Raw genomic sequence first — 56,418 nt, 5'->3', positions numbered from 1 at the left:
CCGTTCCGGATGATTCCACCCAGTGCCGCGTACTCGGCGTCGAAGCGGCGCATGAAGCCCACCTGGATGCGCTTGTGGCCCAGTGCAACCTCGGCCTGGACGATCTTCCAGGAGGACTCGGCGTCCGGGGTCAGCGGCTTCTCGCAGAGGATGGGGATGTCCTTGGCAATGGCCTTGAGCAGGATGTCCTCGTGCAGGAAGCCCGGGGTGGCAATGAGTACTGCGTTGACGTCGCCGTTGTTGAGCGCTTCCTCGGCGTCGGCAAGGGCAACAGCGCCCGGGATGCCTTCAATGGCTGCCTGTGCGCGGGCCAGGTCAACGTCGACGACGGCGGCCACCTCGGCTCCGTGGATGCGGGTGTTAAGCCGCTGGATGTGGTCGGCGCCCATGCGTCCGGCGCCGATGACGGCGACGCGGAGGTTTTGAGTCATTGTTTCGTCCTTCTGTGTCTGTAACGGATGCGGGCTGTCTTGTGTCAATTGACGGTGGTTCGGGAACCGCAGGACAGCAGGTAGTTGCGGGTGCGCTTGGCGATCGGCATGGGCACGTCGAAGGCCACCGGGTACATGTCCTGCTCCACGATGCCGAAGATGGGGCGGTTGAGGCCCTCCACCGCTTCGATGACGGCGCGCAGGTCCGGCAGGCCGTTCGGCGGCTCGGTCATAACGCCTGCCAGGTTGGCGGCAGCCCAGGTCATGTTTTCCTCGTTGACCTTCTTAAGGATCTCCGGGTTGATCTGCTTCAGGTGCAGGTAGCCGATCCGGTCCGGGTAGTTCTTGATGAGCTCCAGGCTTGATGCGCCGCAGTACTCGGCATGGCCCGTATCCAGGCAAAGGTTCAAATACTGCGGATCGGTTGCAGCCAGGAGGTGCTCGATGTCTTCCTGCGCACCCACATGTGAGTCGGCGTGGGAGTGGAACTGCTGCTTCAGGCCGAAGTCCTCCAGGAGGGTTTTGCCCAGGCGGTTGTGGCCGTCGAAGAGGTCGCTCCACGCCTTCTCGCTCAGCGTGCCGCTTTCGACGGCTTCGCCGGTGACGTCGTCGCGCCACATGGCGGGAATGACCACGATGTGTTCGCCGCCCATCGCGGCGGTCAGCTCGGCAACTTTGCGGGCCGGCTCCCAGGCGGTTTCCCACTGGTCCAAGCCGCGGTGGAAGGCTGTGAAGACCGTGCCGGCGCACACCTTAAGGTCGCGCTGCTTGAGCTCCTCGGCCAGCCGTGCGGGGTCGGTGGGGAGGTAGCCGTAAGGGCCCAGTTCGATCCACTTGTAGCCGGACTCGGCAACCTCATCGAGGAACCGTTCCCACGGCGTCTGCTTGGGGTCATCCGGGAACCAGACGCCCCAGGAGTCCGGCGCCGTGCCGATGATCAGTTTGTTGTCAGTCATGACAGCGTTGTCTTTCTGTTGTCGGGGTGCTCAGCCGGGATGGCGTAGGTCGAAGGGGTCAGTCGCGCCGTCCGCGGCCTTCAGTGGCGTCGTCGGCCCGGCCTGGAACGGCGTCTTCTCCGTGAGCCAGCTCGTCGGGGAGTCCTTCCGCGATTCCGTCGTGCCGTACAGCGTGATCGTCCGCGTGGGAGGGAAAGTTGTAGGAGGCGCCCGAAGCGGCCGTGGGTTCGGGCCAGCGGGAGGTGATGACCTTACCGCGGGTGTAGAAGGAGACGCCTTCGGGGCCGTAGATGTGCTTGTCGCCGAAGAGGGATGCTTTCCAGCCGCCGAAGGAGTGGTAGGCCACCGGTACGGGCAGGGGCACGTTGATGCCGATCATGCCGACGGTCACGGAGCGTTGGAACTTGCGGGCTGCGGCGCCGGAGGAGGTGAAGATGGCGGTGCCGTTGCCGTACGGGTTGGCGTTGATCAGCGCGATGCCGTCCTCCAGGCTGTCAACGCGGACCACAACGAGGACCGGTCCGAAGATTTCCTCGGTGTAGGCGGTCATCTCGGTCTTGACGTGGTCGATGACGGTGGGGCCGACCCAGAAGCCGTCCTCGTGGCCGGGGACCACGAGGTCGCGGCCGTCAACGACCATCGCGGCGCCGGCCTGTTCGGCTTCGGTGACGATCCGGACGATGCGTTCCTTGGAGGCGGGGGTGATGACCGGGCCCATTTCGGCGTCGGGGGCGGTGCCGTTGTTGACCTTCACGGCCAGGGCGCGTTCTTCGACCTTCTTGACGATCAGGTCTGCGGCTTCCCCGACGGCGACGGCGACCGAGATGGCCATGCAGCGTTCCCCGGCGGAGCCGAAAGCGGCGGCGGCGAGGTGGTCCGCGGCGTTGTCCAGGTCGGCGTCGGGCATGATGATGGCGTGGTTCTTCGCCCCGCCCAGTGCCTGGACACGCTTGCCGTGCTTGGTGGCGGTCTCGTGGACGTACTGGGCGATCGGGGTGGAGCCGACGAAGGAGATGCCGTCCACGTCCGGGTGGGTCAGGAGACCGTCCACGGTTTCCTTGTCACCGTGCAGGACCTGGAACACGCCGTCGGGCAGGCCGGCCTGCTTCCAGAGCTTGGCCAGCAGCATCGAGGCGGAGGGGTCGCGTTCGGAGGGCTTGAGGATGAAGGCGTTGCCGGTGGCGATGGCCATCGGGGCCATCCACAGCGGCACCATGACCGGGAAGTTGAACGGGGTGATGCCTGCGACCACACCGAGGGGTTCGCGGAAGTTGAAGACGTCGATGCCGGTGGAGACCTGGTCGGAGTAGTCGCCCTTGAGCAGGGTGGGAATCCCGCAGGCGTATTCGATGACCTCAAGGCCGCGGCCGATCTCGCCCTTGGCGTCGGAAAGAACCTTGCCGTGCTCCGCAGTGATCAGGGCAGCGAGGTCGTCCACGTGGGCTGCGACCAGCTCGCGGAACTTGAACAGCACGGCGGTGCGCTTGGCCAGGGAGATATCGCCCCAGGTGTCGGCGGCCTTGCGGGCTGCGGCAACCGTTGCGTCCAGGTCCGCCCGGTTCGCCAGGCGCAGCTCTGCACTGACCTGGCCGGTGGCCGGGTTGTAGACGTTGGTGGTGCGGTCGCCCTCACCGGCGCTTTCGGCGCCGTTGATGAAGTGGTTGATGACAGTGGTGGTCGTCGTTGACATGTGTGGACTTCCTTGGTCTGTGGCTGTGCGGGGTGGGGTGTCAGCCGAGCAGTTTGCGCTGGCGGGCTTTGTGGTCGGAGTAGGTCTGGTATGCCGCTTTCGTCGAGTCCAGTTCGGAAACCTGGGAGACGGGCACGTCCCACCAAGACTCGGAGGACGGAGCGTCCAGCAGCGGGTCGGATTCGACGTGGATCAGGATGGGCCCGCCGCGTTCGGGGGCGGCCTTCGCGTCGCGGATGGCCTGCTCGAGTTCGGCAATGACCTTCTCCCCCGGTTCGATCCGGATGACCTTCACGCCCAGGGACTCGGCGTTCAGGGCCAGGTCCACGGGCAGGGTCTCGCCGTCGTCGAAGCTGTGCTGTTCCTCGTTCAGCGCCCGGTACTGGGTGCCGAACCGCTGTGAGCCGAGCATTTCCGAGAGCGAGCCGATGGAGGCGTAGCCGTGGTTCTGGATCAGGACCACGATCAGCTTGATCCGTTCGGCGACGGCGGTGACCAGTTCGGTGTGCATCATCAGGTAGGAGCCGTCCCCCACCATTACGACGACGTCGCGCTGGGTTCCGCCGTTGGCGGCTTCGGCCAGCGCGGCGCGCTTGACGCCGAGGCCGCCCGGGATTTCGTAGCCCATGCAGGAGTACGCGTACTCGACGTGGTAGCCGAAGGGGTCGCGGACGCGCCACATCTTGTGCAGGTCACCGGGCAGGGAACCGGCCGCGCAGATGACAACATCCTGGGCGTCCATGGCCCGGGACGTGGCGCCGATGATCTCGTTCTGCGCCGGCAGCGGGGTGTAGCGGGTGTTGAACGCGGCGTCCACGGTGGTGTCCCAGCGCTTCTTCTCGGCCTCGATTTTCTGTTCCAGGTCCGCGCCCACGCGGTACCCGCCCAAAGCTGCGTTGAGCTTCACCAGTGCCTTACGGGCGTCGGCGACGATCGGCAGCGTGGTGCCGTGCTTGTACGCGTCGATCGGGGCGACGTTGATGTTGATGAACTGTACGTCCGGGTTCTGGAAAGCTGTGCGGGACGCGGTGGTGAAGTCCTCGTAGCGGGTGCCGATGCCGATGATCAGGTCCGCCTCGGCAGCGATGGCGTTCGCCGCCGTCGTGCCCGTGGAGCCAATCGCCCCCAGGGAGAACGTGTGGTCCCAGGGCAGGACGCCGACGCCGGCCTGCGTGTTGCCCACCGGGATGCCCGTCAGTTCGACGAACTTCGCGAGTTCGTCGTTGGCGTAGGCGTACAGGACGCCGCCGCCGGCGATGATCAGCGGGCGCTTCGCGGCACGGATCGCCGCTGCGGCGCGGGCGATGTCGTCGTCGTCCGCGTCCGGGCGGCGGATCCGCCACTCGCGTTCGGCCAGGAACTCGGCAGGGACGTCGAAGGCCTCGGCCTGAACATCCTGCGGCAGCGAAATGGTCACTGCACCGGTCTCAGCCGGGTCCGTCAGGACGCGCAGGCCGTGGTGGAACGCGGAGAACAACTGCTCCGGCCGGGTCACCCGGTCAAAGAACTTGGACAGCGGCCGGAACGAATCGTTCACGGTGATGTCGTAGGCGTACGGCTGCTCCAGCTGCTGCAGCACGGGATCCGCGGCGCGGGTGGCAAAGGTGTCGCTGGGCAGCAGCAGCACCGGCAAACGGTTGGTCGTCGCCAAAGCGGCACCGGTCAGCAGGTTCGAGGAACCAGGACCGATGGACGTGCTGATCGCGAACGTCTGGCGGCGGCGGGTGTGCCGGGCATAGCCCACGGCCTGATGCACCTGGGCCTGCTCGTTCCGGCCCTGGTAGTACGGCATGATGGCCGGATCCAGCTGCTGGTACTGCTTCAGCGCCTGGCCCACACCGGCCACGTTCCCGTGCCCGAAGATGCCGAAGGTTCCCGGGATCAGCCGCTCACGGTAATCCACTCCCCCGACCGTGTCCACGGTGTACTGCCTGGAAAGGTATTCCACCACGGCCTGGGCGACCGTCATTCTGCGGGTTGCAGTTCCTGATGTTGTTCCCATGGGGAGGCTACTCCGATACTTCTTCGGTTCGGTTTGGGGTGGTGTGGTTCAGCAGCGAGGCGGCGGTGGCTACGGCCCCGGCAACATCGCCGTCGGCCGGGTACAGGAGTGTCCTGCCAACGGTAAGGCCCTGCACCCCGGGCAGCGCGAGGGCTGCCTGCCAGCTTGCGAAAACCTCGTCCTGGCTGCTGTCCGGGTCCCCGCCCAGCAGGACAGTGGGCATGGTGGTGGCCGCCATGACCCGTTCCATGTTCGCAACGACGGGAAGCTTCATCCACGTGTAGGCGCTCGTGGAGCCCAAGCCCTCAGCGATGGCGATTGACTTGATCACGGCGTCCGTTGAGAGGTCGTTCCGGACGCGGCCGTTTTCCCGGACCGACAGGAAGGGCTCCACCATGGCGATCAGCTTACGCTCGGCAAGCGAATCAATAGCCTTGGCTGTTGCTTCGAGAGTGACAACCGTGTCCGGGTCCCCGAGGCAGATGCGCGTCAGCATCTTGCCGCCATCGGCACCAAGGGCCTCAAGAGCTGCTGCCGTGTGGCCGGTGAAGCGGTCATCGAATTCGTTGACCAGGCCCGCGAGCCCGCCGCGGTTCATCGAGCCGAAAACCAGCTTGCCCTCAAGCGCGCCGAGCAGCAGCAGGTCGTCCATGATATCCGGCGAGGCAAGCACGCCGTCCACGTCCGGGTTGGCCAGTGCAATTTGCAGCCGGTCCAGCAACTGCCGGCGGTCTGCCATGGCCACGGGATCCGAACCGACGGCAAGGGCGCCGCGTGCGGGGTGGTCCGCAGCCACAATGAAGTTTTGCTTGCCGTATTTCAGGCCGGGGTGGCGGCGCCGTGCCTTCGCGGCCCGGGCTATGGCGTCCGGGTCTTCAAGCCGGATGGTGCTCAGGTGGGCGTAGCGGCGGGGGTCGTCGTCCAGGGCATTGTTCGAGGCGAGGGGCGTGAGGGTCACAGTGCTGCTCCTTCGGTGGCAAACTGACCAGGAACCAGGCGGCCGCGTTCGGCAAGCAGCGAGGTGACTTCCTCCGGCGTCGGCATCGCGTCGGCGCAGGAAAGGCGGGAGGCGACGATCGCGCCGGCAGCGTTGGCGTAGTCCAGGACCTGGGCCAGCGGCCAGCCTGAGAGCAGGCCGTGGCAGAAGGCTCCACCGAAGGAATCGCCGGCGCCAAGGCCGTTGACCGTTTCCACCGGTACCGGTGCGGAGACAACACGCTCGGTGCGGGTCTTCGCCATGACGCCTTCGGCGCCAAGCTTCACGACGGCAATCTCAACGCCGGCTGCCAGGAGGCGGTCAGCCTGCTCATCAGGCGTCCCCTCCCCAACGGCCACCGCGCATTCCTTGTCGTTGCCAATGGCCACGGTCACGTGCGGCAGGATACGGCCGACCTGTTCCCGGGCTTCCTCTTCGGAGGCCCAGAACATGGGCCGGTAGTCCAGGTCCAGGATGGTGAACTGGCCGTCCTTGAGCCCGGCGTGCGGGCGGGCCTCATGAGCGGCAATGTGCGCGCTTCGGCTCGGCTCCTGGCACAGGCCCGTCACCGTGGACCAGAAGATCCGCGCGTCGCGGATGGCGTCCAGGTCAAGCTCTTCGGCCTTGATCTGCAGATCCGGGGCAGTAGGGAAACGCCCGTAAAAGTAGAGCGGGAACTCGTCCGTGGCCGGCTTGATCGCACAGAACGTCACCGCCGTGGGCCATTCCCTGACCGGGGTGACGAAGGTATCGTCAACGTTGAACTTCTTCAGTTCCCGGTGGAGGTACTTGCCGAAAGCGTCGTCACCGGTGCGGGTAATCACGCCGGTCCGGCGGCCATGCCGGGCGGCTGCTACCGCAACGTTCGACGGCGATCCGCCGAGGTACTTGCCGAAGGACGTCACGTCTTCCAGGTCCACCCCAATGTCATTCGGGTAGATATCAACGCTGATGCGCCCGATGGTGAGCAGTTCGTGGGTCACGGTATTTGCGGACCTTTCTAGTTTGAACTCTGTACCTCAAACAGCTAGAGCTCCGGTGCCTGACTGGCCCCTCCATGAGCGGGGTCACACCCACTACTTTGCCCTAGAATTAATGTCCTGTCAAAGGTTTGTACTGACATGTTTACAACTTGCCATACCGGCGGTTTTAGGCTCCCGCAGGAGGCCTGGAAGGGTCCCTGCGGGTCGAAGTCGGCGGCCTATTTCCGGGGTACGGCAAGCTCGCCGGTAACATACTGGGCGCGGCCAAAGCCGAAGGACCAGTCGCCGGCAGTGTTCTCCACGTAGCCAATGAACACGTCCTCGCCAGCGATCCCCACCTCGGCGAGCTTGTCCGCCACGGCAGCAAAGAGCCGCTGCTTTGCCTCCTGCGACCGTCCGCCCTGGGTGAAGATCTGGATCATCACCACACCGCTTGTCCGCTCAAAACCGAGTCCGGCATCCTGGGCAAAGATCTGCCCGGCGGGATGCTCGGTGAGGATGTGGAAGTAATCGCGCTCCGGAATGCCGTATTCGGCAAGGATGGCGTCGTGGATTCCCCTGCTCAACTGCTGCAGGTCTTCCTGGCTGCGGCCCTGGTTTACATCGATACGAACGAGTGGCAACGGTCTCTCCTTATGCAAGTTTGTACTGACATACTAACAAAGTTCGTCGAGCTAGGGCAAGAGCTGCGGTGCTTGTGCGAGCGCCTGAGTAGGCGTAGGCTTAAACAACCTAAAGGTTGATAAAACAAAAGGTTGAGCAAGGAAGGGCCCTGATGAACTCCGAAAGCGCAGCCTTGGACTCGGCCTTCATGGCCTTGGCCGATCCCGTGCGGCGGAGCATCATCGCCCGGCTCAGCCGGGGCCCGGCCACCGTGAACGAATTGGCGGAACCGTTTGAGATCTCCAAGCAGGCGGTCTCAAAACATATCCAGGTACTCGAGCAGGCGGGACTGGTCACCCGGACCAGGGATGCGCAGCGCCGGCCCGTCCACCTGAACCCGGCGCGGCTTGAGGCGCTGACAGCCTGGATCGACCAGTACAGGCTGGTCCGCGAAGGGCAGTTCCGGAGCCTCGACGCCGTACTTAGATCACATGCTGCGGCCAGCAGCGATCCATCTCCAAGGAGTCATCATGAGTAATTCCCTGAAACTCAGCGTTCCTGAGGGCGTCCCCTTCATCGACTACGAGCGCGAGTTTGATTTCCCTGTAGCGGACGTCTTCCGGGCCCACAAGGAACCGGACCTGATCGTCCAGTGGCTGGGCCCGCGGGGCTACAAGATGGAGATCGGCCACTACGATTTCCGGACCGGCGGCAGCTACAGCTACCTGCACACCGGCCCCGAAGGGGTGCCCTACGAGTTCAGGGGCATCTTCCACACGGTCCGCGAGAACGAATTCGCCATCCAGACCTTTGAGTTCGGCGGCTACCCGGACGTGGTGAGCCTGGAATTCATGACCTTCGAGGACCTCGGCAATGGACGGTGCCGCCTGCGGGGCCACTCCGTCTACCCAAGCCAGGAGGCGCGCGACGGGATGGCCCAGTCCGGAATGGAAGGCGGCATGAGCGAGGGCTACGAGCGGCTGGACGAACTCCTCAGCGGCGCCAAGGTCTGACGGGCCAAAAGTACGACGACGGGAGGTCACCTTTCGCCTGGAAAGGTGACCTTCCGCCGTCGTGCGTTAAACAGCAACGCGGGGTCACTCCGCGCCCAATCCAGGGGATGGATCGGGCCGGGAGTGACCCCGCCTTGTTTGTTACCAGGAGTTAGAGCGCTGCGTAGACTTCGCGCAGCAGCTTGGCGGTTTCGGACGGCGTCTTGCCGACCTTCACGCCAGCGGCCTCAAGGGCTTCCTTCTTGGCCTGGGCGGTTCCGGCGGAACCGGAGACGATGGCGCCGGCGTGGCCCATGGTCTTGCCCTCGGGAGCGGTGAAGCCGGCCACGTAGCCGACAACAGGCTTGGTGACGTTGGCCTTGATGAAGTCAGCCGCGCGCTCTTCGGCGTCGCCGCCGATTTCGCCGATCATCACGATCGCCTTGGTCTCGGGGTCAGCCTCGAATGCGGCCAGGGCATCAATGTGCGTGGTGCCGATGATGGGGTCGCCGCCGATGCCGATGGCGGTGGAGAAGCCGAGGTCGCGCAGTTCGTACATCATCTGGTAGGTCAGGGTTCCGGACTTGGAAACCAGGCCGATGGGACCCTTGCCCGTGATGTTGGCCGGGGTAATGCCGACCAGTGCCTCGCCGGGGGTGATGATGCCGGGGCAGTTCGGTCCGATGATGCGGGTGACCTGGTTGCCGTCCGCGTCAACCTTGGACTGGGCCAGCGCCCAGAACTCGGCAGAGTCCTGGACCGGCACGCCTTCGGTGATCACGACGACCAGGCCGATGCCGGCCTCGATCGCTTCTACAACGGCGTTCTTGGTGAATGCCGGCGGCACGAAGACGATGGAAACGTCGGCGCCTGTTTCCGCCATGGCTTCCTTGACGGTGCCGTAGACGTTGATTTCCTTCTCACCGTGCAGGACCGTGGTGCCGGCCTTGCGGGCGTTGACGCCGCCAACAATGTTGGTGCCGGCCTTGAGCATCAGGGCGGTGTGCTTGGTGCCTTCGCCGCCGGTGATGCCCTGGACGATGACCTTGGAGTCCTTGTTCAGATAGATAGACATGGTGCGTCCCTTTACTTAGCTGCGTTGGCGAGCTCGGCTGCCTTGTCGGCGCCCTCGTCCATGGTTGCGGCCAGGGTAACCAGCGGGTGGTTCGCCTCGACCAGGATGCGGCGGCCTTCCTCAACGTTGTTGCCGTCAAGGCGGACTACCAGCGGCTTGTTCGCGGAGTGGCCCAGTTCGGCCAGTGCACCAACGATGCCCTTGGCTACAGCGTCACAGGCGGTGATGCCGCCGAAGACGTTCACGAAGACGGATTTGACCTGCTCATCGCCGAGGATGACGTCCAGGCCGGCGGCCATGACCTCTGCGGATGCTCCACCACCGATGTCCAGGAAGTTGGCAGGCTTCACGTTGCCGTGGTTTTCACCGGCGTAGGCGACGACGTCCAGCGTGGACATCACAAGGCCTGCGCCGTTGCCGATGATACCCACTTCGCCGTCCAGCTTGACGTAGTTGAGGTCCTGCGCCTTTGCCTTGGCCTCAAGCGGGTCAGCCTCATCCTTGTCCGCGAGGAGGGCGTGCTTTGCGTGGCGGAACTCGGCGTTCTCGTCCAGCGAGACCTTGCCGTCGAGGGCCACGATCTCGCCTGCGCCGGTCTTGACGAGCGGGTTGACCTCCACCAGGGTGGCGTCTTCCTTCTTGAAGACGTCCCAGAGCTTGAGGATCACTGCGGCGACCTTGCCACGGAGTTCCTCAGCGAAGCCGGCGGCCGCGACGATCTCGTCGGCCTTGGCCTGGTCGATGCCCACGGCGGGATCGATGGCGATCTTGGCGAGCGCCTCGGGGCGTTCGACGGCGAGCTGCTCGATTTCCATGCCGCCCTCAACCGAGCACATGGCCAGGTAGTTGCGGTTGGCCCGGTCCAGCAGGACGGAGAAGTAGTATTCCTCGGCAATGTCCGCGCCCTGGGCAATCATCACCTTGTTGACAGTGTGGCCCTTGATGTCCATGCCCAGGATGTTGGTGGCGTGTTCAAGTGCCTCATCCGCGGACTTTGCCACCTTGACGCCGCCGGCCTTGCCGCGGCCGCCAACCTTGACCTGTGCTTTAACGACAGTAACGCCGCCGATCTTCTCGGCAGCTGCCTTTGCTTCTTCTGGGGTGTACGCCACGATGCCGGCAAGCACGGGTACACCGTGCGCCTCGAACATATCGCGCGCCTGGTATTCAAACAGGTCCACGGTTTAGTGTCCTTCTACGTCGAAGTAGTTTCTGTACAGTCGGACACCATCGCAAGACGATGACCGGGCTGCGGAATTGCACGCACCGGCGGCCTGTTGGAAACGAGCCACGCGGCGTGATGCTCCATTGGGAACTCTAGTCCTTTGAAGGGACCGGCCCGTCCCAGACTACCCCTTATGTGAGTAAGGACACTATTCTATGAAGCGTAGAAAAACCGCGGAATTACGGGGTTTTTGAGGCCCCTGCGGTCGCCGGCGGGGCGCCTGCGGCTGGTCCTGCGATCAGTTCGTAATGATCCGGCGACACGAAGAATCCGACCCCTGCGGACACGTTTCCGCACGCTACACCGCCGTTGTAGGCAGAGCAGCGCAGCCCGTTATGTTCGAGGATTTTCCCGTCCGCAAGGACAGGCAGCTGCGCCAGCGGTCCTGCCTTGCTGCCCCGGGGGCCGTACGCTGCCTCCATTTGTGTGACGCCGGAACGGCACTCGCCGTACCTTGCGGCGTCAGGCGTCAGCAGGGCAACCCCGCCCAGGTAGCCGAGGTTCGTGCCCGCACAGTCGTCTGCCACGTCTTCGGATTGCGGCGCGGGGTACCTGGACAGTTCGCAGTGGGCCACCGGCACAATGGCCAGTTTGTTGTTTTCGCTGTCGCTGAAGCTGTTCTGCTCATAAGGAAGGTTGATGTGCGGCCCGCGGGCGGCCGTGAGGGAACATGCCACGGTTCGGTCTTCCGTGAGGAACGAGACAACGCCATCAGCTCCGCCGGAGTAGTCCTCCGGGTCAGCCAGCGCTCCCTGCGCCAGCTGTTCCATTGGTGGCAGCGGCGGCGGTGCTACATACCCGCGGTCTTCCACCGTCACCGCGCACCCTGTGGCACCCAGCAGGAAAAGGGCGGCGAGCATCCCCCCAACCGTCCGCCTCATGGGTCAGGCGTCGAGCTTGGTCAGCGGCGCGTAGCGCAGCAGCAGCCGCTTCTCGCCGACGTCGAACTTCACCTTGGCCACTGTCTTGTCCCCCGCTCCCTCGAGCGCCAGGACGGTTCCGTTGCCGAAGCTCGTGTGGTTGACCTTGTCCCCAACGTTGACTGCAACAATCTCTTTTTGCGGTTGTACCCTGTTCCGCGCGATAGCGGCGGGAACATCGGCATTGAAACCCGCAGAGGCATCAGCCGACGCGCCGCGCGCAGTCCCTGCACCCCAGAAGGATCCGCTGTAGCGGCCGGAACCAATGGAACCGCTGCTCCCCCAGCCGCCCTGCCTGCTGGTTCCTTCCCGCTTCCACTCCAGGAGTTCGGCGGGAATCTCCTCGAGGAACTGGCTGGCAGGGTTGTACTGGCTCTGCCCCCACATGCTGCGGACCTCGGACCGGGTGACATAAAGCCGCTTCCGGGCGCGGGTAAGGCCTACATAGGCAAGCCGGCGTTCCTCGGCCAGTTCCTTGGGGTCCGTGGCTGAGCGTTGGTGCGGGAACAGTCCGTGTTCCATGCCGGTCAGGAACACCACCGGGAACTCGAGGCCCTTCGCGGTGTGGAGTGTCATCAGTGTGACTACGCCCAGCCGTTTGGCTTCCGCCACGGCGGCATCAATGTCTGCTCCGGGCGCGTCAGGGATCTGGTCTGCGTCTGCCACCAGCGAGACCTGCTCCAGGAAGGCGGCCAACGACCCTTCCGGGTTCTCCTGTTCGTACTCACGGACGACGGCGACGAGTTCCGCCAGGTTTTCCACCCGCGACTCGTCCTGCGGGTCAGTACTGGAACGCAGCGCGGCAAGGTAGCCGGTCTGCTCCAGGACAGCCTCCAACGCCGCCGCGGCGCCGGACCCGGCAGCCACCTCGGCGAGGTCATCCAGCAGCTTCACGAAACCGAGGACGGCGTTCACGGACCGGGTCGCCATTCCCGGAGCCTGGTCGGCACGGCGTGCAGCGTCCATAAAGGAGGTCCGCTCGCGCTGGGCCAGTGCCGCTACAGCGCCCTCGGCCCGGTCGCCGATGCCCCTTTTTGGTTCGTTAAGCACCCGGCGGAGGTTGACGTCGTCGTCCGGGTTGACCAGGACGCGCAGGTAGGCGAGGGCGTCCTTGATCTCCTTGCGCTCGTAAAAGCGCGTGCCGCCCACCACCTTGTAGGGCAGGCCCACGCGGACCAGAACGTCTTCGATGGAGCGGGACTGGGCATTGGTGCGGTAGAAAATGGCGACATCGCCGGGACGGAGGTTGTCTTCGTCCTGGAGCCGGTCGATCTCCTTGGCAATGAACTGGGCTTCATCGTGCTCGTTCTCGCCCACGTAACCGATGATCTTGTGGCCGTCCCCCTCGGCAGTCCACAGCCGCTTCTCGGGACGGTTCGGATTCCTTGAGATGACCGAGTTCGCTGCGCTGAGAATGTTCTGGGTGGAACGGTAATTCTGCTCCAGCTTGATGGTCCGGGCCTCGGGATAGTCCTTTTCGAATTCCACGATGTTGCGGATGTCGGCGCCACGGAATGCGTAGATGGACTGATCGGAATCACCCACGACCGTCAGCTCTGACGCGCCCGGACCTTCCCCCACGATTTCCCGGACCAGGGCGTACTGGGCATGGTTGGTGTCCTGGTATTCGTCCACAAGCACATGCCTGAACCGGCGGCGGTAGGACTCAGCAAGTGCGGGGAAAGCCCGGAACATGTAGACGGTCTCCGCGATGAGATCGTCAAAGTCCATGGCGTTCGCCTGGCGCAGCCGCTGGGTATAGCCCTTGAAGACGTCGGCTACGGCCTGCTCGAAAGGATCGTTGTAGTTCGCCGCAGAGGCGTACGAGTCAGCATCGATGAGTTCGTTCTTCAAGGCGGAAATCTTGTGCTGGATGGCCTTGGGCGCGAACTTCTTGGGATCCAGGTCCAGGGCTTTGGATACCTGCGTGATGAGCCGGAGCGAGTCCGCGGAGTCGTAGATGGAGAAGTTCGACTTGAGGCCAACGTTGGCCGCCTCTTGCCGAAGGATGCGGACGCAGGATGAATGGAAAGTGGAAATCCACATGATCTTGGCACGTCCGCCCACGAGCTTTTCGATGCGTTCCCGCATTTCCGCCGCGGCCTTGTTCGTGAAGGTGATGGCCAGGATTTCTCCGTGGTGGGCACGTCCGGTGGCGATCAGGTAGGCGATCCTGTTGCTAAGCACACGGGTCTTGCCCGAACCGGCGCCGGCCACGATCAGCAGGGAGGGCCCGACGTGTTTGACCGCTTCTTCCTGCTGCGGGTTCAACCCCTCCAGGAGCTGGGCTGCGTCCGGCCTGCGATCGCCGTGGCGATGCCCCTCCCCGTGCTGAGCACCAGGCCCGTGATTGCTGCCCGCAAGGCCCGCACCTGGCCGGTTCTCCCAGGGCGCAGAACCGCCAGGACCAGCCGCCGTAGCGCCGTCAGGGCGCGACTTGGTGCGGGAAGCCGCTGCGGAAGCGGCCTTGAACGGTCCGTCAGAGTACGGGTCAAACAACATATCCATGGTGCCTACAAGTCTAGGCGGTGGGGCCGACACCCAGGTCCAGGCTGTGGATTACGGGCTTTATCCACATAGCGCTGAGGGTGCGTGCCGTGCATGGGCTGGCAGGACCCTAGGCCACCGAACCTGACTCAAGGGCGGCACGCAACTCGCGTACCGCCGTCGTGCCTCCTGCCATGAACCATTCCAGCCCGTTCACGCGCACGGTGTCCACAGCACCACCGGCGGCCCGCACAATCGCCTTGCCGGGCAGCCAGTCCCATTCCGGGCAGCTGTGCTGGAACCAGCAACCGATCTGCCCATCCGCCACCCGGCCCAGGTCGCAGGAGCCGGAGCCGAGCATCCGCAGTGCGGCGGCCGACGTTGCGGCCGCATGCCAGGGCATGGCGCAGAGGGGGTCCATCAGCCAGCTGGGATGGATATAGGTGGCCGCCCCAAGCTCGGCAACGGCGGCCGCGTTCCGCTCTCCCCTGTTGTCGTGGAAAACCGTCAGCTGTTCGCCGTTCAGGGTGGCGGGGTGCGACCGTCCCCCCAGCCAGAGCTTGTCCTCCTCCGGCTGGAAGATGGCGCCCAGCACCACGCCCGACTGGTCTTTCAGGGCGATGGCCGAGCACCAGTAGGTGGACCCGTGCAGGAAGTTGTAGGTGCCGTCCACGGGATCAATCACCCAGGTCCGGCCGCTGCTGCCCTGCACCGACGCGCCTTCCTCACCCAGGATTCCGTCCTGCGGCCGGCAGCGCTGGAGCTGCTCCAGGACATAGGCTTCCGCTGCATGGTCGGCCGCCGTCACGACGTCCGAGATGGAAGTCTTCTGCTGTGACTGCAGGCCTGCCATCCGCATGAGAAGCGCCAATTGGCCGGCTTCGCGCACCAAGGCGGCTGCAAGCTGGTAGTCGTCAAGTGAAGGGTCAAGTTCAACAGCGCTGTGCCGGCCAATGGTCATGGCTTCAGTTTATGGGGCGCGATAATGGTGCCATGGCCAAGACACCTGCCCAGCGGATCAAGAAGCACGGCTCCAGGGCGGCGGTACCCCAGCACCACCTCCCGCCCGTGGTGAACCCCACAACGGCCCGCACCCCGCAAAAGGCCCAAAGCAACGGCAACCTCCTCCTCATCGCGGGCGTGGTGGCCAGCCTGTTCCTCTTCTGGTACCTGCACCTGCTGACCCTGGACCAGCTCCGGCAGCTCTCCGGCGGCCTCGCCATGCCGGACTCCCTTATTGGCGGTTTCGACCCCGCCTACATCGGCACACTGCAGGCCGCCATGGACGCGGACGCCCGCGGTCAGCTCAACTATGTGCACAAGACGGCGGGCACCTTGTTTCCGCTGATTTTCGGGTTCACGTGGCTGCTGCTGATCGGGACGAACGTTGCCCGGAAGGCGCTGCGCTGGGCGCTCTGGGCTTTCCCGCTGCTCTTCGTGGTGGTGCGGCTCTGGGCCAACGTGGCTATCGACGGCATGCTGGCAGCAGAAACACCCGACGCCGGCCAGGTTGCCCTTGCATCGGGCCTCACCGTTGCCGGCTGGGTCCTGCTGGTCCTGAGCCTGCTCGCGGGCGCTGCCGCAGTCATCCTCGGTACCCGGAAGCCCAAGGCAGCTAGTTGACCGCAGCCATGGCCCGGACCTCCTTGCGGTGCCGGTGCACACGGTGCGCGATGACCAAGCCTACGGTGGCCATGCCCACCGTGACCGGGTAGCCCATCAGCCGCTCCAGCGTGCCCGGCTCCGGCACATCCATGCGCGTCAGCCCACCGGTCGCCAGGGCAGCGGAGGAAACAGCACCGCAGGCCAGGATGAACCAGGCGAAAGCTGTCTTCCGCAGCCAAAGGACTCCCAGCACCAACAGCGCGCCCGCCCCGGCGAGGAAGTACACCAGGGCGCCCACGAAGTGCCAGCTTGAGCCCGCATCCTCCGGCACCAGTCCAACAATCACAGTGCCGGCCCCGGCAGCCCCTGTCAGGATCCGCACCCAGACAGCCGCCATCCAGGGCCGCCGCCGCGGCTGCACCCGCAGGTCCGCCCGGGCCGCCACGCACAGCAGCCCGGACGTCAGCAGGACAGCACCCAGCAGCATTCCCAGGCCTTGGACCACGAACGAGGCGTTCATCAGCCAGTTCAGCGGGGAACACACGTGGCGGCCGTCATAGATCCCGCAGTTCAGTGCCCCCAGGTCGCTGATATAGCCGGTCCGGAGGTCGTAGGCAGTGGGTCCTGCCCACGCTCCGACCGCTGCCGCTTCCGCCGCGAAATACTGCAGCACGCTCAGGACCGACCACGCGCCGATGTACTGCCGTGTGGAGGTGGTGTCCGGAATAAAGGCGAAGGCTGGGGCGGCGGACGGCGCTGAACTCATGCCTTGAGCGTAGTACGGCTCCGCACCTTGTATGCTTGTATCCGTGTCCGGCCGGACTGGCCCGCCGATCCTACGGACGCAAGCCCTCGTAGCTCAGTGGATAGAGCACGGCTCTCCTAAAGCCGGTGTCGTTGGTTCGATTCCAATCGAGGGCACTTGAACCATCCTTCCCCGGAGTTCCAGCTTCGCGCCTACCTCCTTGGCCCCGCCGGGCCCAGCCGCGCCACGGGCACTGCAGAGGCCGGACGGTGGGCGGTCCAGCGGGACCTGCTGGACCGCGCGGAGGGCACCCGCGGCACCTTTTCCGGCGTCGTGCATTTTGTTCCCACGGACGACGACGGCCTGGCCCTTCGCGAGGAAGGCACCATGCGCTGGCCATCCTTTACAGGCCCCGCCTCCCGGGAATACCTGCTGAAAAACACAGCCCGCCCGGATGCACTGGATGTTTTCTTCCCGGACGGCCGCCCCTTCCACACCATGAGCTTCACGCCGGAGGCCAACCTGGACCAGCACTGGTGCGATCCCGACACCTACCGCGTCGCCTACGCCTACGGGGACGCCGACAGGTTCAGCTACACCTGGGACGTGAAGGGCCCGAAGAAGGACCTGCTGCTGGCCTCGCATCTGGTCCGGATCCCAGGCGGTGCCGCATGAAGGACCGCATTGTGGTCTCCGCCGTCTGCGTGTTCGACGACGCCGGCCGGCTCCTCACGGTGAGGAAGCGCGGCACGGCAATGTTCATGCACCCGGGCGGCAAGCCGGAGCCGGGCGAAACAGCTGTCCAGGCGGCCGCCCGGGAGCTGGCTGAAGAAGTTGGCATCGTCCTGGATCCAAGTGAACTGCAGCTGATGGGCGTCTGGATCGCCGCTGCCGCCAACGAGGCCGCCACCGATATTGAAGCCACCGTCTTCACTGCGCCGGGCACGTGGGCGGCCCGTCCTTCCGGGGAGATCGAAGAAATCCGCTGGCTGGACCTGGCTGCCCTGGGCAGCGGCATGGAACCCGTCGAAGACCTGGCACCGCTGCTGACGGACCACATCCTGCCCGAGCTCGCCGCCAGGCCGGGCAGCGCTTCCCTGGGAGCCTAGAACTCCGGAACTGCTTCCTGGGCCACCGCCGTGGCCTCGTCGAACTGCGTCCGGTAAAGCTCGGCGTACCGCCCTTCGGCAGCAAGCAGTTCGGTGTGGGTCCCGCGTTCCACGATCCGGCCATCCTCCACTACCAGGATCGCGTCCGCGGCCCGGACGGTGGACAGGCGGTGCGCAATCACGACGGCGGTGCGCCCCTCGAGCGCGGCCCCCAGGGCCGCCTGCACGGCGGCTTCGTTGGTGGAGTCAAGGGCAGCCGTTGCCTCATCGAGGATAACCACCCGAGGCTGGGCGATAAGCAGCCGCGCAATGGTGAGGCGCTGCCGTTCCCCGCCGGAAAGCCGGTAGCCGCGCTCCCCCACCACAGTGTCCAGCCCGTCCGGCAGGGAACGGATCATGGTTTCCAGCCTGGCCTGCCGGATGACCTCCCACATGTCCGCTTCCGTGGCTTCGGGCCGGGCAAGCCGCAAATTCGAGGCGATGGACTCGTGGAAGAGGTGGCCGTCCTGCGTGACCATGCCCAGCGTGTCCCGCAGGGAATCAAAGGTGACATCGCGCAGGTCCACGCCGGTGCCGGGAACAGTGCCGCCCAGGCGCACCGCACCGGAGTCCACGTCGTAGAGCCGTGCGAGCAGCTGCGCGATGGTGGATTTGCCGGCACCGGAGGAACCCACCAGCGCCACGGTTTGGCCCGGTTCCACCCGGAAGCTGATGCCGCGCAGCACTTCCTCCCCGCCGCGGGTGTCCAGCGTGGATACCTCTTCCAGGGAAGCCAGGGAAACCTTGTCCGCGGAGGGGTAGGCGAACCGGACGTCGTCGAACTCCACGGAGACCGGACCGGGCGGAACGGCCACGGCGTCCGGTTTCTGCTGGATGAGCGGCTTCAGGTCCAGGATTTCGAACACACGCTCGAAGCTGACCAGGGCGCTCATGATTTCCACCCGCGCGTTGGAAAGCGCGGTAAGCGGCGCGTAGAGCCGGGTGAGCAGCAGCGCCAGCACCACGACGTCGCCAGCCGCCAGCTGGCCGGTGATGGCCATCCAGCCGCCCAGCCCGTACACGAGGGCGAGCGCGAGTGCGGAAACCAGGGTCAGCGCCGTGACAAAGGTGAACTGCAGCATCGCGGTGCGCACCCCGATGTCCCGGACCCGTCCGGCCCGCACCGCGAATTCCCGGGATTCCTCGTCGGGACGGCCGAACAACTTCACCAGGGTGGCACCGGGGGCGGAGAACCTCTCGGTCATCTGGGTGCCCATGGCGGCGTTGTGCTCGGCCGCCTCACGCCGCAGGTCCGCCAGCCGGGACCCCATCCGGCGGGCGGGGATGAGGAAAATGGGCAGCAGGATCATGGCCAGCACGGTCACCTGCCAGGAGGTTCCCAGCATCACCACGAGAGTCAGGATCAGCGCCACCACATTGCTGACCACGCCGGACAGGGTGCCGGCAAACGCTGACTGGGCGCCGATGACGTCATTGTTCAGCCTGCTGACCAGGGCCCCGGTCCGGGTACGGGTGAAGAAGGCGATGGGCATCTTCTGCACATGGTCGAACACCCGGGTGCGGAGATCCACGATCACGCCCTCGCCAATGGTGGAGGAAAGCCAGCGGCTCACCAGCCCCAGGCCTGCTTCCGCAACAGCGACGACGGCAATCAGCACCGCGAGCCGGACCACTTCCCCGGCGGCAGCCTTGGCCACGATGGCGTCCACCACCTGACCGGCGAGGACAGGCGTGGCGACGGCCAGGAACGCCATCACCACGGACAGTGCCACGAACGCGATGAGCTTTCCGCGGTGCGGCCGGGCAAAGCCAAGGACGCGCTTCAGCGTGTCCTTGGAGAAGGGCTGGGAACCGCTTTTGGCCCGGGTGATCTTGTACAGCGAGCTCCAGGCCACCCCTTCCATGCTCATTGCTGCTGCTCCTCTACCGTGCCGTTATCCACATTCCAACGTACATCCAGCCGCACGTTTTCCAGCAGCCGCCGATCGTGGGTCACCAGCAGCAGCGCCCCGTCATAATTTTCCAGGGCCTCCTCCAGCTGCTCAATGGCGGGAAGGTCGAGGTGGTTGGTGGGCTCGTCCAGGACCAGGAGGTTCACGCCGCGGGCCTGGAGCAGTGCCAGCGCGGCCCGGGTCCGCTCGCCCGGCGACAAAGAATCAACGGTCCGGGACGTGTGGTCCGCCCTCAGGCCGAACTTGGCGAGCAGGGTGCGGACCTCGGCCGGGGTCATATCCGCCAGGACGGCCTCGACGGCGTCGGCAAGGGTAAGGTTGCCGGCCAGCAGCCCTCGGGCCTGGTCAATCTCCCCAATGGCCACGGAGGCACCCATGGCGGCGCTCCCGGAATCCGGCCTGATACCGCCCAGCAGCAGCCGCAGCAGGGTGGACTTCCCGGCACCGTTGGGTCCCGTGATGCCGATCCGCTCCCCCGCGTTGAGCTGGAGGTTGACGGGTCCCAAGGTAAAGTCGCCCTGCCGGACCACGGCGTCGCGGAGCGTTGCAACCACGGAACTGGAGCGGGGTGCCTTGCCGATGGAGAACTGCAGCTGCCATTCCTTCCGCGGCTCTTCCACCGCATCCAGCCTTGCAATGCGGGACTCCATCTGGCGTACCTTCTGGGCCTGCTTTTCTGAAGACTCGGTGCTGGCGGCCCGGCGGATCTTGTCATTGTCCGGGCTCTTCTTCATGGCGTTCCGCACGCCCTGCGAGCTCCATTCACGCTGGGTCCGGGCCCTGGACACCAGGTCTGCCTTGGTGGCCGCAAACTCCTCGTACTTTTCGCGGGCGTGTCGCCGGGCAACGGCGCGTTCCTCGAGGAAGGCGTCATAGCCGCCGTCGTAGACGGCCACAGCGTTCTGGGCAAGGTCCAGTTCCACCACCGTGGTGACACAGCGGGCCAGGAACTCGCGGTCATGGCTCACCAGCACAGCACCGCCCCGCAGGCCCTTGACGAAGTCCTCGAGCTTGGCGAGGCCCTCCAGGTCAAGGTCATTGGTGGGTTCGTCCAGCAGCACCACGTCGAACCGGCTCAGGAGCAGTGCGGCCAGCGCAACCCGCGCGGCCTGCCCGCCGGAAAGGCCGGTCATGGCCGCGTCCGGGCCAGTCTCCAGCCCAAGGTCAGCCAATACCGCGGGAAGCCGGTCATCCAGGTCGGCTGCGCCGGAAGCCATCCACCGGTCGAAAGCCAGCGCATACGCATCATCTGCTCCCGGGGCACCTGCTCCCAGCGCCTCCGCCGTGGCTTCCATCTCGGCGGTGGCCTGGGCACAGCCTGTGCGCCGGGCTATGTACCCGGCAACGGTTTCACCCGGCACGCGTTCGTGCTCCTGGGGAAGCCACCCTACAAAAGCGTCGGCGGGGGCAAGGCTGACCGAGCCGTCCTGCGGCTCGTCCACGCCGGCGAGAAGCCGGAGCAGCGTCGACTTCCCGGCTCCGTTGGCACCCACCACGCCCACGACGTCCCCGGGCGCGACGGTCAGGGAAAGCCCCGAGAACAGCTGCCGGTGGTCATGACCGCCGGAGACGTCCTTGGCTACAAGGGTTGCAGTCATTGATCCATCCTTTCGCCGCTGCGTCCGCAGCGGGTTTCCCTGCCTGAAACGAGCGGCAGGGCCATGCCGATTGCCCGGGAGGAAGGCGCGCGGGCCGCAGGACATGAAAGAACCCGCTGGTCCGGACTTGGGGGGTGTACGGACCAACGGGCTCGACCATTAAGCATAGTCGAAACGGCAGTCCTGGTAAAACCAGGCCACCAAGGGCAGGCTAAAATCTACGAAACACCCGTTCTGCAGAGAGCACTTCATGACCCTCCCCGCCAAGGCGTTCCAGCGCTGGCTGCAAGGTATTGCGCCGGACGCCAGCACGGCAGATGTCTGCAGGGTCTCCGGGATCAAGCGGACCACGCTCGCCCAGCAGCTGGTCCGCGGAAAAGTCGCTGTGGGCACGGTGGTCAGCATCAGCCGCGCGTACGGCGTTAATCCTGTTGCAGCCCTCGCCAGCTTCGAAGCCTACCGGGACCTGGCAGGCCCCCTGCGTCCCCCCACCCCCGCTGAACTGGTGAGCCAGATCTCCACGGCCGACCTCCTGCGGGCACTGCTGGCGCGGCCGGCGATGGAAGCAGCCGTCCCCGCCAAGGAAACACTGCCGCTCTCCGCTGTCCCGCACTCCACGTCGGTAAAGAACTGGGTTGATGCAATTGACGACGGCGAAGTGCGGCACCGCGTTTCGGCGGCCACCGGCGTCGCGCCGCAAAACTACTCCGCCCAGCTGACCGCGAACCGGCTGTCCCCTGAACTGGCCATAGCCACGTCCCTCGCCGCCGGCGTCGGACCCACAGGCGGGCTCGTGGCTACCGGCCTCATCACGGAGGAAGAAGCCGGCTGGCCGGCCGGCGCCCGGCAGGGGGCATTGGACAGCCTGTCCGACGGCGACCTCACGGCCCTGGCCGGTGACAGGCTGCAGGCACTGGGCAAGGTGTTGCGGCGCCAAGAACAGGACCAGGCGCAAACCGAAAAAATCTGGGAGAACCTGGGATGATCGAAATTCTTCAGTGGTCTACCCTTGCCACCTGCGGCCTTGTGGCCGCTGCCCGCATCCCCAGCGCACTGCGCGGCGAGAACAGGTCGCTCTTCTATATCTTCGCCCTGATGACCGCCGCCATCTTCCTGAGCATCGAAGCACCGTACGTAGCCATCGATCACGCGTTGGGCGGCATCAACCTTGCCAACCTGCTGCTGCGGTTCATCATCTTTGCCGCCATCTATTTCATCGGGATCCGCGTCACGCTCGGCTTCGGTGCCGAAGGCGCCTACCGGCTCATCACGGGGAAAGCCGGCATGATTGTGCTGGCGGTCGTTTCGCTGGTGATGACAGTGGTGTTCTTCATGATGGACACCACGGGCTCATCGGCGGGGCTGTCGGCAACGTCAGTCAGAAGCGAGAACAACGCCCTCTTGGCGCAGTACTACGGTGCCGCGGGCCGAGCCTACCCCGCATATGTGGGCCTGGTCCTGCTGCCCGCCATGGCGCGGGCTGTCCGGAGCCGGCTGCCCGTGCTGGTGCGGGCGGCAGCCGGCCTTCTTGCCCTGGGCGGCGCGGCGATCGGCCTTAGCCTGCTGTTTCCCCTGGTGCCTCCGGGGTGGAGCGCCATCATGTTCGTGGTCAACTACACCGCGGTGCTGTGTTACGTGGTTGGGCTGGCGCTGATCTGGGCGGCCCGGGTGCGCAGCGGCAGGCCTTTGTCCACCAAGAGGACATATACCGAAAAGTAACCGAGCTGACTTTCACAAAAACATTAGAATGTGAAACAATCATGAATGTGTGAAGGTGGAGCGCAGGGTGTTTTCGAACGGGGATATTTCTTGAACGCTGGCGCTCCGGGGGCCTTTGCATGCCTTGGGGGGATGAGTGGTGGCGGGACGTTGGGGACCGCCCCCACTCAGCCTATTTAAGGCACTTTTCGGGGCGCTAAGCCCCACTCCCACGGCTTACTTCGAAGCTGGGCCAGCCGCCCGGGACACCCTCAGGGTCACCAGCTGGAACGGCCTCAAAGCCAGATCCACTCCGCCCTGGCCCGGTTCCACTCCGGGGGCCGGGACCGGGCGCTCCAGCAAGTCGACGGCAGTCACGGACCGCACCTGAAAGTTCGCCGTGAGCTTCCCCGCAGAGCGCTCGCCCAGTGATTCGTACAGGCGGACAACCACGTCGCCGGACCCGTCCTCGGCCAGCTTGACCGCTTCAATGACCAGCGCAGGGTTCGTTACGGAGAAGAGCGGTTCCACCGGTGAAGCGCCGCGGACCAGCCGGGGCATGAGGTTGGTTCGGTAGCCTTCCTCCACGGCACCGGCAATGCCGGCACCCGGACGGATGGTGACGGTGAGTTCATGAAGCCCGCGGTCGGCGTCGGGATCCGGGAACTTCGGGGCGCGCAGCAGTGAAAGCCGCACGGTAGTGGTGGTGCCGCCGTCCGAATCCCTGATGTTCCGCGTGACATCGTGCCCATAGGTGGATGAGTTGGAGATGGCCACGCCATAGCCTGGCTCGGCAACGTGGATCCACCGGTGTGCGCAGATTTCGAACTTTGCCGTTTCCCAGGACGTATTGGTGTGGGTGGGCCGGAAGACGTGGCCGAACTGCGTCTCCGCCGCCGACCTCTCCGCCCGGACATCCAGGGCGAAACCGAGCTTCAGCAGCTTTTCGCGTTCCTGCCAGTCCACGGAGGTGGTGATTGATAGGGAGGGACTGCCGGCCGCAAGGCTGATGTGCTGAGTAACGGCGGACGCGCCGGCAAGCCGCTCCACCGAGACAACGGCCGCTGCCCCCTCCCGGCTCAACCGCAGGGATGCCGCCTGGGTCAGCGACGTGACATTGCGCCGGTAGAACCCGTCGATGTCCCAAGCGTCCCATTCGTTGGGCGTGTCGCGGTGCAGTTCCAGGAGGTTGCCGCGCTGGCCAGGGGCAATGGCTTCGCGCCCGGTGGCATGATCCACCAATGACGTGAGGAGCCCGTTACCGTCCAGCACCGCGCGGATGACGCCATTGTCCAGGATGTAGCCGCCGTCATGGGCCTTGGCGTGGACCTCTTCCTCCGGCACCGCCGGTTCGCCCGCAGCCAGGGCGGCCACGCCGGCCCTGGCATGCGGCGCTGCGTTCAGCAGGAACATCCGTTCGCCGTTTCCCAGCACGGCGGCGGCCGCTTGGCCGATGATGGCTTCAAGGGCTTCGCCGATTGCCTGGTAGTTGCGCTCGGCATCCTGGTGTACCCAGGCAATGGAGCTGCCGGGCAGGATGTCATGGAACTGCTGCAGCAGCACCAGTTGCCAGAGCCGTTTGAGCTCGGCGGCCGGGTAGGCGTAGGCGCCGCTGGTACGTACGGCGGCCGTGGTGCACCACAATTCTGCCTCCCGCAGCAGGTGCTCGCTGCGTCGGTTGCCCTTCTTGGTCCTGGCCTGGCTGGTGTAGGTTCCGCGGTGCAGTTCGAGGTACATCTCGCCAACCCAGACCGGCAGGACGGGGTAGTCTTCCTCCGCCTGCGTGAAAAAGCTCTCGGCCGAGCCGATCCGGACTTTGGGCGAGCCTTCCAGATTGGCGGTGCGGGACGCTGCCGCCAGCATTTCCCGGGTTGGTCCGCCGCCGCCGTCGCCGTAGCCGAACGGCACCAGGGATACCGTGCCACGCCCATGGTCGCGGTAGTTCCGTTCAGCGTGGGCCAGTTCGCGGCCGGTCAGCTCCGAGTTGTAGGTGTCTACCGGCGGGAAGTGGGTGAACAGCCTGGTGCCGTCGATGCCCTCCCAGTTGAAGGTGTGATGGGGAAACTTGTTGGTTTGGTTCCAGGAGATCTTTTGGGTCAGGAACCAGCGGCTGCCGGCAGACTTGACGATCTGCGGCAGTGCAGCGGAGTAGCCAAATGAATCAGGCAACCAGGCTTCGTGGCACTCAATGCCGAATTCAGCCATGAAGAAGCCTTTGCCCTCCACGAACTGGCGTGCCATGGCCTCACCGCCGGGCATATTGGTGTCCGACTCGACCCACATGCCGCCCACGGGGACGAACTGGCCGGCGCGGACCTTCTCGCGGATACGGCTGAACAACTCAGGGTAGAGCTCCTTGATCCAGGCCAGCTGCTGGGCCGAGGAACAGGAGAACACAAAGTCCGGATGTTCATCCATCAGGGACACTACGTTGGAGAAGGTCCGTGCACACTTGCGGACAGTCTCCCGCACCGGCCAAAGCCAGGCGGAGTCGATGTGGGCGTGGCCGGTGGCCACCAGTTGGTGCGCTGAGGCATAGGCCGGCCGGGCCAGTACTTCAGCAAGTGCTTCACGTCCTACTGCCGCCGTGCCCGCAACATCGTCCGGGTCCATGATGTCCATCATGCGTTCAAGGGCGCGGAGGATTTCATGCCGCCGCGGCAGTTCCAGGGGCAGTTCCGCCATCAGGCCGGAAAGGGTCCAGATATCCTGCTGGAGTTCCCAGACCGCCTGGTTCATTTCCGCAATGGCGATGTTCCCCAGCCGGTACTGTGGCGCCGTCCCGGCCGTTGATTTGTCGCCGTACGGCATGGCGGCAAAGGTCCAGCCCTGCGCCACGTCCGGGTTCGCGGCGGCCTCCACGTAGAAGTCGACCGCCATGCCGCCACCCAGCAGCTTCAGCGGTATGTATTGGTTCCTGGGCGAGACAGCCTTGATGATGGTGCCGTCGGGACGCCACGCCATGCCTTCGCACTGGAAGCCGGGAATTTCGGTAGTGAATCCAAGGTCCACGAGCACTTCAACAGTGGTATCCGGCCCGGTGCCCCACGATTCGGGGACCTCGCCCTGGAGCCGGAGCCACTTTGTCCCCCACGGCTTGCCCCAAGGGGCCCCGTGCTCCTGCGGCCGGAAGTCCTGCCGCATTGCCTCCAGCGCGGGGACTGGCTCGTCGGGCGCATCCCAGCTGCTCAGCGCGAGGGGAAGGCTCCGGCTGTAGACCGCCGGGCCGATGCGCTCACGCACGAACCTTTGGAGGCGGACTTCCGTTATCCGGCGGTCGTCATGCAATGTGGGCCTTCTTTAGCGGTTGGGACTGGAGCATGCTGTCCATTCGATGGATAAATCTACCCGCTGGTAGCCCGTTTACCAACCCTTTCGGAAAACGCATCCCGGACGTTGCCCTGCGCGCAAGTTAAGCTTACGACGGCGGCGCGGCAGCCACCGGCCGCCGTATCCTTCCGTCACCGGCATAGATGTTAAGGCTTGTTCCCCTGCTGAAGCCGGCGAGGGTCACTCCGCTGGCCTCGGCCAGTTCGACGGCAAGGCTCGACGGTGCACTGACCGCGGCGAGGACGGGGATTCCGGCGAGCGCGGCCTTTTGGACCAGCTCGAAGGATGCCCGGCCGGAAACCTGGAGCACGGTGCCGCTCAGCGGCAGCAGACCTTCGCGCAGGGCCCACCCCACAACCTTGTCCACGGCATTGTGCCGCCCCACATCCTCCCGAAGGCACAGAAGCTGGGCGCCGCCGTCGTCCCCTATTTTGAAAAGCCCGGCAGCATGGACGCCGCCGGTGTCGTCAAAGAGGCGCTGGGACTCCCGGAGGATGCCCGGAAGCGAGGCAAGCACCTCCGCGGAGACGCTCAGGGGATCCCCGGCGGGGCTGAAGTGCGAGGATTTCCGGACGGATTCTATGGAGTCGGTCCCGCAGATGCCGCATGAGCTGGAGGTGTAGACGTGCCGGCCGATTGAAGGAAGCTCAACGCCTGGCCGCAGCTGGGCCTCCACCACGTTGAAGGTCTGCACCCCGTTTTCGTCTTCCCCGGCGCAAAAGCGCAGCGAAACGAGCTGGCCGGACTCCCAGATGACGCCCTCGGAGACCAGGAACCCGGCCACCAGGTCAAAGTCATCCCCCGGCGTGCGCATGGTTACCGAGTAGGACAGGCTGCCCAGCCGGATTTCCAGCGGCTCTTCCACCGCCAGGACGTCCTCCCGGTACCGGACCGGGAACTCGAGGGCCTTCGGGGAGCCGTCCAGTACATACTTGTGCACCTTGCGGCGCTGGGTCACGCGTCCCATCTTCCACCGTTCCTGTCCATGTCTCCATCATCGCAACCGCTTTGGGGTGATGCCAGCGTGGCTGCACCATGCGGGCACGCCTCAGCCAAGGAGTGCGCTCCAGTCTACGGGGCCGGCCGGCGCCGGTTTGGCGGCCGGCCTGCCTGTCCGTCCGGCACTGCGCGCCTTCGGCTTGGCAGCGGGGTCGGGTGGCGCGGGGATGGGCGGCCCCCAGGGAAGGGCAAAGGCGGGCACCAGCTCTCCCAACTGCACCCCATGGGGAGGCACAACCATCACGCCGTCCGCTGAAGCCAGCCCGCGCATCATGCCCGGGCCGGTGTGCTGGGCCGGAGAGGCCATGCCGTAAAGCAGGCGGAACGGGACCAGGCGCGTGCGCCCGGGTTGGGGATCGAGGGTGGTTCCGCAGGGCACCTCCTGCACTGCGGGCAGGGGGCGGTGTCCCAGCGCCGCCAGCAGCGGGGCCCCCACTGTGGAGAGGGCCATCATGGCTGCAAGGGGGTTTCCCGGCAGTCCCAGTACGAACCGCCCGTCCGGAAGTTCGGCCAGGACGGCCGGGTGTCCGGGACGCATGGCCACGCCGTCAATAATCAGCCGTCCGCCCAGCTCCCGCACTGCCCTGCGAAGGTGGTCCGTTCCGGACTTTCCCGTCCCGCCCGTGGTGATGACGACGTCGGCCGGCAGGTCCGGCGCGCCCGGCACCCCGGGAATCACGTCCTCCAGTGCCGCCAGCCACTCAGCGTACGAATCGCCGATCCGTTGCTGCCCGCCGGCCAGCCCGCCCAGCATGCCCACCACGGCGGGCAGCTGCGGGCCGAAAGTGTCACGCACCTGGCCTGGAACCGGCACGCCGCGCCCAACCACTTCAGAACCGGTCAGCAGCAGCCGGACCAGGGGCTTTCCCTGGACCACCAGTTCGTCATAACCGGCAAGGGCGGCGAGGGCGAGGTGCGCAGGGTTCAGCACCGCCCCGGCCTTGACGAGGATGTCCCCTTCCGAGGCCTCCTCCCCTGCTTTCCGGACATGCTGGCCTGTGCGGGGTTCGCCAGGACGGGCAGTGCCGCCGGTCACCAGGACGGGCAGCCCGTCTTCGTCTTTGTCCAGGCGGGCGCTTTCGCTGCGCAGCACCGCCTTTGCCCCGGGCGGTATGAGTCCCCCCGTAGCAATGGGACTGGCCTGGTGCGGGGCCAGCGGCGAACCTGCTTCCACCAGGATCCACGGCCCCGTGCCGTTAACGGCCCAGCCGTCCATCGCCGACGACGCATAGTGGGGCATCTCCTGCAAGGCCACAATGTCCTGGTCCAGCCTGCGTCCGAGGGCCAGTTCCAAGGGAACAGGGCCGGCGGGGATTGGAGTGCCGGCGTCGAACGCTGCCTGCCGGGCGTCTTCCCACGTATGGTCGAGGTGCCTCGGTTCCCCGCCCTCGGGGGCATCCGCTGCTTCCTGGGAGTCCTTCGTCATTCGCCGGGAGCCCCGGCGGCTTCAGCATCGTAGTCGGCAGCCAGGGAACGGGCCACGGCCAGCGCGGACTCCATGGATGCAGCATTGGGTGCCCGGCCCGACCCGGACGCCAGCCCGGCGGCATAACCCGCAATGAACGTCGTCAGGGGCGCGGCCGGACGGACCACCGAATGGGCGGCCACACCGGCCAGGGCAAGGATGGCGTTGACGTCCACCTGGACGTCCTCCAGTTCATAGGCCTGGAGCAGGGACCTGCACCACTCCTCCAGCGTTTCATCCTGGCTTTTCACGAACATGCCTCCCTATTTAACTGCGGTTGCGCCGGTCCTGGCCTTTGTCCTGGTTGCCGGCGGCAATCCCTAGTGCGGCGGCATCATCCCAGGTGTCCACGTCTGCCGTGGAACCTGCAGGGACGGTGACAGGCTGCACCTCCAGACTAGCAAGGAGGGAGCGCACGGAGCCGTTAATAAGGGCACCACGGGACGAGAGCTGTGCTGCCGATGTTTTTAACGCAGCTGTGCGGTAAAGACCGGCCAGCGGCTGGAGCCGGCCGTCTTCTGCGCGGGCCATGGCCCCGTCTGCGTCCGCTGAAACCATCGCGGCCACCAGTACCGGCACTGCGTCCCGGACCAGCGGCATGTCACACGCCAGCACCAGGGTGAACTCCGCCCCGCGCCCGTCCCGGGCCAAGGCGTCGAGTCCGGCGGAGATGGCGGCTCCCGGCCCTGCGAACTGCGGCTGCTCCCGGCAGAAAAGTACTCCGGGAAGTGAATGTCCGGCTCCCGGGCCCACCACCACCGTGCGCGAAGCACCTGCTGCAGCGGCCAGTGCGCGCTGGAGGAGGGTGTCATGGTGGAAAACCAGGTCCTGTTTCGGAACCCCGCCCAAGCGGGAGGACCGGCCACCGGCCAGGATCACTGCATCGAAGTCCAGCCGGTTCTGTTCCATTCCCCCAGCCTAGCCATCTGTGGCGTTGCGGCGTGCCGAAGGTTTCCGGTCAGGCGGCGCGCTCCGGCAGCAGGAACGGATCCCAGGCGGGGGTGGGTTTCTCAAGTTCCTTGATCTGCCAGATGGTTCCATGCGGTGGCTCCGGGACGAAACGTAGTTTCCAGCCCATTTCAGCCGGCGTATGGTCGCCCTTGACGTTGTTGCAGCGCAGGCAGGCCGCCACCAGGTTCTCCCAGGAGTCCTCACCGCCCCGGGACTTGGGGTGGACATGGTCGATGGTGTGGGCCGCTTTTCCGCAGTACGCGCATCTGTGGCCGTCGCGTCTGAGCACCCCGCGGCGGCTGACAGCGGTGGCCTGGTTGTACCTCGGACGGATGTAGCGGTTCAGGAGAATCACGGAGGGACGTCCCAGGATTTCCTGCGGTCCCACCACGGGATCATCGCCTTCGGCAACCACGCTGGCCTTGCCCGTGAGCACAAGCACCAGCGCCCGGCGGAAAGTGATCACCGCCAGGGGCTCATACCCAGCATTCAGAACGAGAGTGCGCATGCACGTACCTCTTCACGGCCGCACCCGTCCAGGGGCACGAGGGCCGGCTGCCCTCGGCATGTCCGGGCTATGGATCGACACCACAAGAGTAAACACAGAAGCGCGTGTTCAGCTAATCGCCCTGTCCCAGAACTGTCGTGTCGGTCCAGTCAAGGGGCGCATGCTGAACGGCCGGAGCAGCGCGCAATTAAAAGGAAAGAACCCTTGCCGCGAGGGCAAGGGTTCTTTGCGTCCTGGTTGGACCGCCGGTGGTGGCGTCTCAGTTAACCCGGATGAAGACGGGGCCGGAGCCGACGTTGGCGCTGAAGACCACCGTCTGGTTTCCGTTGTAGCCACCGTGGACGGCCTGGCCGTTGCCTGCGTAGACAGCAATGTGTGCCATGCCGGCGCCACCGTCTGCGTAGTAGATCAGGTCGCCCGGCTGCGCCTCAGCGGCACTGACGGTGCGGCCCAGGGAGAGGTAGCCTGCAGGCCAGTCGTGGAAGTTGATCCCCACTGCTGCCAGGGAGTTCGTGACCAGCATCGTGCAGTCCTGCATAACGCCCAACTGGGCGTACGCAGCGGACAGGATGGCTGCACCCTTGCCGCTGGCGGAAGCAGTGGGAGCGGCGGCAGGGGCCGTGGAAACCGTGGCGGTGACCTTGGGAGCAGCAGGCTTGGCGACGGGGGCCGGCTCGGCCTCCTGGACCTCGACAGGTGCGGGTTCTTCGATAACCGGGGCCGGCGTGGTGGTGACGGCGGGCTTTTCGAAGGTGATGTTGATCGTGGAAGCCGCGGAGATGGGGGCTTCGACGGCCGATTCAACTTCCAGGGTGGATGCGGGAGCGGAGTCGCGCTGGACGTTGGAGTCGGCAGCGTTTGCCGCGATGCCGCTGGTCAATACCAGGCCGGAAGCGGCGGCGATGACCGCGGCCTGGCGGCCTACGCCACCGGCGTTCTCGCCGACAGCCTTGGCGATGATGGCGATTGAGTTGGTTTTGGTGACTTCGGCGCGATGCCGTGCGGTGGCACGAGTAGTCATCAGTTCTCTCTTTCGTTTTCCTCAGGCCGTTGTGGGCACCAAGGGATGCGGACGCGCCGGCATCTTGGGGGTATGCCGGCACGCCCCGAACGGGGATGTGGTGTTAGCGGAAAGCGTGGTGGAGCAAAGAAATAGTTCCTGGACCCGAGGGTCCAAGAACTATTTGCTGACGGTGAAGAACGAAGACGTGCCGGTGGCGGCCACGGCGTGGAGCAGCGTGCCCTGGGAGGGGTTGAGCGCGCTGACCATCATGCCGTTCCCGACGTAGATGCCGACGTGCGCTCCGCCGTTCTGCATGACCAGGTCTCCGGGCTGCGGGGTGGAGGTGGGGGTCATGGCAGTCCAGGCGTTGACGCGGGGGATGCTGATGCCGGCCTGGGCATAAACCCACTGGGTGAAGCCTGAGCAGTCCCACCCGGTGACGGGGCTGGTGCCGCCCCAGACGTAGGGGCTGCCAATGCCCGTGTAGGCGATGGCAGCAATGCCGGAGGTGGCGGCGGAAGAGACAGTCTTGGCCAGCTTGTCCGCAGCAGATTCAGTAGTGGACGCTGCGCCCGTTTCGGTGGCGGTGGACTGTGCCCGCACCGGCTCCCGCTTCGGGGCGGCGGTGGTCTTGACCACGGGCCGCTCGAACGACACGGTGGCCGTGGGTGCTGCGGTGACTGCCAAGGCAGCCTGCGCAGAACCGGACTCGGTCGAAGCGGAAACACCAGCGGTGGTGTCCGCTGCGTTGGCGGGCAGGCCCATGCTGAGGATAAGACCGGAAGCTGCGGCGATGACGGCAGCCTGGCGACCTACTGTCCCGGCATTGGCACTAACAGCCTTGGACACAGTGTCCAAGGGGTTGGTACGAACCGTTTGCGCACGGTGGCGCGCAGAATTGTTGCGTGAAGACACGAAGGTAGCCTCTCCCAATGCCTACGAGGTGAGCTGTCGGATTCGGATGGGAGTCACCCGGCCGCGCTGCTTCCAAGGAAGTTTTGCGACTTAACCCCAAGGTCTTAGCCAAAGCCAAGACCAAAATTGGTTCCCCCGCCCCTGCCAGACGATGAAATGCGAACGGACCTTGAGCGGTGGCAGAGTTAGGCAATCCGCACAAGAGCGTCAACTTCGGAAAAGTTGACGCGAGTTAGACGGTACAGCAGTTTTGGGTGAATGTCACATTCAGGTCACGGCAAGTCGCGATCATCCGATAGTTCACCGTCATTTGGCTACAGCCAGCCAGTCGGATCGACCACTTCGCCGTTGACTTGCACCTCAAAGTGGAGGTGGCAGCCCGTGGAGGCGCCCGTGGTCCCGCTGAGGGCCACAACCTCCCCGCGTGAGACCGTCTGCCCCTCCCTCACATTGAAGGAGGAGAGGTGGTTGTAGGTGGTTTCCAAACCGTTGCCGTGGTCCACCACAACACGGTTTCCGCCGCCGAACTGGTGCCAGCCCACGAAGGTCACCGTGCCGGTAGCCGCAGCGAGGACAGACGTGCCGCACTGGGCCACGTAGTCCTGGCCGCGGTGGAAGTCGCCGGAGCCCCCGGTGATCGGACTGACACGGTAGCCGAACGGCGATGCTGTGGTCAGCGTGGCCAGCGGGGCGCCGAGGCTTCCTGCCGAGGCAGCACGTGACACAGAGCCGGCGGACTGGGCACTCAGAAGCTGCTTGAGCTTGCCGTCCGGATCCGCCTGGGTGACGACGGCAGAACGGCTGAAGTCGATCTGGGCACCGGCCTCGGCTGAGATCTGGGGCTGCGGGGTTGCGGCTGACGCTGCGACCGGTATAGCACCGGGAGCGTCGGTGGCCATCACGGGGCTGGTGGCCGGCACCGTCACGGTCAGCACCAGGCCTGTCGCCGCGAGGGCGATTCCGGCCTTCTGGCCGATCCCGCTCGCTGCGGCAAATTCGGTGACCTGGCGGAAGGGACCACGACGGCGGCGTGCATCACGGTGCGGATCGCGGGGGCGTTCCGTGGTGATGACTTCAACAACCCGCGGCGTCGAAGAGGGTACCGCCGCGCGGCGGCGTCCCCTGGGGGTCTGCATGGACAAGAAGGGTTCCTCTCTGGAAAGCCTGCGAAGTTAGCTGTCGGATTCGGGTCAGAGAGTTCAAAGACCCGGTCCGCCGTAAGCAAGCTTCGGCACAGAGGTATCCCCGGAGGATCCTTCACTGGAAGAGGCTTGCTGCTGACGGACTTCACCCCAAGGCAGTCCCCCGGCTGCCGTTTGTGGTTCCCCCGCCTCTGCCAGTAATGACTCGTGCACCTGATCCGCTGGCAGAGCTCGGCTCCGAATCAGGTAACGCTTTAGTATCAACGCTTGGGTTTAACTATAGGGCCAAAAGTCCCAAAGTAACAATTCCGTTATCTTTGCGTAACCGGCCCCCATTCGGGTAGCCGGGAGGCCCACAGCAGTCCCTAGCGTACGGCCACGAAGACGTGCGCCGCGACTTCCGGCGGCAGTTCCAAGGCACCTTCGATGCCCGGGACGCGGACCGAGATGTACTCCCCGACCCGCTCCAGCGATACCGACGCACCGGGCCGGATTCCGCCTTCATCAAGCTGGACCAGCAGCTCGGGTTCCACCTGGATCGGCTCTGCGAGGCGGCTGACCGTCACCTCGGATGCCGGGCCGTAAGTCTTCATGGCCTCAAGCAGGCTGACTGCCGGATCCGCCGCGGACTGCGCCTGGCCCCCGAGGGCCGCCAATCCCGGGATGGGGTTGCCGTACGGGGACTCGGTGGGATGGTTCAGCATTTCGTAAATGCGCCGTTCCACCCGTTCGCTCATGACGTGCTCCCAGCGGCAGGCTTCGTCATGGACGTAGGCCCAGTCCAGCCCGATGACATCAGCCAGGAGCCGCTCCGCCAACCTGTGCTTCCGCATGACTTCGGTGGCGCGCTTCCGGCCCACCTCCGTAAGTTCAAGGTGCCGGTCTCCGGAGACAACCACCAGGCCGTCCCGTTCCATCCTGCCGATGGTCTGCGAAACTGTGGGCCCTGAGTGTCGCAGCCGCTCCGCGATCCGGGCGCGGAGGGCAACGATGTTTTCTTCCTCAAGCTCCAAGATGGTCCGAAGGTACATCTCCGTAGTGTCGATCAGATCCGTCATCCAGCTCAGCTCCTCGAGCGCAGTACCTTGCGTTGTCCCACCGTACCGCCTTCTCGTGCAGCGTGGTCCGTTGGAAAGCTTAGCCTATTTTGAATTTGTCCTAATAGTTGACGTCGTGGACAGGGCGCTGTCTCAGTGTCTGGACTATGACGGTCCAGGTTCCCGCTGAAACAGCTGTTCAGGCAGAATGAAGGAGGGCCCGAGTGACAGCCGCCGCGACTGCCTGCCACCTACATCCGTCCGGACCAACACCCCGTCCACGCCGAAATTGGAGCACCTGTGAGCGAAAACAGCATCACTATTCCCGCCGACCTCCTCCCTAAGGACGGGCGGTTCGGCGCCGGTCCTTCCAAAGTCCGGCAGGAGCAGATCGATGCTTTGTCCGCCGCATCAAAGACCATCCTGGGAACGTCCCACCGGCAGGCCCCGGTCAAGAACCTGGTGGGATCCGTACGCGAAGGCCTGAGCCAGTTCTTCCGCGCCCCGGAAGGCTATGAAGTGGTGCTGGGCGTGGGTGGTTCCACGGCGTTCTGGGACGTCGCCAGCTTCGGCCTGGTGGAGAAGAAGGCCCAGCACCTCTCATTCGGTGAATTCGGCTCGAAGTTCGCGGCAGCCACCAACAGGGCGCCTTTCCTGGATGCCTCCTCCATCATCAAATCCGAGCCTGGAACCCGCCCTGCCGCGCAGGCTGAGGCGGGCGTTGATGCCTACGCCTGGCCGCAGAACGAGACATCCACTGGCGTTTCCGCTCCCGTGAAGCGGGTGGCAGGCGCGGATGAGGGCGCACTGGTCCTTGTCGACGCGACGTCGGCAGCCGGCGGCCTGGACGTCGACGTAGCGGAGAGCGACGTCTACTACTTCGCCCCGCAGAAAAACTTTGCCTCCGACGGCGGGCTATGGCTTGGCCTGTTCTCGCCGGCCGCACTGGAGCGTGCGGCCCGGATCAAGTCCAGCGGCCGCTGGATCCCGGACTTCCTGGACCTCCAGACGGCCATTGACAACTCCCGCCTGAACCAGACCTACAACACGCCGTCGCTGTCTACCCTGGTGACCCTGGACGCCCAGGTGCAGTGGCTGAACGGGAACGGGGGGCTTGACTTCGCTTCGGCGCGGACTGCTGATTCCGCCGGACGCATCTACAGCTGGGCGGAGTCCTCCGAATTCGCCACGCCGTTCGTCGCCAACCCGGACGAGCGCTCCAACGTAATCGCCACGATTGACTTCGACGATTCAGTGGACGCGGCCGCGGTGGCCAAGGTCCTGCGCGCCAACGGCATCGTGGACACGGAGCCGTACCGGAAGCTGGGCCGCAACCAGCTGCGCATCGCCACGTTCGTGGCCATCGAGCCGTCCGACGTTTCTGCCCTGCTGGCCAGCATCGACTACGTAGTGGGCGAACTGCGCAAGTAGGCCAACTGCCTTAACGTACGACGGCGCCGCCCGGGATCATCCCGGACGGCGCCGTTCGTGTGTGGTCAGGAAGTCCTTGCTTCGTCGCCGGGCTCCCCACCGTCGTCGGGCTCTTCGTCCCCGGATTCCTGGTCCTGGTCCTCTTCCGGCTCCTGGGCCGGCACCGGTTCCGGCTCCTGCTCGTCCTCGGGACGGACGCGTTCTGCCCATGGCACCCATTCCGGGGCAAGGATCGAATCTTCCGACGGCAGGAGGCCTAGCTCGTTGACGGTGACCACCTTGGAGCGGGAGTTGCGGGTGAGCACCGCATACCATTGCCAGCCCAGGTAGCCGGCCAGCCTGGATTCAAACAGATGGGTCACCAGGCGGTCGCCTTCGCTCTTGGCCACAAGGTGTTGGCCGATCGTTGCCGGTGCCGTGATGCCCTCGATGGCCGTGCGGGCGGTGTCCACCGCTGCGGCCAGGAAGGCATCAGGCTTCCCTGTCCGCCACACCGGGACTCCAGCGCGGCGCCTGGACACAGTCTTAGCCCCTACCGGCTGTTCACCTTCCGGGTTCATCGGTGCCTAAACGTCCAGCTCGTCGGCAACCTTGCGCAGGGCAGCGGCGATGGCCTTGCCCTTGTTGCCTTCCGGGTACTTGCCTGCGGAAAGGGTCCCGGAGAGATTGTCCAGCACGGTCACCAGGTCCTGGACCAGCGGGGCGAGTTCCTTGGCGTTGGGCCGCTTGGCCTTGGCGATCGAGGGCGTCTTGTCCAGCACGCGCAGGCCCAGGGCCTGGGCGCCCTTGCGTCCATCGGCTACCCCGAATTCAACCCGGGTGCCGGCCTTGAGCTCTGTTACGCCTTCGGGCAGCGACGATTTGGGCAGGAATACCTCCTGGCCGTCTTCGCCTGCGAGGAACCCGAAGCCCTTGTCCTTGTCATACCACTTGACCTTGCCGGTAGGCACGTAATCAACCTTCTTCGTTCTGACGTCTTCTGACACGGCCAGCCGTCACCGCATCCGCATTGCAATGCGGGTTCAAGGTATGGCGGCTGCGGACCGTGTTGGTCTATCCCCCAAGGTTATCCTGCCTACCGCCCTATTGACGCTTTCAATGGCCCAGTGCAACCTTCCGGCTGCCTTCCTCCAGCACCATTCACTCCCGGTGCGGCAGGAGCGGTAGCGTTACGTCCATGACACCCTCGCGCTACCGGCGTGCCCTGATGATCCTCGCCGCGGCTGTCGCCGTGCTTTCCCTAGTGGCAGTGGGCGCCGTGATGGCCCTTGCCTTCGCCGGCTCAGTGGCTCCGGCCTGGGTCACCTATATGGCGCTCTACGGCCTGCCGCTTGCGTTCCTCCTGATGCTGTTCCTGGTTCTGGACAGCGTTGCCGGGCGCCGCCGGGCAGCAAACCCGGACCGGCGGTAACGTTGGACTGATGTCCCTCATTCGCGCATTGAGCAAGGAGCTGGAGGCACGCAGCGACGATTCGCTGCGTGCGCTGTTCGATGCGCGGCCGGACCTCATTTCGCCCCCTGTTCCGGACTTCCCTGCCCTTGCCGCGCGGGCAAGTGCCCGGCTGAGCGTGCAGCGGGCACTTGAACGCCTCAACCGCCCGCAGATGCAGGTCCTCGAAACCCTCCACCTGTGCACCAATACGGACACCGGCCACAGCGCGTCCGCCGCGGGGCTCCGGAAGATGATTTCCGGGTCTTCGGCAGCCTCGGTGGAGCGGATCCTGCATTCGCTGCAGGAACTTGCGCTGGTGCACCGCGCCGAGCCGCCGCACGGTACCCCGGCATCCGCGGCGAAACACCACTACTACCTCCCGGTGGGTTCGCTGAAGGACGTGGTGGGCATCTATCCCGCCGGGCTGGGCAGGAGCTACACCGAGCTGGTCCGCCTTCAGCCGGCCTTCGCGCAGCGTGCCGTGCAGCTGGTGTCCGAGCTGCACCGCAGCGGTGTTGCCATCCACGAGGCCACCACCCCCATGGAGGCGGCGCTGGCGCTGCAGCATTGGACCGCCTCCCCCGAGGCCCTCCAGGGCATCCTGTCCACTGCCCCGGAGCGGACGACGGCGCTGCTCGCCAGGTTCCGGAACTGGGCCATGGGTGCCGTCCCCCAGGCGCAACGGAAGGCCTCAATCACCACGGAGGGATCCGACGTCGGGCCTGTTGACTGGCTCCTGGCGCGGGGCCTGCTGGTGCCGCTGGACGCGGCGCACGTCGAGTTGCCGCACAGCGTGGGGATCTCGCTGCGCGGCGGTGCAGTGATCGACGATTTCACGTTGTCGCCACCGGTCCCCCGACTCGGCCGGACCTCAGCGGCGCTGCGCCGGAACGCAGCGCTCAGCGCCATTTCGGAGACGCTGCGCCTGGTGGGCGATTTGCTCCACGCCGTCGGGGAACAACCGCTCGCCACGCTGCGCAGCGGCGGTGTGGGAGTGCGCGAGATGCGGCGCCTTGCCGAACTGCTGCGGATCGACCTGCAGCACACGGGAATCCTGTTGGAGCTGTCCGCACTGGCCGGACTCATCCGCCTGGATGTCGATTCCTCGTCCTGGGTCCAGCCTCCGCAGCTGGAATGGCTCGTCCTGCCGCGGCAGGAACAGTGGCTCTGGCTAGTGAACGCCTGGCTGTCCAGCGAGCGCGTGCCGTCCCTGGTGGGCCAGCCCGTCCACGGAACGCGCAGCGTGCCGGCGGCCCACCGTTCCGCCTCCGGCACCACCATCATCGCGCTGTCAGCCGAAGCGCAGCGTCCTGATGCCCCGGTGGTCCGCAAGCGCATCCTGGAGATCCTGGATGAACTGACCGCCGAGGCAGGCGCCCCGGACGGGACGGCACCAGTACTTGATGCGGCAGCCGTTCTCCAGCGCGCAGAGTGGGCACAGCCCAGGATGGCCAGGCGGTTCAGCTCAATGATCCGCGGCGTGCTCGCCGAAGCCGAGCTCCTTGGCCTGGTGGGATCCGGAGCCCTGAGCCAGCTTGGAAGTGCGCTGGCGGAAGACAACCCTGAAGCCGCGCTTGCCATTTTGGGCGAACACCTGCCGGCAGCTGTTACACACGTGTTGCTGCAGGCCGACCTCACTGCCGTCGCCCCGGGGTATCTGGCCCCCGAACTGACCGGGAAGCTGCTGCTGATGGCTGACGCGGAAGGCCAGGGACCAGCCACCATCTACCGCTTTTCAGCTGGCTCCATCAAGCGTGCACTGGACAGCGGACACGACGCCGCCGCAATCCTTCAGTTCCTCCGTGAGCATTCTGCCACCGCGGTGCCCCAGCCGCTCGAATACCTTGTGGAGGACACGGCCTCACGGCACGGAAGGTTGCGGGTGGGGGCGGCAGCCAGCTTTATCCAAAGCGAAGACGAAGCCGCGCTCCTGGAGCTTCTCTCCGGGCCAAAGGCGTCCGGCCTGAACCTGGCGAAGATTGCCCCCACTGTCCTGGTTTCCTCCGCACCGCCGCGGGAAACCGCCCAGGTCCTCCGCAGCCTGGGGCTCTCCCCGTCGGTGGACGGCGCGGATGAACCTGTGGTCCGGCTCCGGGCAACCCCGGCCCCGCAGGACCACCTGCGCCCTGTCTACACCGCCCCGCGGACTGCACCCGGGGCTGAGGAGGTGGATGCCCAGCTCGCAGTCCTGCGCCAGGCGGGTCCCGCCGTCGGACACCGCGGAGGTTCCGGACACGCCGGCGGTGAAGCCGGCACCCAGCTGGGGCTTGAAGCCCTGCAGCGCGCCATCAGGCTCAAGCAGCGGATCAGCATGAACGTGGTGGACGGGCTGGGGAATGCCAGCCTTGAGATAGTTGTTCCGCTATCTGTAAGCGGCGGACGCGTCCGGGTGTTTGATCCTGCCAAGGAAACAGAACGTGTGCTGTCCATCCACCGCATCATCGATATTGAGGCTGCAGAGGAACTGCGCCAGTGAAGGACTTCCCTGCGTGAACGACGGACCCCTGATCGTCCAGAGCGACAAAACCATCCTGCTTGAGGTGGACCATGAACTGGCAACCGAAGCCCGCCATGCCATCGCGCCCTTCGCCGAGCTGGAACGTGCACCGGAGCACATGCACAGCTACCGGCTGACACCGCTGGGGCTCTGGAACGCACGTGCCGCCGGGCTGGACGCGGAGAAGGTGCTGGACACGCTGCTGAAGTATTCGCGCTTCCCGGTGCCGCATTCGCTGCTGATCGACGTGGAAGAAACCATGTCCAGGTACGGGCGGCTGCGCCTGGAGAAGGACCCGCAGCACGGGCTGGTCATGCGGACTGACGACTACCCCGTATTGGAGGAAGTGATCCGGGCCAAGAAGATCCAGCCCCTGCTGGGGCCCCGGATCGATGGTGAGACCGTTGTGGTGCATGCCTCCCAGCGGGGGCAGCTCAAGCAGCTCCTGCTGAAGATCGGCTGGCCGGCGGAGGACCTGGCCGGGTATGTGGACGGTACCCCGCACCTGATCGCGCTCAACGAGGATGGCTGGAAGCTGCGGCCGTACCAGCGGATGGCGAGCGACAACTTCTGGTCCGGGGGAAGCGGCGTGGTGGTGCTTCCCTGCGGAGCCGGGAAGACCCTGGTGGGCGCCGCGGCCATGGCAACGGGCTCAACCACAACCCTGATCCTGGTCACGAACACAGTGGCTGCCAGGCAGTGGAAGGACGAGCTGCTCAAGCGCACGTCCCTCACCGCGGACGAGATCGGCGAATACTCGGGGTCTGTGAAGGAAGTCCGGCCGGTGACCATCGCCACCTACCAGGTGCTGACCACCAAGCGCGGCGGCCTGTATCCGCATTTGGAGCTTGTGGACGGCCACGACTGGGGACTGATCATCTACGACGAGGTGCACCTGTTGCCGGCACCGATTTTCCGGATGACCGCCGACCTCCAGGCACGGCGCCGGCTGGGCCTCACCGCAACCCTGGTCCGCGAGGACGGCCGCGAGGGCGAGGTGTTCAGCCTCATCGGGCCCAAGCGCTACAACGCACCTTGGAAGGACATCGAGGCCCAGGGTTACATCGCCCCCGCAGACTGCGTGGAAGTCCGTGTTGACCTGCCCAGGGACGAACGGGTGGCCTATGCCATGGCCGACGACGCGGACAAGTACCGGCTCTGCTCCACTTCGGAGTCCAAGACGCAGGTAGTGGAGCAGCTCGTGGCCCGGCATGCCGGGGAACAGCTGCTGGTCATCGGCCAGTACATCGACCAGCTGGACGACCTCGGGGAACGCCTGCAGGCGCCCGTGATCAAGGGCGACACCTCGGTGAAGGTCCGCCAGAAGTTGTTTGACGCCTTCCGTGCGGGGGAGATCCAGACGCTGGTGGTTTCCAAGGTGGCCAATTTCTCCATCGATCTTCCGGAGGCATCCGTGGCGATCCAGGTATCGGGTTCGTTCGGCTCGCGGCAGGAGGAGGCGCAGCGGCTGGGCAGGCTCCTGCGGCCAAAGAAGGACGGCCGGGCGGCACGTTTCTATTCGCTTGTTGCCCGGGACACCCTGGACCAGGAATTTGCGGCGAAGCGCCAGCGGTTCCTGGCAGAGCAGGGCTATGCCTACCGGATCATGGATGCCAAGGACGTCCAGACCGCCGACTAGTGCTGCGGAAGCCAAGACGGCGGAGTGCCGACACCCCGAGGTTCTCCAACCCGGCTCCCAACCAACGTCCAGACAACTCCCAGAGTCTGGGAGCAGAATGGGAGCATGAACAAGAACGGTCCTGAAGCGAAGCTCCTTGTTGTTGACGATGAACCCAACATCCGGGAGCTGCTCTCCACGTCGCTGCGGTTTGCCGGCTTTGAGGTTGTCTCGGCTGCGAACGGCCGGGACGCGCTTGCTGCGGCCGATGCCCACGCACCGGACCTCGCAGTGCTGGATGTCATGCTTCCGGACATGGACGGCTTCACCGTCACCCGCCGCCTTCGGGCCTCGGGCAAGCACTTCCCGGTGCTGTTCCTGACTGCGAAGGACGATACCGAGGACAAGGTCACCGGCCTCACTGTCGGCGGGGATGACTACGTCACCAAGCCCTTCAGCCTTGACGAGGTGGTGGCACGGATCCGCGCCGTCCTCCGCCGGACGCAGCCGCTGCTGGATGACGACGCCGTCATCCGCGTCGACGACCTGGAGCTCGACGACGATGCGCACGAAGTGCGGCGCGGAGGCACGGTGATCGAGCTCTCCCCCACCGAGTTCAAGCTGCTCCGGTACCTCATGCTCAACCCCAACCGGGTGCTGTCCAAGTCCCAGATCCTGGACCATGTATGGGAATACAACTTCAACGGTGATGCCTCCATCGTGGAGTCGTACATCTCCTACCTGCGCCGGAAGGTGGACATCGACCCCAACGCTCCTGCCTTGATCCAGACCAAGCGCGGCGTGGGGTACGTGCTTCGGACGGCTGAAAAGCGCTGACCTTGCTGCAGCGATGGAAGTCGGCCTCGCTGAGGACGCAGCTGGTGGCCATGATCATGGCGCTGCTGATAGTTGCCCTGACGGTGACCGGGGCGGGAACGCTGGCCCTGCTCCACAGCTATCTGCAGGCACAGGTGGATGACAAGCTCAACGCGGCGGTGGACCTGGCCCGGCAGCAGCGGTCCTTTACCCCGCTCCAGGCGCCCAACCCAATGGTCCCGACGGACTACTCACTCATTCTCTTCGCACCGGGTGAGGAACCGTATCCGTTTGGCGGCGACCCTGAGAGCCGTCCGGACATCAGTTCCATCACGGTGCAGCAGGCGCAGGAACGCGGTGCCGTTCCCTACCAGGTGCGCGGTACGGACGGGCAAAACTGGCGGGTGGTGGCCGTGCCGGTGCAGAACAACCAGACTACCGCCGTGGTGGTCATCGGGCTGCCCCTGCAGAGCGTGGACGATGTCCTCAAGCATGCCTCCCTGGTGGTGACCGGGGTGGGGCTGCTGACCCTGCTGCTGGCCTCCCTCATCGCGAGCTGGACCGTTTCCCGCTCCTTCCGCCCGCTGGCCCGGGTGGAAAAGACGGCGGCAGCCATTGCGGCCGGTGATCTTTCCCGCCGTGTCGACGTCGAAAACCCCGGCACCGAATTGGGGCGGCTCAGCAGGTCGCTGAATGCCATGCTGGCCCACATTGAGACGGCCTTCGCTGCACGTACAGCCTCGGAGGCGAGGATGCGGCGGTTCGCCGCGGACGCGTCCCACGAACTGCGGACCCCGCTTGTAACCATCCGTGGCTTCTCTGAGCTGTACCGGCATGGCGCATTGACCACCCAGGAAGACGTGGCCACAGCCATGGGAAGGATTGAAAGCGAAGCCAAGCGCATGGGCTCAATGGTGGAGGACCTGCTCCTGCTGGCCCGCCTCGACGAGCAGCGGCCGCTGCAGCAGAAGCCAGTGGACCTTCAGCTGCTCGCCCATGACGCCGTGGTGGACACGCAGGCCAGTGACCGCTCGCGGGTAATTTCGCTGACCGGGCTCGACGGCGGACCTGCCGCAGCTGCCCCCGTGCTGGGAGACGAGGCCAAACTCCGGCAGGTGGTGGGCAACCTCGTGGGCAACGCACTTCGTTACACCCCGGAAGACAGTCCGATCGAGGTGTCGGTTGGGGTTCGTGCGATGGAGGACGGACAGCTGCGCTCGGTCATCGAAGTGCGCGACCATGGGCCCGGCATCTCCGAAGAGGACGCCTCCAAGGTCTTTGAGCGCTTCTACCGGGCGGACACCTCACGGACCAGGGAAACGGGCGGCAGCGGACTCGGCCTGGCAATCGTGGCTGCGATTGTAGGGTCCCACGGCGGTTCCGTGCGGGTGGAAAATACCGACGGCGGCGGCGCAACTTTGGTGGTCAGCCTTCCGCACCGTGATGATGCGCTGAGTACCGGCGCGGCTACTGAGGCGGAAAGGGCAGAGACGGCGGGGTTGTCCACATATAGCCCCGGACCGTAGCAGCGGTGGGAACCTGCTCCCTACGCTCGTTGTCAACGGTCCGGACCCGCCGGGCCCCGCAGGCGAAAGCTGCCGCCATAGCGAAAGGCACGGCCATGAGCATTATTTCCGTCGATACCGAACTCCTTCAGCTGAAGTCCGCAAGTGTCCAGGCGACAGTGGACAGGATCAGTGCGGACGTCCAGGCGATGAAACGCGGGCTGGACGAGCTCCAGGGGTCGTGGCGCGGCACCGCCGCCACTAATTTCCAGGCGCTCATCACGGAATGGACCGTCACGCAGGGACGGGTGGAGGCCTCGTTGGCGTCCATCAACACGGCGCTTGCCTCCGCTGCAGCCACCTACGCACAGGCGGAGCAGGGCAACACGCAGCGGTTCAGCTGACCGGGGCAATACCCGGTGGCCAGCTCAACCGGCGGCTAAGCCTCAGGAGTACCTTGGTGGAACCTCAGCCGCCAACGGTCGCCGTCCAGCACCCACAGCGAGCTTCTGAGCGTGGTGCCCGAGCGCGCGAAGCTGCGGTACGTCAGCAGGACCGCGTCAGCGCCAATACGGTCCACGCCAAGAATCTCAATGTCCGTCCGCTCCCCGGGGTCCTCCTCGAGGGCCATCATCATGGCATCGCGGGTCCACACCCTGCCCGAGCTGCCGATCTCCATGAAATCGGGGTGCAGGAGGACAGCAGTCCGGCCGATGTCCCCGCGTACCAGGGGGCCCAGCAGCTCACGTTCCAGTTCCTCCACCATGCCCTCGGGCGGGACGGCACCTGGCCGGGCTGCCGCGTCCGGTTCGCCGAAAGCGCCATTGTCCAGCTGGCTGAAAAGGTCCGGCTCCTCATAGGCTCCTGGCACGGTTCCGGCTTCCCGCGGTGCGCGGCGGGCGTCCTGGACCGATGGCACGTCCTTAACCGCCGGCGCGCCCTTGGCAGCCGGGGAGTGGGGCGCGTGGTGGGCGCCGGGAAAACCGGGTCCGGACCGGGCTGCCACCCCCTGCTGATACGCCGTCGCCGCCGCCCTGGCGCGCTCGTCCGCGGCTTCGTTCAAGTCATGTCCGGCATGCCCCTTGACCCACTCGAAAGTGTACTTCCGGCCGGTGAGCTCCCGGTCCAGCTCCTTGAGCAGGTCCACGTTGAGGACCGGCTTGCCGTCGGCCTTGCGCCAGCCTTTGCGCTTCCATCCCGGCATCCACTTGGTGATCGAGTTGATGACGTACTGGCTGTCGCAGAGGATGTGCAGGTCCTCCTGGGGAAGGTGCGCCGTGGCCCGCAACAGGTCCAGGACCGCCATCAGCTCGCCTTGGTTGTTCGTCCCGTGGGGCCATCCTCCGGCGCGCCAGCAATCGTCGTTCACGTACCAGGCCCAGCCGGCCGGACCGGGGTTTCCCAAGGCCGAACCGTCGGCCGCTGCAGTAATTGTCACCGGTCCATCCTCCCAGACCGGCAGGACAAACCGGGCCTTTGCCGCAACCACTCCACGAAAACAAATGCGGCCCCCTCAGTGAGGGGGCCGCATTTTGTTTACAGCGGGACAAGGCCCGGCAGGAGGGCTTAGAAGCCGCCCATGCCGCCCATGTCGTCGCCGCCGCCCATGGGGGCCGGGTTCTTCTCCGGCTTGTCGGCAACTACAGCTTCGGTGGTGAGGAACAGGCCGGCAATGGAAGCCGCGTTCTGCAGGGCAGAGCGGGTAACCTTGACGGGGTCGTTCACGCCGGCAGCCAGCAGGTCGACGTACTCGCCGGTTGCGGCGTTCAGGCCGTGTCCTGCGGGCAGGCCGCGAACCTTGTCCACCACAACGCCCGGCTCCAGGCCGGCGTTGAAGGCGATCTGCTTCAGCGGAGCATCGATGGCCACGCGGACGATGTTGGCACCGGTGGCCTCGTCGCCGGACAGCTGCAGGTTGGCGAATGCCTTGGCGCCGGCCTGGATGAGGGCCACGCCGCCACCGGCAACGATGCCTTCTTCAACAGCGGCCTTGGCGTTGCGCACTGCGTCTTCGATGCGGTGCTTGCGCTCCTTGAGCTCAACCTCGGTTGCGGCACCGGCCTTGATGACTGCAACGCCGCCGGCCAGCTTGGCCAGGCGTTCCTGCAGCTTCTCGCGGTCGTAGTCCGAATCGGAGTTCTCGATCTCGGCGCGGATCTGGGACACACGGCCGGCGATCTGGTCGGCGTCGCCGGCACCCTCGACGATGGTGGTCTCGTCCTTGGTGACAACAACCTTGCGCGCCTTGCCCAGGAGTTCCAGGCCGGCGTTTTCCAGCTTGAGTCCGACTTCCTCGGAGATGACCTGGCCGCCGGTGAGGACAGCGATGTCGGCAAGCTGTGCCTTGCGGCGGTCACCGAAGCCCGGAGCCTTGACGGCCACGGACTTGAAGGTGCCGCGGATCTTGTTGACGATCAGGGTGGCCAGGGCCTCGCCCTCGATGTCCTCGGCGATGATCAGCAGCGGCTTGTTGGACTGCATGACCTTTTCGAGGACAGCAACCAGTTCCTTGACGTTGGAGATCTTGGAGTTGACGATCAGGATGTACGGATCCTCGAGGACCGTTTCCTGGCGCTCCGCGTCGGTAACGAAGTACGCGGAAATGTAGCCCTTGTCGAAGCGCATGCCTTCGGTGAGTTCGAGCTCCAGGCCGAAGGTGTTGGATTCCTCGACCGTGATGACGCCTTCCTTGCCCACCTTGTCCAGGGCTTCGGCGATCAGCGCACCGATTTCCTCGTCACCGGCAGAGATGGATGCCGTTGCGGCAATCTCTTCCTTGGTTTCGATCTCCTTGGCGGAGTTCAGCAGCTCGGCGGTGACGGCCTCAACGGCCTTTTCGATGCCGCGCTTGAGGGACAGCGGGTCGGCGCCGGCGGCAACGTTGCGCAGGCCTTCCTTGACGAGGGCCTGGGCCAGCACGGTAGCGGTGGTGGTTCCGTCGCCAGCGACGTCGTCGGTCTTCTTGGCAACTTCCTTGACCAGCTCGGCGCCGATCTTCTCGTAAGGATCGTCCAGCTCGATCTCCTTGGCGATGGAAACACCATCGTTGGTGATCGTGGGAGCGCCCCACTTCTTTTCGAGGACGACGTTGCGTCCACGCGGGCCGAGGGTGACCTTAACGGCGTCGGCGAGGGTGTTCAGGCCCCGCTCAAGGCCGCGGCGTGCCTCTTCATCAAATGCAATGATCTTGGCCATAACGGCAGTAGTCCTTTCGGGACAGTCGTTAAGAATGAACCTTCGCTGCAGTGCCCGCGACGGACGACCCTTTGCCGGCGGCCTCTGTATGCCTCCGGGTGCGGATCTCACTCCAGTAAGGTGTTTCTTCGCTCCTCGCCCGCTGCCGCGCGCCGCCGGCCGGAACCAGGCTTTGCTTTAGCAGTCGGTACGTCAGAGTGCTAAGTCAATAATTAGCACTCCCCACGTGAGAGTGCAAGCGAAAAGGGCGCGGAAACCGCTGCGGCGGGCATCTCTACGCCAACGGCGATCAGCCGGCGCGTCCTGCAGTTTCGCGGCCGGTGGGCGTTGGATTGTTGTCTGCCCCGTAGGTGAATACCGTGAACGTTGCCGAGGTGATGTCACCGTTGGCGTCGAAGGCAACCGGGCCGGATTCGCCGTCGTAATCAATGCCGGCACCGGAGGCCTTCACTGCAAGGCATTCCCTGTAGCCGGGGCAGGGCGGGCCCGGCGCCGTTGCAGCCCCGCCGGCCGCTCCGGCCGCTCCGGCCGCAGTCCCGCCGGAGACGGCGACGAGGTTCGCCGCTATTGAGCGGCCGGAGTCGTCCTCGGCCTTGGCAGCCGCGAGGGCCGCGAGGGTCACGGCATCATACGTCTCCGCTGCGAAGGACACATCCTTCAGGCCCGGATCGATGCCCAGGAGCCTTTCCTGGAAGGCGGCCGATGGCAGCTCTCCGGGGACCACGGCACGGGCGCCCTCCAGGGCTTTGGTTCCCAGCTTGGACGCGTAGCGGCCGAAGGCGCCTTCACTGAGGATGATCTTCGAACCGGCCAGGGCGGCGTTGTTGAGTTCGGCCAGGGCACCCTGGGCGCCGTCGCGGGCCACCAGGATGACGGCGGCGGGTTCCGCCCCGCGGGCGGCGGCAGCGGCACTTCCCGCTTCACCCGGTTTGAAGCCGACCGTGGCAACCACGTCCAGGCCGGCCTGTTCCGCGGAATCGGCGACGGCGGCGGAGACGTCGGTGCCGTAGGCACCTTCCTGAAACATCACGAAGACGGTGGAGGCGCCGGCGTCCTTGGCGAGCTTAGCCAGCACCGGTCCCTGCGCGACGTCGGCGGCCGCCGTCCGGAAGTAGTATCCGCCGCTGGGGATGCTGCTGAGCCCGGCCGCGGTGTTGGCCGGCGAGATCATCGGCGTCCTGGCCCGGGAGAGGATGTCCACGGCGGCCTTGGCGTGGCTGGAGTCGGTGGGGCCGATCACTACGTCGGCCTTGGCCTGGACCAAAGCCTGCGCCTGCGCCGCTGTATTCTGGCCGGCTTCATAGGGCAGCAGTTCCACGGGCCGGCCTTTGTGGCCGCCGGCAGCATTTATTTCTTTGACTGCGAGCTTGGCTGCGGCCGCCTGGGGCGCGTTCAGGAAGCTGCTTTGCCCCGCGTTGTCCAGAATGAGGCCAATCCGCAGGGCGCCGTCACCGGACGCCTCCGCTGTTTCCACGCGGGCGTTTCCGGTGACCCCGGAACAGGCGGTGAGGGCCAGCGTGGAGCAGAGGGCAGCGGCGAACGCAGGACGGAGGGCCCGGGCAGGGACAAACAGATGCTTCACTCGGCCGGCCGGACGCTTTCCGCCTGGGGGCCCTTCTCGCCTTCGCCGACTTCCAGTTCCACCCGCTGCCCCTCGTCCAGTGCCCGGTAACCTTCGCCCTGGATGGCAGACCAGTGGACGAAGATGTCGTCGCCGGAGCCGTCAACGGTGATGAACCCGTAGCCCTTTTCCGCGTTGAACCACTTGACGGTTCCTCGTGCCATGGTGACCACTCTTTCCGTTAGGTCCGGGGATGCTGCGCCGGTGCCGCCGTGCCGGGCCGAAGCCCGGAATTTACTCTAGCCAATGCATGTTGGTGCCGCTGGCACCCGGCGGTGCTGCGGGCAAACGTTATTCAGGCGTAACGCTGTGCCCCCGGACCGGGTGCGGCCCCGCGCAGCGCGGCCGGTGAAAGAACCGGGCTTACCGGTACCCCGGGCCCAGCACAACCACCAGCGGTACCTGGAATTCGGTGCTGCTGACCACAGTGGGGACGCCCAGGAGTTCCGCGAGGGCTTCTGCGTTGGCCCGTTGGGCTGGCCCCGAATAGAAAATGACGGAGCCCTGCTGCGGCGCGCCGGCCCAGTTCCCCACCTGTCCCAGGGGCCAGCCGTCCGCCTGCACGGTTCCGCCTACACGGCTTGCCAGCCCGGCGGTCCCGGCGGCGTTGTAGACCGCCACGGCCTGGGTTTTGTCTACGGACGAAGCCTGCGCCGTGGGCCGGGTGCTAGGCCCCGTCCCAGTTGCGGGGACCGTGTCGGTTCCGGCCGTTTCCTGCGCGGCGGAGGGCTCAGGCTCTGCCGAGGGGGCGGTGGACGCGCCCGGCTCCGCGGAAGGGGTCGACCCCGCTCCGGCCAGCGGCGCTTCCAGGCTCGACGAGGCCTGGCTTGCCGGACCGGCAAATCCCAGCTTGGGCAGGATCAAGAAGGAAACCAGCCCGATGGCCAGGGCAACGCATCCCACCGCCAGGACGGGCCACAGCCGGACCCGTGACGGAGCAGAGGCTGTGCGATGGACACCTTGTCGCGACGCGGTCTCCGGGACCTTGTCGAATTCATCGCGGGCGTATTTGGTCATGGGAATGAGACATCCTTGCGTGTTGCTGCTGAGGAACCAGCGTGAGCGTCTTATGCGTCGGACCCCAGGCGCCGTGCAGTGCGTGCACGGTGACGCGACGTACGTAGTCTACGCAATCTCTTGACCAGCATGGGGTCGTGGGCCAGCGCATCCTCGGTGTCGATCAGGGCGTTGAGGAGCTGGTAATAGTGCGTCGCGGAGAGATTGAAGAGTTCCCTAATGGCCTGTTCCTTGGCACCGGCGTACTTCCACCACTGCCGTTCCAGGGCGAGCATCTGCTGGTCACGCTCGTTCAGGGGGGAATCCCGCAGCCTGAAATCCGGCAGGAGGGCGTTCCGTTGTTCCTGCTCCGGCAGGTGCTCCCGAGCTGGTTCCGCCACGGCGCACTCTCCCTTGCTGGTTACGTAAAATGTCTGACCCCCATGCTACGGACGAATAACACTGTTGTCATTTGTGCCGGGGGCCTGGCGGACCGGGGCACAGTGGCCGCCCTGCGAGAATGGGACGGTGTTTGAATCAGATGCCCTTTTCGAACTGGCGCAGGATCCGGCGCGCGGGCAAGGTTTCGCCGAACTGGCGAAGCTGCCGCTGAAGGAGCTGATGGCGCCCGACTGGGCAGACGCCCTGGCGGGCGTGGACAGCGGACTCAGGGACGTGCTCACCTTCCTTGCCGGCGAAGAGGCGGCCGGGCACCCGGTGCTGCCGGCGCCGTCGAACGTCCTGCGGGCGTTCCGCCAGCCGCTCGCGGAGGTGAAAGTCCTGATCGTAGGGCAGGATCCGTACCCCACGCCGGGGCACGCCGTCGGCCTGGCCTTCTCCGTTGATCCGCACGTCCGGCCCATCCCGCGGAGCCTGGCGAACATCTACCGGGAGCTGGAGGCGGATCTGGGGCTTCCCGCGAGGGTCCACGGCGACCTTTCCGCCTGGGCCGGACAGGGGGTACTGCTGCTGAACCGCGTGATGACCGTAAGGGCCGGAGCCGCAGGGTCGCACCGCAGGAAGGGCTGGGAGGAGATTACGACGGCGGCCGTCCAGGCCGTGGCCGGGCGGCGGGCTCCGGACGGGTCACGCCTGCCGCTGGTTGCCGTGCTGTGGGGAAAGGATGCGGAGAGCGTGCGTCCGCTGCTGCCGGGGGTTCCGGCTGTGTCCAGCGCGCATCCCAGCCCCCTGTCGGCGGCCCGCGGGTTCTTTGGTTCGCGGCCGTTCAGCCGCGTCAACGCGCTGCTGCGGGAGCAGGGTGCGCCGGGCGTAACCTGGGAGCTTCCGCCGGTACCCTAGCTTAGGCTTGCCTTATGAGCATTGTTCCCGCCGCCACCAGCGCCACCAAGAAGAGCCGACCGCAGGTCAACCTCGCCGTGCTGCGCCGGGAACAGCTCTCGCCCCACATGGTGCGGATTGTTGCCGGCGGGGACGGCTTTGCGGACTTCGTCGACAACGGCTTCGTTGACCGGTACGTGAAGATTGCCTTCCCGCAGCCGGGCGTCGCCTACCCCTCCCCGCTGGACCTGTGGAGCATCCGCGAGAGCATGCCGCGGGAACAATGGCCTTTCACGCGCACGTACACGCTGCGCTGGGTGGATCCCGCAGCCAGGGAGCTTGCCATCGATTTTGTAGTCCACGGCGACGAAGGGCTGGCCGGACCGTGGGCGGCGAAGGCCCGGCCGGGCGACACCCTGACCTTCACCGGGCCGGGAGGGGCGTACAACCCGGCGCCGGACGCTGACTGGTACCTGTTCGCCGGGGACGAGGCGGCATTGCCCGCCGTTGCGGCCTGCATAGAGTCCTTGCCGGCCGAGGCCGCCGGCCTCGCCTTCCTTGAGGTTGATTCCGAGGCCGACATCCAGCAGATCGCCGCCCCCGCCGGAGTGAAGCTCCACTGGCTGTTCCGTCGTGGCGTACCTGCGGGCGAGAGCGGCCTGCTGGTGCAGGCGGTGGCAGGGGCAGGCTGGCCCGCTGGCCGGGTGGACGTTTTTGCCCATGGCGAACGCGGCTACATGAAGGCGCTGCGCGATGTTTTCTTTGTACAGCGTGGCTTAGAACGCAAACAGGTGTCCCTGTCCGGTTACTGGGCAAAAGGCCGTGTTGAGGACGATTTCCAGGCGGAGAAGAAATTGCCCGTAGGACAGATCTAAACCGGCTCCAGGCAGCCGTCAGCGGCGGCGGGCGCGCCGCCGCTCGTTGCTGGCAAGGCTGCGGGTCAGCGGCCGCGCCAGCGTGTCGCCAAGGACGATCCCGCCGGCCGTTCCCAGGACGATGGCTCCGGCGTTGAGCATCCCGCCGGCACCCAGCAGGATCTCGGCTTCCTCGATGGTGAGCACGTACATGGACCGGAAAATGGTGAGGCCCGGCAGCAGGATCAGCGCCGCGGGCACGGCCACCACCAGCTGGGGTGCACCCATCCTCAGTGCGACGACGCGGGCCAGCAGGCCGATGGCCACTGCGGCCAGCGCCGGAGAGAACCGGTCCCCGATGCCCAGCAGGCCGCCGCCCAGCAGGACGAAGTAGCCGGCAACCCCCACCGCCGCGGTGGGAAGCAGGAGCTGCCAGGTGGTTTGTTCCGTGACCCCGATGGCCATCACCGCCACGGCAACGAGGATGACCAGCACCCAAAGGTCGTAGGCCGGCGGAAAGGTCTGCGTCACGTCAATGCGCTGCATGCCGGTCAGCTCCCCCACCACGAAGGCGACGGCGATGCCTGCCACGATGGCCCCAAAAGTGAGCAGCGTGGACAGGAACCGCCCTGCGGCCGTAACAGGGAAGCCGTTGATGGCGTCCTGCACAGAGGAGACGAGGCGTCCAGTGGGCAGGAGCAGGAGGATGCCTCCCACCACCACGATGGCCGGCGACGCTGTCAGGCCAAACTGCCAGAGGACCAGCGCCAACTGCGTCACCACAAAGGAACAGCTGGCCGTTATGAAGAAGTCGGGAACCCGCCACCGGCCCAGCTGGCGGGCCAGCAGGCTCACCCCGATGTTGGCTGCGAACGCTATGGCAGAGGACGCCGGTCCGCCGCCCAGCACGGCAACGAAGGCTGCAGCAAAAACGCCGAACGCCGCGGTCACCATCCAGCGCGGGAACGGCTTGGGGCTGGTGATTGCCTCCTCCAGCCGCCGGATGGCCTCGTCCCGGCCCACTCCCCCGGCGACGATGTCGGTCACCAGCTGGTGGACCTTGGCCAGGCCGGCGTAGTTGTTGGTCCAGGAGCGGACTACGCGCAGCAGCGCGATGGGCGTCTGGTCCTTGGGGGCGTAGTTGATGCCAACGGACTGGTTGGTGATGTCCACCTCGATGTTCTTCAGCCCCAGGGCGGCAGTGACTGCAATGATGCTGGTCTCCACCTCCAGGGCACCCGCACCGTAGCGGAACATGGTTTCTGCCAGGTGCAGGGCGAAGTCCAGGGTCTTGCGGGCGGAGGTATCCACCCCTCCCACCTGGATCGTGGGGTTCGCGTAGGGGCTGCCGGTGAGCCTGTCCACGATGCTCAAGGGAGCCGTGGGCGGGTTTTCACCCTGGACCAGGCGACGCAGCATCCTCTTGGCCGCAGCGTTCTGCCGCAGCTGGGAGGGAGTCAGCGGCTCGGTCTTGGGCAGGCCGTCCGTGTGCGGCCTGGCCTTCGGGGATCGGGCGCCGGGGCGCTCGGGTCGGTCAGTCATGGTCCTCCTCCCGTTGTGGTGGTGTGCAGGCGGCGTCAGGCGGAGCGCTTCAGCGGCAGTTTGCCCAGTACGATGCGTGCGGCGCCGGCTGCCATCCGGGCGAGCCTGTTGGCGTGGAATACGGCGGGCCGGACAGGCAGCACGAAGTCGCCCAGGAGCTGCACTACTTCCCCGCCGAAGCCCTTCTTGAACGCGTAGCCCCCGTGGCCTTCCTCGTCTTGGCCGGAGATGCCGAACGTCCCGTAGAAGTTGTACCGCGGATAACCCTTTTCGAGGGCGTGGAGCATCATTCCCCAGTACAGCGAGGTAGCGCCGTTGAAGTAGATGTAGTCCTGCACCGTGCCGCCGATGACGCAGACCACCTCGTCGCCGTAGCAGACGAAGTGGATCGCGGCCACGGTGGCCACGCCCACCGAGTCGGGAAAGCGCTCGATGTCCTTAAGGCTTCGCTCGTAGCTGTCCACCAGGTCCTGCACCACTTTGAGGCGGTTGTTCTTTTTCTTGCTGCCGGTCTCCGCCACCTCATGGCGCAATTCATCAGCGGTGTCTGATTCAGCGGCAAGCCGCTCCGTGATGGACTTCCTGTAGGCGGGGATGTCGATCTTGGCCATCATGAGCTTGGTGAACTCAGGCGACGTGGTGCGGAGCAGCTGCTCGTAGTAGGCGCGCTCCCGGTACACAAAGCCCTTTTCGTCACCGGCCCGGCTCAGGGCGCCGTAGAACTCGTCGAGGGTGTCCAGGGTTGCCTGTTCCAGGAAGACGCCGTTCTTCTCGGCCTTCCGAATGGCCTTCCGGGTCCGGTAGCTGGTGCCCATGATCAGTTCTTCCGCGTCCTGGATGCCTTCGAGGTTTTTGATGAACATCCAGTTCACGTTCACGAAGTTCATGTCCAGGCCCTGGTGCCGGAGGCCCAGCCCGCCGAGCTGTGCCACCAGCGGCCGGTTGTCCTCGATCTCGGGGTGCTCGGCGCCATCGGCGTCACGGGCGATGTACCTGAGGTTCGGGGAGATCCGCAGTTCGGCGGCCTTGCGCTCGGCCGCGCGTTGCCGGAGGAGGCCGACGACGGCACGCACCAGGTCAGGGTCCGTGTAGTCCATCAGGGGTCCCTTGGCGCATTCGCAGACTGTGTATCCCAGCCGGGTGGTGGTGTAGTTCAGTTTCCCCGCTGCAACCAGTTCGCCGTCCTGGCGGACGCCGAAGAGCTCCACCTGCTGTCCCCTGGCGCGCTGGAACCGGGCAAAGTCAACGGATTGGAGAAAGCTGTTCTGCGGGTGCTTCAGCGCGAACTGCTCGAATTCGGCGTCGCTGAGCACGGCGAACTCGAGATCGGCGGCGGGGATTGCATTCAAGGAGTTACCTTCTTCACGGATAAGTGCCTGGCAATGGCGGGCAGCGGGCGAGGTCGGTCGGGATGGGGCAGGGCAGCCGGCGGGGCGCTCCTGCCCGCGGGTCAGTAGAACTGCTGGCCGGTGCGTGCGGTTTCGATCCGGCGGAAGACCTTCTCTGCTCCGTTAACCCAGAGCCGGTGTTTCACGGGCGAGAGAACGTAGTCGTGGCATCCCACGAAGTCGGTGACCGTCTTGGTGAAGCTGGTCTTGAACATACCCATGCCGTACAGGTTGTGGGTCTTGTCCTTGATCCGGGAGGCTGGCGGCGTGCCGCAGAAGTCGTATTCCGTGCAGCCCAGTTCCTGCATGCGCCGGATGGCTGCCCACTGCACCAGGTGGGAATCACCGTATTGCCTGCGGTTCTGGATGGAGCCGCCGTCCTTATAGGTGGCTTTTGCCCCGTAGTTGATGACGAAGGCTCCCACGCTGGGCTTTCCGTCCTCGTAGGTGAAGAAGAAACTGCCTTGGCCGCGGTTGCAGAACTCGTCCCAGAAGGCGGCATAGTACTCGTAGCTGCGCAGGGGCATGGAGCCTTTGGCCTTGACGGTGTCGGCCATGAGGTCATAAAGGGCCCGGTAGGTTTCCGGTCCGTGTTCCTCGCGGACCACTTCGCAGCCTTCCCGCTCAGCGCGGCGGATGGCGTTGCGGGCGCGGGAGGAGATGGCCTTGAACACCGCTTCTTCCGGTCCGGAAATGTCCAGCAGGGCCGTGGAGTCGTTGGACTGGATGTTGGGTGCCTTGACCAGCCCTGCGTCATGCAGGTGCGCCCGGGCCTCCTCGGAGTCGACGACGTCCGGCTCGATCTTGATGGTGAAGACGTTGAGCTTCCGGCTGCGGGCGAAAGCCGCGCAGGCTTCCAGCGCTGATTTCAGGTCACCTGCAGCCGCCAGGTCAGGGCCCTTGATGAGATACCAAAGCCGGCCGAGCAGCGGGAAACTCTTTTCGAGTACCAGGTTGTAGCTGGCAGTTGCCGGGTTCTCCAGCACCAGGAACCGGACTTTCCAGCCGCTGCCGTTCTTGACTGAGGCATATGCGGCGGACTGCAGCATGTTGCCGCCGTTGGGGTTGGCCGTGACGTGCTTGTCCCAGTTTTCAATTTCCTCGGCTGTGGCAAATCGTGCGGTGAATTCTCGCAAGGGGGCCGTGTCCAATCGGTTTCGTGCGCGGTTCGGTACTCGTGTCTGCGTGCGGACATGCAGCCTCAAGTCTAAAGCCTGATGCCCTCCCGGCTTTTCAGCAAGGCCCCGGCCCGTGCCTGCCTTGACGCGCATGGGGGCGTTGGCGAGGGTGGAAGCATGCAGCCGAAGGATGGAGTGGCGTCCCCGCCGGAAGGAAGGGACCAGCCGTACGGTACCGGCGTCCAGGCAGCAGCGCTGGCCGGATTTCTGGCGGCGTCCTTCCTGGTTGCGGCGCTCGGCGGGTTCTCCACTGTCAGCAACGTAGACGGGTGGTACGCCACGGCTGACAAAGCGCCCTGGTCGCCGCCCAACTGGCTCTTCGGGCCGGTGTGGACGGTGCTGTACGCGGCCATGGCGGTGGCTGCCTGGCTGGTGTGGCGGAAACGGACGTCCAGGACCGGGCCCGCACTGGCGGCCTATGCCGTCCAGCTGGGCCTGAACCTCGCCTGGACTCCGGTGTTCTTCGGCCTGTATCCCGTCCTGGGCACGGCCGCGCTGTGGCTGGCTTTGGCCGTTATTTTGGCGCTGGTCGCCGCCGTCACGGTGACGGTGCTGTACTTCGGTCCCATCAGCCGGACCGCTGGCCTGCTGCTGCTGCCCTACGTTGCCTGGCTGGTGTTCGCCTGCACCCTGAACTGGTGGGCTGCCGTTTACAACTGACTGCTTCCTT

52 protein-coding genes, 1 tRNA gene, 1 pseudogene and 2 riboswitches (1 of these 56 only partly in view) are annotated in these 56,418 nt (G+C 65.7%); of the genes and pseudogenes, 18 read left to right on the top strand and 36 right to left on the bottom strand.

The window, feature by feature from the left end; genetic code table 11:
* The 7 genes and pseudogenes from Q9R30_RS08735 to Q9R30_RS08705 all read right to left on the bottom strand — a co-directional run.
* Positions 1–431, bottom strand: partial view of a Gfo/Idh/MocA family protein gene (locus Q9R30_RS08735; protein WP_104996914.1) — the 5' portion only. 583 nt of this gene lie to the left of the window's left edge; only the first 431 of its 1,014 coding nucleotides appear in the window; its start codon is at positions 429–431; the stop codon falls past the left edge of the window.
* 44 nt (positions 432–475) lie between these two features.
* Positions 476–1,387: a sugar phosphate isomerase/epimerase gene (locus Q9R30_RS08730; protein WP_311217346.1), complete on the bottom strand. Its 912-nt coding sequence runs from the start codon at positions 1,385–1,387 to the stop codon at positions 476–478.
* Between the two features lie 184 nt (positions 1,388–1,571).
* Positions 1,572–3,077, bottom strand: a pseudogene (locus tag Q9R30_RS08725) (CoA-acylating methylmalonate-semialdehyde dehydrogenase); the annotation flags it as partial.
* Positions 3,078–3,117: 40 nt separating this feature from the next.
* Complete coding sequence (gene iolD / locus Q9R30_RS08720) at positions 3,118–5,046, bottom strand: 3D-(3,5/4)-trihydroxycyclohexane-1,2-dione acylhydrolase (decyclizing) (RefSeq protein ID WP_311217345.1); 1,929 nt, start codon at positions 5,044–5,046, stop codon at positions 3,118–3,120.
* A 40-nt stretch (positions 5,047–5,086) separates the two neighbouring features.
* A complete protein-coding gene (locus Q9R30_RS08715) occupies positions 5,087–6,037 on the bottom strand; it encodes a deoxyribose-phosphate aldolase (RefSeq protein ID WP_311217344.1) in 951 nt (316 codons plus the stop codon).
* Positions 6,034–7,038 carry a 5-dehydro-2-deoxygluconokinase gene (iolC, locus tag Q9R30_RS08710; protein WP_104996910.1) on the bottom strand — a complete coding sequence of 335 codons (1,005 nt, stop codon included), beginning with the start codon at positions 7,036–7,038 and terminating at the stop codon, positions 6,034–6,036. Before iolC ends, Q9R30_RS08715 begins: the two co-directional genes overlap by 4 nt.
* Positions 7,039–7,256: 218 nt before the next feature.
* A complete protein-coding gene (locus Q9R30_RS08705) occupies positions 7,257–7,661 on the bottom strand; it encodes a tautomerase family protein (RefSeq protein WP_104996909.1) in 405 nt (134 codons plus the stop codon).
* 152 nt (positions 7,662–7,813) lie between these two features.
* Between Q9R30_RS08705 and Q9R30_RS08700 the strand changes: the two genes are divergently transcribed.
* Positions 7,814–8,179: a helix-turn-helix transcriptional regulator gene (locus tag Q9R30_RS08700; RefSeq protein ID WP_104996908.1), complete on the top strand. Its 366-nt coding sequence runs from the start codon at positions 7,814–7,816 to the stop codon at positions 8,177–8,179.
* On the top strand, positions 8,172–8,654 hold the full coding sequence (locus Q9R30_RS08695; RefSeq protein ID WP_311217343.1) for an SRPBCC family protein: 483 nt from the start codon (positions 8,172–8,174) through the stop codon (positions 8,652–8,654). The genes Q9R30_RS08700 and Q9R30_RS08695 overlap by 8 nt, the downstream gene beginning before the upstream one ends.
* A 151-nt stretch (positions 8,655–8,805) precedes the next feature.
* On the opposite strand, the gene sucD is transcribed toward Q9R30_RS08695, so the two are convergent.
* From sucD to Q9R30_RS08670, 5 genes are all read right to left on the bottom strand, one after another.
* Positions 8,806–9,708 carry a succinate--CoA ligase subunit alpha gene (gene sucD, locus Q9R30_RS08690; protein WP_104996906.1) on the bottom strand — a complete coding sequence of 301 codons (903 nt, stop codon included), beginning with the start codon at positions 9,706–9,708 and terminating at the stop codon, positions 8,806–8,808.
* 11 nt (positions 9,709–9,719) lie between these two features.
* Complete coding sequence (gene sucC, locus Q9R30_RS08685; protein ID WP_104996905.1) at positions 9,720–10,889, bottom strand: ADP-forming succinate--CoA ligase subunit beta; 1,170 nt, start codon at positions 10,887–10,889, stop codon at positions 9,720–9,722.
* Between the two features lie 223 nt (positions 10,890–11,112).
* Positions 11,113–11,793 (bottom strand): hypothetical protein, encoded by a 681-nt coding sequence (locus tag Q9R30_RS08680; RefSeq protein WP_311217342.1) that lies wholly within the window; start codon positions 11,791–11,793, stop codon positions 11,113–11,115.
* A gap of 24 nt (positions 11,794–11,817) precedes the next feature.
* Positions 11,818–14,361: a DNA helicase PcrA gene (pcrA, locus tag Q9R30_RS08675; protein WP_311217341.1), complete on the bottom strand. Its 2,544-nt coding sequence runs from the start codon at positions 14,359–14,361 to the stop codon at positions 11,818–11,820.
* Between the two features lie 109 nt (positions 14,362–14,470).
* Positions 14,471–15,301: an inositol monophosphatase family protein gene (locus Q9R30_RS08670; RefSeq protein WP_104996902.1), complete on the bottom strand. Its 831-nt coding sequence runs from the start codon at positions 15,299–15,301 to the stop codon at positions 14,471–14,473.
* Between the two features lie 32 nt (positions 15,302–15,333).
* Between Q9R30_RS08670 and Q9R30_RS08665 the strand changes: the two genes are divergently transcribed.
* Positions 15,334–15,963, top strand: a complete 630-nt coding sequence (locus tag Q9R30_RS08665; protein ID WP_311217340.1) for a hypothetical protein — start codon at positions 15,334–15,336, stop codon at positions 15,961–15,963.
* On the opposite strand, the gene Q9R30_RS08660 is transcribed toward Q9R30_RS08665, so the two are convergent.
* The gene (locus tag Q9R30_RS08660; RefSeq protein ID WP_311217339.1) at positions 15,956–16,711 is read right to left on the bottom strand and encodes a DUF998 domain-containing protein; all 756 of its coding nucleotides are present in this window, start codon (positions 16,709–16,711) and stop codon (positions 15,956–15,958) included. The genes Q9R30_RS08665 and Q9R30_RS08660 overlap by 8 nt on opposite strands.
* 82 nt (positions 16,712–16,793) lie before the next feature.
* Here Q9R30_RS08660 and Q9R30_RS08655 point away from each other — a divergent pair.
* From Q9R30_RS08655 to Q9R30_RS08645, 3 genes are all read left to right on the top strand, one after another.
* Positions 16,794–16,866 (top strand) — tRNA-Arg (locus Q9R30_RS08655).
* A gap of 1 nt (position 16,867) precedes the next feature.
* On the top strand, positions 16,868–17,365 hold the full coding sequence (locus tag Q9R30_RS08650) for a DUF6314 family protein (RefSeq protein ID WP_311217338.1): 498 nt from the start codon (positions 16,868–16,870) through the stop codon (positions 17,363–17,365).
* Complete coding sequence (locus Q9R30_RS08645; protein WP_311217337.1) at positions 17,362–17,799, top strand: NUDIX domain-containing protein; 438 nt, start codon at positions 17,362–17,364, stop codon at positions 17,797–17,799. Before Q9R30_RS08650 ends, Q9R30_RS08645 begins: the two co-directional genes overlap by 4 nt.
* Here Q9R30_RS08645 and Q9R30_RS08640 read toward each other — a convergent pair.
* Together Q9R30_RS08640 and Q9R30_RS08635 are read right to left on the bottom strand one after the other, a co-directional pair.
* Positions 17,796–19,709 (bottom strand): ABC transporter ATP-binding protein, encoded by a 1,914-nt coding sequence (locus tag Q9R30_RS08640; RefSeq protein ID WP_311217336.1) that lies wholly within the window; start codon positions 19,707–19,709, stop codon positions 17,796–17,798. The genes Q9R30_RS08645 and Q9R30_RS08640 overlap by 4 nt on opposite strands.
* Positions 19,706–21,349, bottom strand: coding sequence for an ABC-F family ATP-binding cassette domain-containing protein (locus Q9R30_RS08635; protein WP_311217335.1), 1,644 nt, complete (start codon positions 21,347–21,349; stop codon positions 19,706–19,708). Before Q9R30_RS08635 ends, Q9R30_RS08640 begins: the two co-directional genes overlap by 4 nt.
* Positions 21,350–21,599: 250 nt before the next feature.
* On the opposite strand from Q9R30_RS08635, the gene Q9R30_RS08630 reads away from it, so the two are divergent.
* Entirely contained in the window at positions 21,600–22,334 is a 735-nt protein-coding gene (locus Q9R30_RS08630; protein WP_104996895.1) for a hypothetical protein, read from the top strand.
* Positions 22,331–23,068, top strand: a complete 738-nt coding sequence (locus Q9R30_RS08625) for a hypothetical protein (RefSeq protein WP_311217334.1) — start codon at positions 22,331–22,333, stop codon at positions 23,066–23,068. The genes Q9R30_RS08630 and Q9R30_RS08625 overlap by 4 nt, the downstream gene beginning before the upstream one ends.
* A 216-nt stretch (positions 23,069–23,284) precedes the next feature.
* Here Q9R30_RS08625 and Q9R30_RS08620 read toward each other — a convergent pair whose 3' ends face one another.
* The 10 genes from Q9R30_RS08620 to Q9R30_RS08575 form a co-directional block, all read right to left on the bottom strand.
* Positions 23,285–26,335 carry a glycoside hydrolase family 38 C-terminal domain-containing protein gene (locus Q9R30_RS08620; protein WP_311217333.1) on the bottom strand — a complete coding sequence of 1,017 codons (3,051 nt, stop codon included), beginning with the start codon at positions 26,333–26,335 and terminating at the stop codon, positions 23,285–23,287.
* 130 nt (positions 26,336–26,465) lie between these two features.
* Positions 26,466–27,344 carry a formate dehydrogenase accessory sulfurtransferase FdhD gene (fdhD, locus tag Q9R30_RS08615; protein WP_104996892.1) on the bottom strand — a complete coding sequence of 293 codons (879 nt, stop codon included), beginning with the start codon at positions 27,342–27,344 and terminating at the stop codon, positions 26,466–26,468.
* A gap of 81 nt (positions 27,345–27,425) precedes the next feature.
* Positions 27,426–28,802, bottom strand: a complete 1,377-nt coding sequence (locus Q9R30_RS08610) for a molybdopterin molybdotransferase MoeA (RefSeq protein WP_311217332.1) — start codon at positions 28,800–28,802, stop codon at positions 27,426–27,428.
* Positions 28,799–29,098 carry a DUF6457 domain-containing protein gene (locus Q9R30_RS08605; protein ID WP_234005508.1) on the bottom strand — a complete coding sequence of 100 codons (300 nt, stop codon included), beginning with the start codon at positions 29,096–29,098 and terminating at the stop codon, positions 28,799–28,801. Before Q9R30_RS08605 ends, Q9R30_RS08610 begins: the two co-directional genes overlap by 4 nt.
* A 10-nt stretch (positions 29,099–29,108) precedes the next feature.
* A complete protein-coding gene (locus Q9R30_RS08600) occupies positions 29,109–29,750 on the bottom strand; it encodes a molybdenum cofactor guanylyltransferase (RefSeq protein WP_311217331.1) in 642 nt (213 codons plus the stop codon).
* A gap of 49 nt (positions 29,751–29,799) precedes the next feature.
* On the bottom strand, positions 29,800–30,300 hold the full coding sequence (locus Q9R30_RS08595; protein WP_104996890.1) for an HNH endonuclease: 501 nt from the start codon (positions 30,298–30,300) through the stop codon (positions 29,800–29,802).
* A 259-nt stretch (positions 30,301–30,559) separates the two neighbouring features.
* Positions 30,560–31,321 carry an NlpC/P60 family protein gene (locus Q9R30_RS08590; protein ID WP_104996889.1) on the bottom strand — a complete coding sequence of 254 codons (762 nt, stop codon included), beginning with the start codon at positions 31,319–31,321 and terminating at the stop codon, positions 30,560–30,562.
* 159 nt (positions 31,322–31,480) lie between these two features.
* Positions 31,481–32,152 carry a C40 family peptidase gene (locus tag Q9R30_RS08585; RefSeq protein ID WP_104996888.1) on the bottom strand — a complete coding sequence of 224 codons (672 nt, stop codon included), beginning with the start codon at positions 32,150–32,152 and terminating at the stop codon, positions 31,481–31,483.
* 70 nt (positions 32,153–32,222) lie between these two features.
* A riboswitch (cyclic di-AMP (ydaO/yuaA leader) is annotated at positions 32,223–32,420 on the bottom strand.
* Between the two features lie 112 nt (positions 32,421–32,532).
* Entirely contained in the window at positions 32,533–33,354 is an 822-nt protein-coding gene (locus tag Q9R30_RS08580) for a M23 family metallopeptidase (protein WP_104996887.1), read from the bottom strand.
* A gap of 10 nt (positions 33,355–33,364) precedes the next feature.
* Positions 33,365–33,607, bottom strand: a riboswitch (cyclic di-AMP (ydaO/yuaA leader).
* A gap of 118 nt (positions 33,608–33,725) precedes the next feature.
* Positions 33,726–34,418, bottom strand: coding sequence for a metal-dependent transcriptional regulator (locus Q9R30_RS08575; RefSeq protein ID WP_104996886.1), 693 nt, complete (start codon positions 34,416–34,418; stop codon positions 33,726–33,728).
* 279 nt (positions 34,419–34,697) lie between these two features.
* On the opposite strand from Q9R30_RS08575, the gene serC reads away from it, so the two are divergent.
* Positions 34,698–35,828, top strand: coding sequence for a phosphoserine transaminase (gene serC, locus Q9R30_RS08570; protein ID WP_104996885.1), 1,131 nt, complete (start codon positions 34,698–34,700; stop codon positions 35,826–35,828).
* 65 nt (positions 35,829–35,893) lie between these two features.
* Here serC and Q9R30_RS08565 read toward each other — a convergent pair whose 3' ends face one another.
* Together Q9R30_RS08565 and Q9R30_RS08560 are read right to left on the bottom strand one after the other, a co-directional pair.
* On the bottom strand, positions 35,894–36,388 hold the full coding sequence (locus tag Q9R30_RS08565; RefSeq protein WP_311217330.1) for a DUF3027 domain-containing protein: 495 nt from the start codon (positions 36,386–36,388) through the stop codon (positions 35,894–35,896).
* Between the two features lie 6 nt (positions 36,389–36,394).
* Positions 36,395–36,778: a cold-shock protein gene (locus Q9R30_RS08560; protein WP_104996883.1), complete on the bottom strand. Its 384-nt coding sequence runs from the start codon at positions 36,776–36,778 to the stop codon at positions 36,395–36,397.
* A 227-nt stretch (positions 36,779–37,005) separates the two neighbouring features.
* On the opposite strand from Q9R30_RS08560, the gene Q9R30_RS08555 reads away from it, so the two are divergent.
* The 6 genes from Q9R30_RS08555 to Q9R30_RS08530 all read left to right on the top strand — a co-directional run bounded on the left by Q9R30_RS08555 (position 37,006) and on the right by Q9R30_RS08530 (position 44,100).
* Positions 37,006–37,239, top strand: a complete 234-nt coding sequence (locus Q9R30_RS08555) for a hypothetical protein (protein ID WP_104996882.1) — start codon at positions 37,006–37,008, stop codon at positions 37,237–37,239.
* 10 nt (positions 37,240–37,249) lie between these two features.
* Positions 37,250–39,736 carry a helicase-associated domain-containing protein gene (locus Q9R30_RS08550; RefSeq protein ID WP_311217329.1) on the top strand — a complete coding sequence of 829 codons (2,487 nt, stop codon included), beginning with the start codon at positions 37,250–37,252 and terminating at the stop codon, positions 39,734–39,736.
* 13 nt (positions 39,737–39,749) lie between these two features.
* On the top strand, positions 39,750–41,396 hold the full coding sequence (locus tag Q9R30_RS08545; protein ID WP_311217328.1) for a DNA repair helicase XPB: 1,647 nt from the start codon (positions 39,750–39,752) through the stop codon (positions 41,394–41,396).
* 105 nt (positions 41,397–41,501) lie between these two features.
* Positions 41,502–42,212, top strand: coding sequence for a response regulator transcription factor (locus tag Q9R30_RS08540; protein ID WP_104996880.1), 711 nt, complete (start codon positions 41,502–41,504; stop codon positions 42,210–42,212).
* A 2-nt stretch (positions 42,213–42,214) separates the two neighbouring features.
* Positions 42,215–43,717, top strand: coding sequence for a cell wall metabolism sensor histidine kinase WalK (locus tag Q9R30_RS08535; RefSeq protein WP_199775325.1), 1,503 nt, complete (start codon positions 42,215–42,217; stop codon positions 43,715–43,717).
* 95 nt (positions 43,718–43,812) lie between these two features.
* Positions 43,813–44,100 (top strand): WXG100 family type VII secretion target, encoded by a 288-nt coding sequence (locus Q9R30_RS08530; protein WP_104996879.1) that lies wholly within the window; start codon positions 43,813–43,815, stop codon positions 44,098–44,100.
* 35 nt (positions 44,101–44,135) lie between these two features.
* Here the strand turns inward: Q9R30_RS08530 and Q9R30_RS08525 are convergent, their stop codons facing one another.
* The 6 genes from Q9R30_RS08525 to Q9R30_RS08500 all read right to left on the bottom strand — a co-directional run bounded on the left by Q9R30_RS08525 (position 44,136) and on the right by Q9R30_RS08500 (position 49,909).
* Positions 44,136–45,134, bottom strand: a complete 999-nt coding sequence (locus Q9R30_RS08525; RefSeq protein WP_104999620.1) for a ribonuclease HI family protein — start codon at positions 45,132–45,134, stop codon at positions 44,136–44,138.
* Between the two features lie 128 nt (positions 45,135–45,262).
* The gene (gene groL / locus Q9R30_RS08520) at positions 45,263–46,891 is read right to left on the bottom strand and encodes a chaperonin GroEL (RefSeq protein WP_104996878.1); all 1,629 of its coding nucleotides are present in this window, start codon (positions 46,889–46,891) and stop codon (positions 45,263–45,265) included.
* Positions 46,892–47,180: 289 nt separating this feature from the next.
* Entirely contained in the window at positions 47,181–48,473 is a 1,293-nt protein-coding gene (locus tag Q9R30_RS08515) for an ABC transporter substrate-binding protein (RefSeq protein WP_311217327.1), read from the bottom strand.
* Positions 48,470–48,676: a cold-shock protein gene (locus Q9R30_RS08510; RefSeq protein ID WP_146031895.1), complete on the bottom strand. Its 207-nt coding sequence runs from the start codon at positions 48,674–48,676 to the stop codon at positions 48,470–48,472. Before Q9R30_RS08510 ends, Q9R30_RS08515 begins: the two co-directional genes overlap by 4 nt.
* A gap of 199 nt (positions 48,677–48,875) precedes the next feature.
* A complete protein-coding gene (locus Q9R30_RS08505; RefSeq protein WP_104996876.1) occupies positions 48,876–49,529 on the bottom strand; it encodes a LytR C-terminal domain-containing protein in 654 nt (217 codons plus the stop codon).
* Positions 49,530–49,579: 50 nt separating this feature from the next.
* Complete coding sequence (locus tag Q9R30_RS08500) at positions 49,580–49,909, bottom strand: DUF3263 domain-containing protein (protein ID WP_104996875.1); 330 nt, start codon at positions 49,907–49,909, stop codon at positions 49,580–49,582.
* A gap of 127 nt (positions 49,910–50,036) precedes the next feature.
* Here Q9R30_RS08500 and Q9R30_RS08495 point away from each other — a divergent pair, with 127 nt between their 5' ends.
* Positions 50,037–50,807 (top strand): uracil-DNA glycosylase, encoded by a 771-nt coding sequence (locus Q9R30_RS08495; RefSeq protein ID WP_311217326.1) that lies wholly within the window; start codon positions 50,037–50,039, stop codon positions 50,805–50,807.
* Between the two features lie 14 nt (positions 50,808–50,821).
* Positions 50,822–51,661: a siderophore-interacting protein gene (locus Q9R30_RS08490; RefSeq protein ID WP_311217325.1), complete on the top strand. Its 840-nt coding sequence runs from the start codon at positions 50,822–50,824 to the stop codon at positions 51,659–51,661.
* An 18-nt stretch (positions 51,662–51,679) separates the two neighbouring features.
* On the opposite strand, the gene Q9R30_RS08485 is transcribed toward Q9R30_RS08490, so the two are convergent.
* The 3 genes from Q9R30_RS08485 to Q9R30_RS08475 form a co-directional block, all read right to left on the bottom strand.
* The gene (locus tag Q9R30_RS08485) at positions 51,680–53,182 is read right to left on the bottom strand and encodes a threonine/serine exporter family protein (RefSeq protein WP_311217324.1); all 1,503 of its coding nucleotides are present in this window, start codon (positions 53,180–53,182) and stop codon (positions 51,680–51,682) included.
* A gap of 35 nt (positions 53,183–53,217) precedes the next feature.
* A complete protein-coding gene (locus tag Q9R30_RS08480; RefSeq protein WP_104996871.1) occupies positions 53,218–54,531 on the bottom strand; it encodes a peptidoglycan bridge formation glycyltransferase FemA/FemB family protein in 1,314 nt (437 codons plus the stop codon).
* A gap of 101 nt (positions 54,532–54,632) precedes the next feature.
* Positions 54,633–55,706 carry a peptidoglycan bridge formation glycyltransferase FemA/FemB family protein gene (locus Q9R30_RS08475; protein WP_104996870.1) on the bottom strand — a complete coding sequence of 358 codons (1,074 nt, stop codon included), beginning with the start codon at positions 55,704–55,706 and terminating at the stop codon, positions 54,633–54,635.
* A 159-nt stretch (positions 55,707–55,865) separates the two neighbouring features.
* On the opposite strand from Q9R30_RS08475, the gene Q9R30_RS08470 reads away from it, so the two are divergent.
* Complete coding sequence (locus Q9R30_RS08470) at positions 55,866–56,408, top strand: TspO/MBR family protein (protein ID WP_311217322.1); 543 nt, start codon at positions 55,866–55,868, stop codon at positions 56,406–56,408.
* Positions 56,409–56,418 lie beyond the last annotated feature (10 nt).

Origin of the sequence: Arthrobacter sp. AB6 (assembly GCF_031844545.1) — a bacterium.
In the GTDB taxonomy this organism is placed as follows: Bacteria; Actinomycetota; Actinomycetes; order Actinomycetales; family Micrococcaceae; genus Arthrobacter.
The sequence above is the reverse complement of the archived record's forward strand: the minus strand, read 5'-3'. Positions and strand labels throughout refer to the sequence as shown.

Bases quoted from the DNA above. Each gene is read 5' to 3' on its own strand.
- Q9R30_RS08730 (WP_311217346.1), bottom strand. From the start codon at position 1,387: ATGACTGACAACAAACTGATCATCGGCACGGCGCCGGACTCCTGGGGC.
- iolD (WP_311217345.1), bottom strand. From the start codon at position 5,046: ATGACGGTCGCCCAGGCCGTGGTGGAATACCTTTCCAGGCAGTACACC.
- Q9R30_RS08700 (WP_104996908.1), top strand. From the start codon at position 7,814: ATGAACTCCGAAAGCGCAGCCTTGGACTCGGCCTTCATGGCCTTGGCC.
- Q9R30_RS08695 (WP_311217343.1), top strand. From the start codon at position 8,172: ATGAGTAATTCCCTGAAACTCAGCGTTCCTGAGGGCGTCCCCTTCATC.
- sucD (WP_104996906.1), bottom strand. From the start codon at position 9,708: ATGTCTATCTATCTGAACAAGGACTCCAAGGTCATCGTCCAGGGCATC.
- Q9R30_RS08680 (WP_311217342.1), bottom strand. From the start codon at position 11,793: ATGCTCGCCGCCCTTTTCCTGCTGGGTGCCACAGGGTGCGCGGTGACG.
- pcrA (WP_311217341.1), bottom strand. From the start codon at position 14,361: ATGGATATGTTGTTTGACCCGTACTCTGACGGACCGTTCAAGGCCGCT.
- Q9R30_RS08670 (WP_104996902.1), bottom strand. From the start codon at position 15,301: ATGACCATTGGCCGGCACAGCGCTGTTGAACTTGACCCTTCACTTGAC.
- Q9R30_RS08665 (WP_311217340.1), top strand. From the start codon at position 15,334: ATGGCCAAGACACCTGCCCAGCGGATCAAGAAGCACGGCTCCAGGGCG.
- Q9R30_RS08660 (WP_311217339.1), bottom strand. From the start codon at position 16,711: ATGAGTTCAGCGCCGTCCGCCGCCCCAGCCTTCGCCTTTATTCCGGAC.
- Q9R30_RS08645 (WP_311217337.1), top strand. From the start codon at position 17,362: ATGAAGGACCGCATTGTGGTCTCCGCCGTCTGCGTGTTCGACGACGCC.
- Q9R30_RS08640 (WP_311217336.1), bottom strand. From the start codon at position 19,709: ATGAGCATGGAAGGGGTGGCCTGGAGCTCGCTGTACAAGATCACCCGG.
- Q9R30_RS08635 (WP_311217335.1), bottom strand. From the start codon at position 21,349: ATGACTGCAACCCTTGTAGCCAAGGACGTCTCCGGCGGTCATGACCAC.
- Q9R30_RS08630 (WP_104996895.1), top strand. From the start codon at position 21,600: ATGACCCTCCCCGCCAAGGCGTTCCAGCGCTGGCTGCAAGGTATTGCG.
- Q9R30_RS08625 (WP_311217334.1), top strand. From the start codon at position 22,331: ATGATCGAAATTCTTCAGTGGTCTACCCTTGCCACCTGCGGCCTTGTG.
- fdhD (WP_104996892.1), bottom strand. From the start codon at position 27,344: ATGGGACGCGTGACCCAGCGCCGCAAGGTGCACAAGTATGTACTGGAC.
- Q9R30_RS08610 (WP_311217332.1), bottom strand. From the start codon at position 28,802: ATGACGAAGGACTCCCAGGAAGCAGCGGATGCCCCCGAGGGCGGGGAA.
- Q9R30_RS08605 (WP_234005508.1), bottom strand. From the start codon at position 29,098: ATGTTCGTGAAAAGCCAGGATGAAACGCTGGAGGAGTGGTGCAGGTCC.
- Q9R30_RS08600 (WP_311217331.1), bottom strand. From the start codon at position 29,750: ATGGAACAGAACCGGCTGGACTTCGATGCAGTGATCCTGGCCGGTGGC.
- Q9R30_RS08595 (WP_104996890.1), bottom strand. From the start codon at position 30,300: ATGCGCACTCTCGTTCTGAATGCTGGGTATGAGCCCCTGGCGGTGATC.
- Q9R30_RS08590 (WP_104996889.1), bottom strand. From the start codon at position 31,321: ATGACTACTCGTGCCACCGCACGGCATCGCGCCGAAGTCACCAAAACC.
- Q9R30_RS08580 (WP_104996887.1), bottom strand. From the start codon at position 33,354: ATGCAGACCCCCAGGGGACGCCGCCGCGCGGCGGTACCCTCTTCGACG.
- Q9R30_RS08575 (WP_104996886.1), bottom strand. From the start codon at position 34,418: ATGACGGATCTGATCGACACTACGGAGATGTACCTTCGGACCATCTTG.
- Q9R30_RS08565 (WP_311217330.1), bottom strand. From the start codon at position 36,388: ATGAACCCGGAAGGTGAACAGCCGGTAGGGGCTAAGACTGTGTCCAGG.
- Q9R30_RS08555 (WP_104996882.1), top strand. From the start codon at position 37,006: ATGACACCCTCGCGCTACCGGCGTGCCCTGATGATCCTCGCCGCGGCT.
- Q9R30_RS08550 (WP_311217329.1), top strand. From the start codon at position 37,250: ATGTCCCTCATTCGCGCATTGAGCAAGGAGCTGGAGGCACGCAGCGAC.
- Q9R30_RS08540 (WP_104996880.1), top strand. From the start codon at position 41,502: ATGAACAAGAACGGTCCTGAAGCGAAGCTCCTTGTTGTTGACGATGAA.
- Q9R30_RS08530 (WP_104996879.1), top strand. From the start codon at position 43,813: ATGAGCATTATTTCCGTCGATACCGAACTCCTTCAGCTGAAGTCCGCA.
- groL (WP_104996878.1), bottom strand. From the start codon at position 46,891: ATGGCCAAGATCATTGCATTTGATGAAGAGGCACGCCGCGGCCTTGAG.
- Q9R30_RS08510 (WP_146031895.1), bottom strand. From the start codon at position 48,676: ATGGCACGAGGAACCGTCAAGTGGTTCAACGCGGAAAAGGGCTACGGG.
- Q9R30_RS08505 (WP_104996876.1), bottom strand. From the start codon at position 49,529: ATGACCAAATACGCCCGCGATGAATTCGACAAGGTCCCGGAGACCGCG.
- Q9R30_RS08490 (WP_311217325.1), top strand. From the start codon at position 50,822: ATGAGCATTGTTCCCGCCGCCACCAGCGCCACCAAGAAGAGCCGACCG.
- Q9R30_RS08485 (WP_311217324.1), bottom strand. From the start codon at position 53,182: ATGACTGACCGACCCGAGCGCCCCGGCGCCCGATCCCCGAAGGCCAGG.
- Q9R30_RS08470 (WP_311217322.1), top strand. From the start codon at position 55,866: ATGCAGCCGAAGGATGGAGTGGCGTCCCCGCCGGAAGGAAGGGACCAG.